Source organism: Devosia elaeis, from assembly GCF_001650025.1.
Lineage (GTDB): Bacteria > Pseudomonadota > Alphaproteobacteria > Rhizobiales > Devosiaceae > Devosia > Devosia elaeis.
On the sequence record NZ_LVVY01000085.1, the window covers coordinates 1 to 55693 of the forward strand.

The 55693-nt window shown below is 64.3% G+C and carries 59 protein-coding genes and 2 tRNA genes (1 of these 61 cut by a window edge); 42 read left to right on the forward strand and 19 right to left on the reverse strand.

Translation table 11 applies throughout. The features are described 5' to 3' along the window. Positions 1-47: 47 nt before the first annotated feature. From A3840_RS09900 to A3840_RS09925, 6 genes are all read right to left on the reverse strand, one after another. On the reverse strand, positions 48-689 hold the full coding sequence (locus A3840_RS09900) for a YoaK family protein (RefSeq protein WP_067455643.1): 642 nt from the start codon (positions 687-689) through the stop codon (positions 48-50). 54 nt (positions 690-743) lie between these two features. After that, the gene (locus A3840_RS09905; protein ID WP_205633360.1) at positions 744-1163 is read right to left on the reverse strand and encodes an HIT family protein; all 420 of its coding nucleotides are present in this window, start codon (positions 1161-1163) and stop codon (positions 744-746) included. A gap of 157 nt (positions 1164-1320) precedes the next feature. Next, on the reverse strand, positions 1321-2496 hold the full coding sequence (locus A3840_RS09910) for a GNAT family N-acetyltransferase (RefSeq protein WP_245676589.1): 1176 nt from the start codon (positions 2494-2496) through the stop codon (positions 1321-1323). Between the two features lie 63 nt (positions 2497-2559). Next, complete coding sequence (locus A3840_RS09915) at positions 2560-3018, reverse strand: RidA family protein (RefSeq protein ID WP_067455649.1); 459 nt, start codon at positions 3016-3018, stop codon at positions 2560-2562. After that, complete coding sequence (locus A3840_RS09920; RefSeq protein WP_082903799.1) at positions 3015-4349, reverse strand: DNA polymerase IV; 1335 nt, start codon at positions 4347-4349, stop codon at positions 3015-3017. Before A3840_RS09920 ends, A3840_RS09915 begins: the two co-directional genes overlap by 4 nt. A gap of 1 nt (position 4350) precedes the next feature. Beyond that, positions 4351-4629 carry a DUF3572 family protein gene (locus A3840_RS09925; protein ID WP_165603164.1) on the reverse strand — a complete coding sequence of 93 codons (279 nt, stop codon included), beginning with the start codon at positions 4627-4629 and terminating at the stop codon, positions 4351-4353. A 150-nt stretch (positions 4630-4779) separates the two neighbouring features. On the opposite strand from A3840_RS09925, the gene A3840_RS09930 reads away from it, so the two are divergent. From A3840_RS09930 to A3840_RS09940, 3 genes are all read left to right on the forward strand, one after another. Next, positions 4780-5151: a response regulator gene (locus A3840_RS09930; RefSeq protein ID WP_067455664.1), complete on the forward strand. Its 372-nt coding sequence runs from the start codon at positions 4780-4782 to the stop codon at positions 5149-5151. Positions 5152-5245: 94 nt separating this feature from the next. Beyond that, on the forward strand, positions 5246-6616 hold the full coding sequence (locus tag A3840_RS09935; RefSeq protein WP_067455667.1) for a PleD family two-component system response regulator: 1371 nt from the start codon (positions 5246-5248) through the stop codon (positions 6614-6616). Between the two features lie 454 nt (positions 6617-7070). Beyond that, a complete protein-coding gene (locus A3840_RS09940; RefSeq protein WP_067455670.1) occupies positions 7071-7361 on the forward strand; it encodes a GIY-YIG nuclease family protein in 291 nt (96 codons plus the stop codon). A gap of 173 nt (positions 7362-7534) precedes the next feature. On the opposite strand, the gene rpmG is transcribed toward A3840_RS09940, so the two are convergent. Continuing rightward, a complete protein-coding gene (gene rpmG, locus A3840_RS09945; RefSeq protein ID WP_046104197.1) occupies positions 7535-7702 on the reverse strand; it encodes a 50S ribosomal protein L33 in 168 nt (55 codons plus the stop codon). A 115-nt stretch (positions 7703-7817) separates the two neighbouring features. Between rpmG and A3840_RS09950 the strand changes: the two genes are divergently transcribed. Beyond that, positions 7818-8234 (forward strand): hypothetical protein, encoded by a 417-nt coding sequence (locus A3840_RS09950; protein WP_131798296.1) that lies wholly within the window; start codon positions 7818-7820, stop codon positions 8232-8234. A 413-nt stretch (positions 8235-8647) separates the two neighbouring features. Here A3840_RS09950 and A3840_RS09955 read toward each other — a convergent pair whose 3' ends face one another. Together A3840_RS09955 and rnr are read right to left on the reverse strand one after the other, a co-directional pair. Continuing rightward, positions 8648-9046, reverse strand: a complete 399-nt coding sequence (locus A3840_RS09955; RefSeq protein ID WP_067455680.1) for a DUF983 domain-containing protein — start codon at positions 9044-9046, stop codon at positions 8648-8650. A 3-nt stretch (positions 9047-9049) separates the two neighbouring features. After that, on the reverse strand, positions 9050-11329 hold the full coding sequence (gene rnr, locus A3840_RS09960; protein WP_067455683.1) for a ribonuclease R: 2280 nt from the start codon (positions 11327-11329) through the stop codon (positions 9050-9052). Positions 11330-11474: 145 nt separating this feature from the next. Between rnr and plsY the strand changes: the two genes are divergently transcribed. Both plsY and dprA read left to right on the forward strand, forming a co-directional pair. Next, positions 11475-12083, forward strand: a complete 609-nt coding sequence (gene plsY, locus A3840_RS09965; protein ID WP_067455686.1) for a glycerol-3-phosphate 1-O-acyltransferase PlsY — start codon at positions 11475-11477, stop codon at positions 12081-12083. A 2-nt stretch (positions 12084-12085) separates the two neighbouring features. Further along, positions 12086-13213, forward strand: a complete 1128-nt coding sequence (gene dprA, locus A3840_RS09970; protein WP_067455688.1) for a DNA-processing protein DprA — start codon at positions 12086-12088, stop codon at positions 13211-13213. Between the two features lie 184 nt (positions 13214-13397). Here the strand turns inward: dprA and murB are convergent, their stop codons facing one another. Beyond that, positions 13398-14417: a UDP-N-acetylmuramate dehydrogenase gene (gene murB / locus A3840_RS09975; RefSeq protein WP_067455816.1), complete on the reverse strand. Its 1020-nt coding sequence runs from the start codon at positions 14415-14417 to the stop codon at positions 13398-13400. 210 nt (positions 14418-14627) lie between these two features. On the opposite strand from murB, the gene topA reads away from it, so the two are divergent. After that, positions 14628-17243, forward strand: coding sequence for a type I DNA topoisomerase (gene topA, locus A3840_RS09980; RefSeq protein WP_067455691.1), 2616 nt, complete (start codon positions 14628-14630; stop codon positions 17241-17243). Between the two features lie 173 nt (positions 17244-17416). Here topA and A3840_RS09985 read toward each other — a convergent pair whose 3' ends face one another. From A3840_RS09985 to ruvX, 4 genes are all read right to left on the reverse strand, one after another. Next, positions 17417-18463: a dipeptidase gene (locus tag A3840_RS09985; protein ID WP_067455693.1), complete on the reverse strand. Its 1047-nt coding sequence runs from the start codon at positions 18461-18463 to the stop codon at positions 17417-17419. A gap of 103 nt (positions 18464-18566) precedes the next feature. Beyond that, a complete protein-coding gene (gene pyrC, locus A3840_RS09990) occupies positions 18567-19865 on the reverse strand; it encodes a dihydroorotase (RefSeq protein ID WP_067455694.1) in 1299 nt (432 codons plus the stop codon). Next, positions 19862-20833 carry an aspartate carbamoyltransferase catalytic subunit gene (locus A3840_RS09995; RefSeq protein WP_067455695.1) on the reverse strand — a complete coding sequence of 324 codons (972 nt, stop codon included), beginning with the start codon at positions 20831-20833 and terminating at the stop codon, positions 19862-19864. The genes pyrC and A3840_RS09995 overlap by 4 nt, the downstream gene beginning before the upstream one ends. Positions 20834-20947: 114 nt before the next feature. Further along, positions 20948-21403, reverse strand: a complete 456-nt coding sequence (gene ruvX, locus A3840_RS10000) for a Holliday junction resolvase RuvX (RefSeq protein WP_067455697.1) — start codon at positions 21401-21403, stop codon at positions 20948-20950. Positions 21404-21553: 150 nt separating this feature from the next. Between ruvX and A3840_RS10005 the strand changes: the two genes are divergently transcribed. From A3840_RS10005 to A3840_RS10030, 6 genes are all read left to right on the forward strand, one after another. Next, the gene (locus A3840_RS10005; protein ID WP_165603165.1) at positions 21554-22231 is read left to right on the forward strand and encodes a DUF2442 domain-containing protein; all 678 of its coding nucleotides are present in this window, start codon (positions 21554-21556) and stop codon (positions 22229-22231) included. Between the two features lie 10 nt (positions 22232-22241). Then, positions 22242-22766 carry a hypothetical protein gene (locus A3840_RS10010; RefSeq protein WP_067455700.1) on the forward strand — a complete coding sequence of 175 codons (525 nt, stop codon included), beginning with the start codon at positions 22242-22244 and terminating at the stop codon, positions 22764-22766. 87 nt (positions 22767-22853) lie between these two features. Further along, entirely contained in the window at positions 22854-23141 is a 288-nt protein-coding gene (gene gatC, locus A3840_RS10015) for an Asp-tRNA(Asn)/Glu-tRNA(Gln) amidotransferase subunit GatC (protein ID WP_067455702.1), read from the forward strand. Further along, positions 23142-23627 carry a GNAT family N-acetyltransferase gene (locus tag A3840_RS10020; protein WP_067455705.1) on the forward strand — a complete coding sequence of 162 codons (486 nt, stop codon included), beginning with the start codon at positions 23142-23144 and terminating at the stop codon, positions 23625-23627. 34 nt (positions 23628-23661) lie between these two features. Then, entirely contained in the window at positions 23662-25146 is a 1485-nt protein-coding gene (gene gatA / locus A3840_RS10025; RefSeq protein WP_067455708.1) for an Asp-tRNA(Asn)/Glu-tRNA(Gln) amidotransferase subunit GatA, read from the forward strand. Between the two features lie 120 nt (positions 25147-25266). After that, positions 25267-25584 (forward strand): hypothetical protein, encoded by a 318-nt coding sequence (locus tag A3840_RS10030; protein ID WP_067455710.1) that lies wholly within the window; start codon positions 25267-25269, stop codon positions 25582-25584. Positions 25585-25620: 36 nt separating this feature from the next. Here A3840_RS10030 and A3840_RS10035 read toward each other — a convergent pair whose 3' ends face one another. Beyond that, the gene (locus A3840_RS10035) at positions 25621-25878 is read right to left on the reverse strand and encodes a YjhX family toxin (protein WP_067455711.1); all 258 of its coding nucleotides are present in this window, start codon (positions 25876-25878) and stop codon (positions 25621-25623) included. A gap of 29 nt (positions 25879-25907) precedes the next feature. Here A3840_RS10035 and A3840_RS20010 point away from each other — a divergent pair, with 29 nt between their 5' ends. Genes A3840_RS20010 through A3840_RS10050 form a run of 3 tightly spaced genes read left to right on the forward strand, consistent with a single transcriptional unit; the run spans position 25908 to position 27154 of the window. Further along, on the forward strand, positions 25908-26450 hold the full coding sequence (locus tag A3840_RS20010) for a chorismate mutase (RefSeq protein WP_245676590.1): 543 nt from the start codon (positions 25908-25910) through the stop codon (positions 26448-26450). 9 nt (positions 26451-26459) lie between these two features. After that, on the forward strand, positions 26460-26969 hold the full coding sequence (locus A3840_RS10045; RefSeq protein WP_067455712.1) for a GNAT family N-acetyltransferase: 510 nt from the start codon (positions 26460-26462) through the stop codon (positions 26967-26969). An 8-nt stretch (positions 26970-26977) separates the two neighbouring features. Beyond that, positions 26978-27154 carry a DUF4169 family protein gene (locus A3840_RS10050; protein WP_067455720.1) on the forward strand — a complete coding sequence of 59 codons (177 nt, stop codon included), beginning with the start codon at positions 26978-26980 and terminating at the stop codon, positions 27152-27154. Positions 27155-27530: 376 nt separating this feature from the next. On the opposite strand, the gene A3840_RS10055 is transcribed toward A3840_RS10050, so the two are convergent. Then, a complete protein-coding gene (locus A3840_RS10055) occupies positions 27531-28535 on the reverse strand; it encodes a serine hydrolase domain-containing protein (protein ID WP_067455724.1) in 1005 nt (334 codons plus the stop codon). 336 nt (positions 28536-28871) lie between these two features. Then, a complete protein-coding gene (locus A3840_RS10060) occupies positions 28872-29303 on the reverse strand; it encodes a VOC family protein (RefSeq protein ID WP_245676591.1) in 432 nt (143 codons plus the stop codon). Positions 29304-29448: 145 nt separating this feature from the next. Here A3840_RS10060 and A3840_RS10065 point away from each other — a divergent pair, with 145 nt between their 5' ends. From A3840_RS10065 to aqpZ, 4 genes are all read left to right on the forward strand, one after another. After that, positions 29449-30939 carry a hypothetical protein gene (locus A3840_RS10065; RefSeq protein ID WP_131798297.1) on the forward strand — a complete coding sequence of 497 codons (1491 nt, stop codon included), beginning with the start codon at positions 29449-29451 and terminating at the stop codon, positions 30937-30939. Positions 30940-31042: 103 nt separating this feature from the next. Further along, the gene (eno, locus tag A3840_RS10070) at positions 31043-32320 is read left to right on the forward strand and encodes a phosphopyruvate hydratase (RefSeq protein WP_067455731.1); all 1278 of its coding nucleotides are present in this window, start codon (positions 31043-31045) and stop codon (positions 32318-32320) included. A 5-nt stretch (positions 32321-32325) separates the two neighbouring features. Continuing rightward, complete coding sequence (locus A3840_RS10075) at positions 32326-33306, forward strand: NAD(P)-dependent alcohol dehydrogenase (protein WP_082903801.1); 981 nt, start codon at positions 32326-32328, stop codon at positions 33304-33306. A gap of 120 nt (positions 33307-33426) precedes the next feature. Then, positions 33427-34113 carry an aquaporin Z gene (gene aqpZ, locus A3840_RS10080; RefSeq protein WP_067455735.1) on the forward strand — a complete coding sequence of 229 codons (687 nt, stop codon included), beginning with the start codon at positions 33427-33429 and terminating at the stop codon, positions 34111-34113. Positions 34114-34206: 93 nt separating this feature from the next. Here aqpZ and A3840_RS10085 read toward each other — a convergent pair whose 3' ends face one another. Then, positions 34207-35682 carry an AMP nucleosidase gene (locus A3840_RS10085; protein WP_067455737.1) on the reverse strand — a complete coding sequence of 492 codons (1476 nt, stop codon included), beginning with the start codon at positions 35680-35682 and terminating at the stop codon, positions 34207-34209. A gap of 315 nt (positions 35683-35997) precedes the next feature. Then, positions 35998-36606 (reverse strand): DUF1176 domain-containing protein, encoded by a 609-nt coding sequence (locus A3840_RS10090; RefSeq protein ID WP_067455739.1) that lies wholly within the window; start codon positions 36604-36606, stop codon positions 35998-36000. Between the two features lie 73 nt (positions 36607-36679). Between A3840_RS10090 and folD the strand changes: the two genes are divergently transcribed. From folD to nuoL, 22 genes are all read left to right on the forward strand, one after another. After that, positions 36680-37582, forward strand: a complete 903-nt coding sequence (gene folD / locus A3840_RS10095; RefSeq protein ID WP_067455742.1) for a bifunctional methylenetetrahydrofolate dehydrogenase/methenyltetrahydrofolate cyclohydrolase FolD — start codon at positions 36680-36682, stop codon at positions 37580-37582. After that, positions 37579-38127: a DUF1643 domain-containing protein gene (locus A3840_RS10100; protein ID WP_067455744.1), complete on the forward strand. Its 549-nt coding sequence runs from the start codon at positions 37579-37581 to the stop codon at positions 38125-38127. Before folD ends, A3840_RS10100 begins: the two co-directional genes overlap by 4 nt. 1007 nt (positions 38128-39134) lie before the next feature. Next, positions 39135-40334 carry a Tet(A)/Tet(B)/Tet(C) family tetracycline efflux MFS transporter gene (gene tet / locus A3840_RS10105; protein ID WP_067455746.1) on the forward strand — a complete coding sequence of 400 codons (1200 nt, stop codon included), beginning with the start codon at positions 39135-39137 and terminating at the stop codon, positions 40332-40334. A 205-nt stretch (positions 40335-40539) separates the two neighbouring features. Next, entirely contained in the window at positions 40540-40812 is a 273-nt protein-coding gene (locus A3840_RS10110; RefSeq protein WP_067455748.1) for an HU family DNA-binding protein, read from the forward strand. A 210-nt stretch (positions 40813-41022) separates the two neighbouring features. After that, positions 41023-41098: transfer RNA gene (locus A3840_RS10115), tRNA-Val, on the forward strand. Positions 41099-41367: 269 nt separating this feature from the next. After that, positions 41368-41444: transfer RNA gene (locus A3840_RS10120), tRNA-Asp, on the forward strand. Between the two features lie 188 nt (positions 41445-41632). Then, positions 41633-42301 carry a peptide-methionine (S)-S-oxide reductase MsrA gene (gene msrA, locus A3840_RS10125; RefSeq protein WP_067455822.1) on the forward strand — a complete coding sequence of 223 codons (669 nt, stop codon included), beginning with the start codon at positions 41633-41635 and terminating at the stop codon, positions 42299-42301. A gap of 73 nt (positions 42302-42374) precedes the next feature. Continuing rightward, entirely contained in the window at positions 42375-42920 is a 546-nt protein-coding gene (locus A3840_RS10130) for an outer membrane protein (protein ID WP_067455750.1), read from the forward strand. A 316-nt stretch (positions 42921-43236) separates the two neighbouring features. Then, the gene (locus tag A3840_RS10135) at positions 43237-43839 is read left to right on the forward strand and encodes an outer membrane protein (protein WP_067455753.1); all 603 of its coding nucleotides are present in this window, start codon (positions 43237-43239) and stop codon (positions 43837-43839) included. A 494-nt stretch (positions 43840-44333) separates the two neighbouring features. Beyond that, entirely contained in the window at positions 44334-44699 is a 366-nt protein-coding gene (locus A3840_RS10140; RefSeq protein WP_067455756.1) for an NADH-quinone oxidoreductase subunit A, read from the forward strand. Beyond that, on the forward strand, positions 44690-45271 hold the full coding sequence (locus tag A3840_RS10145; RefSeq protein ID WP_067455758.1) for a NuoB/complex I 20 kDa subunit family protein: 582 nt from the start codon (positions 44690-44692) through the stop codon (positions 45269-45271). The genes A3840_RS10140 and A3840_RS10145 overlap by 10 nt, the downstream gene beginning before the upstream one ends. A gap of 9 nt (positions 45272-45280) precedes the next feature. Then, the gene (locus A3840_RS10150) at positions 45281-45898 is read left to right on the forward strand and encodes an NADH-quinone oxidoreductase subunit C (protein ID WP_067455761.1); all 618 of its coding nucleotides are present in this window, start codon (positions 45281-45283) and stop codon (positions 45896-45898) included. Continuing rightward, positions 45898-47088, forward strand: a complete 1191-nt coding sequence (locus tag A3840_RS10155) for an NADH-quinone oxidoreductase subunit D (protein ID WP_067455764.1) — start codon at positions 45898-45900, stop codon at positions 47086-47088. The genes A3840_RS10150 and A3840_RS10155 overlap by 1 nt, the downstream gene beginning before the upstream one ends. Next, on the forward strand, positions 47088-48407 hold the full coding sequence (locus tag A3840_RS10160; RefSeq protein ID WP_067455767.1) for an NADH-quinone oxidoreductase subunit E: 1320 nt from the start codon (positions 47088-47090) through the stop codon (positions 48405-48407). Before A3840_RS10155 ends, A3840_RS10160 begins: the two co-directional genes overlap by 1 nt. Then, positions 48408-48623 carry a hypothetical protein gene (locus A3840_RS10165; RefSeq protein ID WP_067455768.1) on the forward strand — a complete coding sequence of 72 codons (216 nt, stop codon included), beginning with the start codon at positions 48408-48410 and terminating at the stop codon, positions 48621-48623. Next, positions 48613-49926, forward strand: coding sequence for an NADH-quinone oxidoreductase subunit NuoF (gene nuoF / locus A3840_RS10170; protein WP_067455774.1), 1314 nt, complete (start codon positions 48613-48615; stop codon positions 49924-49926). The genes A3840_RS10165 and nuoF overlap by 11 nt, the downstream gene beginning before the upstream one ends. Positions 49927-49930: 4 nt before the next feature. Next, positions 49931-52033, forward strand: coding sequence for an NADH-quinone oxidoreductase subunit NuoG (nuoG, locus tag A3840_RS10175; protein ID WP_067455783.1), 2103 nt, complete (start codon positions 49931-49933; stop codon positions 52031-52033). A 9-nt stretch (positions 52034-52042) separates the two neighbouring features. Next, complete coding sequence (gene nuoH / locus A3840_RS10180) at positions 52043-53140, forward strand: NADH-quinone oxidoreductase subunit NuoH (RefSeq protein WP_082903802.1); 1098 nt, start codon at positions 52043-52045, stop codon at positions 53138-53140. Continuing rightward, positions 53140-53628: an NADH-quinone oxidoreductase subunit NuoI gene (gene nuoI / locus A3840_RS10185; RefSeq protein WP_067455786.1), complete on the forward strand. Its 489-nt coding sequence runs from the start codon at positions 53140-53142 to the stop codon at positions 53626-53628. The genes nuoH and nuoI overlap by 1 nt, the downstream gene beginning before the upstream one ends. Positions 53629-53639: 11 nt before the next feature. After that, positions 53640-54248, forward strand: a complete 609-nt coding sequence (locus A3840_RS10190) for an NADH-quinone oxidoreductase subunit J (protein WP_067455792.1) — start codon at positions 53640-53642, stop codon at positions 54246-54248. A gap of 15 nt (positions 54249-54263) precedes the next feature. Then, positions 54264-54572, forward strand: a complete 309-nt coding sequence (gene nuoK, locus A3840_RS10195; protein WP_067455826.1) for an NADH-quinone oxidoreductase subunit NuoK — start codon at positions 54264-54266, stop codon at positions 54570-54572. An 11-nt stretch (positions 54573-54583) separates the two neighbouring features. Then, positions 54584-55693 carry the 5' portion of an NADH-quinone oxidoreductase subunit L gene (nuoL, locus tag A3840_RS10200; protein ID WP_067455797.1) on the forward strand. The gene runs 990 nt beyond the window's last position, so 1110 of the gene's 2100 nt are visible here — the first part of the coding sequence; the start codon lies at positions 54584-54586; its stop codon lies off the right edge, out of view.

A 55693-nucleotide genomic window follows, 5' to 3' on the forward strand; every position in this document is an offset into this window, starting at 1 on the left:
CGCCATCATCAAACAATCCACAGTTGCTTGACCCGAGGGGTCTGGATTCATCCCCGCCGCGCGGCCCGGACATGTCCCGTCGTGAACGCGGCATAGACGAATATTGGCAGCGTCAGCGCGTAAATGCCCACCAGGCTATAGAGCCAGGCGCCGATGATCGCGCCGGCCAGGAGGCCCAGCCAGATGGCCAGATGTTGTGCCCAGCGCCAGGGCGGCACCTTGCCCTTGAGGGCCAGGGCGAGGTCCTGGCCGGCGACATAGAGCGTGCCGGTGACGAAGGTGGCGCCGAGGCGGACGGCGCCGCGCATGGGCAGGATGGCGTTCTGTGCGCCGGCCGCGGCGGCGAGGACCAGCATGGACTGGCCCGGCGGATGGCCCAGGAGCACCAGCGCCAGTGCTCCGGCCACGCCCAGGGTGACGCCGCCGCTGACGGTGGCCGGCCCCCAGCGCAGGTTGGAAAAGGCGAGCAGATTGCCCAGCACGCTGCCGATGAAGAACAGCGCCACCAGCGACAGGGTGAGCCCGACCACCGGCCAGGCGCCATCGACCAGGGCGGCGCCGCCCTGGGTGGTATTGCCGCTCATGAAGGAGGTAAAGAACCCGCCCAGCTCGATGAAGCCGATGGCATCGACGAAACCGGCGGCGCCGGTGAGAACCATGCCGAGAACCAGATGGCGGGCAGGGGTCATGACGGAAGGGGTCTTTCGGAAAGGGCGCCAACCATGTGCGGGGCCATGGACGGGCTAGAGCCGCGCGGCGATGTCTTGGGCGAGGGCGGCCAGTTCGGCATCGTCGGCCTTGCCGCCGGCATGGGCGCCGAGGGGCACGCCCTCGTAGACGGGAATGACGTGGAAATGCAGGTGAAAGACGGTTTGCCCGGCCGGCGCCTCGTTGAACTGGGCGAGGCGGATGCCATCGGCATTGGTGGCTGCCTTGACGGCGCGGGCGACCCTCTGCACCAGCGGCATGACGGCCGAGATCGCCGCCGGATCGGCATCGAGAAGGTTACGGGAGGGCGCCTTGGGCACGATGAGCGTATGGCCCTTCGATTGCGGGAAAATGTCCATCATCACCAGCGCATTGTCGTCCTCGTGAACCTTGTGGCAGGGCAGCTCGCCCTTGAGGATCTTGGCGAAGATATTGGTGGAATCGTAGGTCATGATGCGGGGTCCCGATCCTGAGGTCGTCACCCTCGGGCTTGACCCGAGGGTTCTTTTTCTTTCTCTGGCATCGCAAGTGAAGAGCCCTCGGGTCAAGCCCGAGGGCGACGAGCGGTGAGAGAAATCGCTTCCTGGCGCATGGCGAGGCGAAGCCTTTGCCTTACCGCTCCTGGCGCTCGCCTTTGCGGAACGGGGTGAAATTTTCCAGTAGCGCCTGTTCGCGTTCGACGGCGGGGCGCTCGTTTTCCAGATAATCGGCGACGGCGTGGCGGAGGCCCGGATGGGCGATCCAATGCACCGAATGGGTGGTGACGGGGGCATAGCCGCGCGCCAGCTTGTGCTCGCCCTGGGCGCCGGCCTCGACCACGTCGAGCTTGTGGGCGATGGCATAGTCGATGGCCTGGTAATAGCAGACCTCGAAATGCAGGAACGGCACGTCGCGAATGGCGCCCCAATTGCGGCCATAGAGCCGGTCCTTGCCGCGGAAATTGATGGCGCCGGCAATCGGCGTGTCCCCGTCATAGGCCAGCATCAGCACCACGCTTTGCGCCATGTACTGGCCCAGGAGCGAGAAGAAGGCGCGGTTGAGATAGGGGCGGCCCCATTTGCGGGCGCCGGTATCCTCGTAGAAATCGAAGAAGGCGTCCCAATGGGCCTCGGTGATGTCGCGGCCCGAGAGCCAGCGGATCTTGATGCCATCGGCCAGGGCATCGCGGCGCTCGCGGCGGATGGTCTTGCGCTTTCGGGAGGAGAGATTGTCGAGGAAATCCTCGAAACTGGCATAGTTCTGATTGTGCCAGTGGAATTGCGTGTCCATGCGCCGCAGCCAGTCGAGCGAGCCTGCCAGCTCCGCCTCGGCTTCCGGCACGAAGGTGAGGTGGACCGAGGAGGCGTCATGCCGGCCGGCCAATTGCTGGGCGGTCTGCAACAGGGCCGCCTGGGCTTCGAGACTGCCCGAGGGGACGAGCAGCTTGGGGGCGGTGGCGGGCGTGAAGGGCACCGAGCCCTGCAGCTTGGGATAATAATGGCCGCCGGCCCGCTCCAGCGCATTGGCCCAGCCATGGTCGAAGACATATTCGCCCATGGAATGGGATTTGAGGAATAACGGCATCAGGCCGATCGGCTTTTCGTCCGCGTCGGCGAGGAGGATATGCTGGGCCTGCCAGCCGGTTTCGCCAATGGCGCAGCCGGATTCCTCGAGGGCGCGGAAAAAGCGGTGGTCGAGGAAGGGATTGTCGGGATGCCCCTCGGTGCCGGGCGCGAGCCCGTTCCAGACCGCTTCCGGAATGGAGGCGGTGCTGGGATGGATGGTCGCGCTATAACCGGATGCGGGCACGGAAGGAGCCTTGAGAGGGGTGCGGTCGATATGGGGGCGCGGGGCCGCCATATCAAGCCGGCCTCAAACCTCGATGACGGCGTCGATCTCGACGGCGGCGCCAAGGGGCAGGGCGGCCACGCCGAAGGCGGCGCGGGCATGCTTGCCCTTGTCGCCGAGCACGCCGACAAAGAGATTGGAGGCGCCATTGGCCACCAGGTGCTGCTCGTTGAAATCGGGCGTCGAGGCGACGAGCACGGTGAGCTTGAGCACCTGCTTGATCTCATGCAGGGGAATGCCGGCCATGTGCACGATCTGGGCCATGATGTTGACGGCGCAGAGCTCGGCGGCATTGCCGCCCTGGACGACGTTCATGTTGTCGCCCAGCCGGCCCTGGACCACGCCGCCCTCATTGCTGGAAATCTGCCCCGAGACATAGACGAGATTGCCCGAACGGGTGACGGGCACATAGCTGGCCACCGGCGCCTTGGGCGCAGGCAGTTCATAGCCATATTCGCGGAGCTTTTCGATCGGATCGTTCATCTGGTCTTGCCTTCGAGGTCTTCTGCTTCTTCTTCGGAAACCGGCGCCGATTCGGGGTCGGGCCGGGCGGTATAGAGCTTGCCGCGCACCAGGGCGGCGCGGCCGAAGCGGGTGCGGACGCGGTCCATGGCCCGCTCCGCCGCCGCGCGGCGTGCCACGAGCGGCTCCAGCAAATCCACCGGATCGGTGCCGTCGGCCGCTTCGATGCCCGAAACGCCGATGCCGATCAGGCGGAACGCCGTGCCGTCCGCTTCGCGCTGCAACAGGCTGAGGCCCGTTTCGTAGAGCACATTGGCAAGCTGTGTCGGCATCATCAGGTGTCGGGCGCGCGTGCGCAACTTAAATCCGGCGCTCTTGAGCTTGAGCGTCACCGTGTCGCCCACCACGTTCTTGGCCTTGAGCCGCTCGGACAGCCGCTCGCAGCACTTGAGCAATTGGGTGGACAGATCGTCGAGCCCCGCCAGGTCGTGGTTGAAGGTGGTTTCGGACGAAATGGTCTTCATCTCGCCGTCGATCGAGACGCGGCGGCTGTCGAGGCCCTGGGACAGCCGGGCGAGGCGCGCCCCCGATTCGCCATAGAGCCGCATCAGCCGCGCCGGGTCCTCCTGCTGGAGCTGGCCGATCGTGTGATAGCCGTCCTTTTTCAGCGTCTCGTAAAACACCTTGCCGACCCCGAAGATCAGGCTGATCGGTTTAGGCTCCAGAAAGGCAAGCGTCTCGGCCCGGCCGATCACCGCGAAGCCGCGTGGCTTGTCGAGGTCGGAGGCGACCTTGGCCAGGAACTTGTTGTGGCTGAGCCCCACCGAAATGCTGACGCCGATCTCCTGCTCGATAGTGCGGGCAAAGCGGGCCAGGGCGAGGGCAGGGGGCGCCTTGTGCACGCGCTCGGTGCCGGTGAGATCGAGAAAGGCCTCGTCGATGGAAATGGGCTCGACCAGCGGGGTCAGCGCATCCATGTGGCGGCGGATCTGGCGGCTGACCTCGACATATTTGGCCATGTCCGGCTTGATGATCACCGCATCGGGGCAGAGCTCCCGCGCCTTGAACATGGGCATGGCCGAGCGGACGCCCGATTGGCGGGCGATGTAGCAACAGGTGGAGACGACGCCGCGCACGCCGCCGCCGATGATCAGCGGCTTGTCGCGCAGGCTGGGATCGTCGCGCTTTTCCACCGAGGCATAGAAGGCGTCGCAATCGACATGGGCGATGGAGAGGGCAAAGAGCTCGTCATGGCTCCTGAGGCGCGGCGAGCCGCAGCCCGGACAGCGGTTCGGCACGGCCGCGCTGGTCCCGGAGGTCAGGCAATCCCGGCAGAGCCAGTCCGCGTTCATCTCACTCCACCCGGTTGAGCCTGTGCCAGACGCGCATGAAGGATTCCGGTGAAAACCCGCCATTGGCGCAGAGGGCGAGCAGAATCGCTTCATTTGCGGCAAAGTAGTCGATGAGGCCGTGCTGCAGACGCTGCGAGCCGACCGACGCGCGCAGGGCCTGGGGATCGAGGCCCGCATGCTGCATGAAGGCCAGGAGCTCCTCGGGATTTTCCGCGAGATAGCCCAGGCAGGCATCGGCAAGGGCGGAAACGTCCGGCGCGGCGCGGTCGGAAACGGGCAAGGCGGGCCTCATTTGGTGTTTTGTAACGGTTTCGATGCTAGCCGAAGTCGGGCCGGAAGCGAAGAATTTCACGATGTCGAATACCCGACGCCGGGATGAAGACGAGCCGACGAGTGCCGGTGATGCAGGCCAGCGCCAAGCGAGGGAATTATGCCCAAGACTGTGATGATCGTGGAAGACAACGAGCTCAACATGAAGCTCTTCAACGATCTGCTGGAATCGCGCGGCTACAACGTCATCCAGACCCGCAACGGCATGGAGGCGCTGGACCTGGCGCGCGCGCATATGCCGGACCTGATCCTGATGGATATCCAGCTTCCCGAGGTTTCGGGCCTGGTGGTGACCAAGTGGCTCAAGGATGACGAGCAGCTTGCCCATATCCCCGTGGTCGCGGTCACGGCCTTCGCCATGAAGGGCGACGAGGAGCGCATCCTGCAGGGCGGCTGCGAGGGCTATATCTCCAAACCGATCTCGGTGTCTCACTTTCTGGAAACCATTGCCCATTACATTGGGCCGGCCTGAATAATCATCCGGCGCGTCCTGCGCCGGCATTCGGGCGGGTTCGACGCCGGCATGGACGTGCCGGCGGGCCGGTGCGTTTCTCCGGGGTGGTGGTGTGACTGCGCGCGTTCTGATCGTCGATGACATTCCAACCAATGTTCGTCTGCTCGAGGCGCGCCTGACTGCCGAATATTACGAGGTGCTGAGCGCCGGCTCGGGTCCGGAGGCGCTGGCCATCTGCCAGGAGCAGGAAATCGACATCGTCCTGCTCGACGTGATGATGCCCGACATGGACGGTTTCGAAGTCTGCCGCCGGCTCAAGGCCAGCCCGAAGACGCATCATATCCCCGTGCTGATGATCACCGCGCTGGACCAGTCCTCCGACCGGGTGCAGGGACTGGAGGCCGGCGCCGACGATTTCCTCACCAAGCCGGTGGACGATACCCAGCTCATGGCGCGGGTGAAGAGCCTGGTGCGGCTGAAATCGCTGACCGACGAATTGCGCGCCCGCGCCATGACCGGCCAGCAGATCGCCATCGAGGATGCCCTGCACGCCATGGATGCGATCTCGGCCAGCGGCGGTTCGATCCTGATCGTGGACAGCGACGCGCGCCATGCCGAGCGTGTCAAATCCTACCTCACGCCCGAACACCAGGTCGATATCCTGCTCGAGCCGGCCGATGCCGTGTTCCAGGTCAGCGGGGCCAGCTATGATCTGGCTCTGGTGAGCATGAGCCTGGGCGATTTCGATCCGCTGCGGGTCTGCTCGCAAATCCGCACCGTTGAGCACACGCGCAACCTGCCTATCATCCTGATGGCCGATCCGGCCGACAAGCCGCGCGTGGTGCGGGCGCTGGATCTGGGCATCAACGATTTCATCCATCGCCCGCTGGAGCGCAACGAATTGATGGCGCGGGTGCGCACGCAGATCCGCCGCCACCGCTATGCGCTGGAACTGCGCCAGAGCGTCAACAATACCATGGCCATGGCCGTTACCGACGCACTGACCGGGCTCTATAACCGCCGCTATTTCGAACGGCATCTCCATCTCATGCTGGGCAAGGCGCAGGAGCAGGGGCGGGACCTGGCGCTGATGATCCTCGATATCGATCACTTCAAGGCCGTCAACGACACCTATGGCCATGATATCGGCGACGCGGTGCTGCGCGAATTTTCCGCGCGGCTGAAGCGCAATATCCGCGGCGTCGACCTGGCCTGCCGCTTCGGCGGCGAGGAATTCGTGGTGCTGATGCCCGATACCGATATCGGCCAGGCCGACATCGTCGCCGAGCGGGTGCGCCAATCCATTGCCGACAAGGGCTTCGAGGTGGGCACGCCCCGGCCGCTGGTGGTGACGGTATCGGTGGGGGTTTCGCTCAACGAAGGCCAGGCCGATACACCCGAAAGCATGGTCAAGCGCGCCGACATGGCCCTGTACCGGGCCAAGCGCCAGGGACGCAATCGCGTCATTTTCGACGCGGCGTAAACGGCCCGATCGGCCCGTTAGGGTTATCCGTTATAATTAACAAAGAGTTGTCGCGGCGTGGCGGCCGGAATTGCTTGGACTTTTGGCCGAGGCAGCGTAGGTTCCCTTTCACTGGCCTTGGGATTTTTCCCAATAGGTCTCCGGTACCCTACGGCCATGTCTCAGGTCCGCCGCAACTCCTGAGTTCCCGTAGGGCGGCTGGTCCGGATGCGGACAGAGTGGCCTCTTCGACATGCCGCTCCGGACCAGCCACTCTTCATTCCTGGCCCCGGCACTGAGATTTACGCTTCTTCTCCATACGGAGCGTCACCCCAATACATATCGGTGGGTTGAGGAGCAGTGGAGCGCAAGCCGCGAGCGCGCCGGACCTGCGCCTGCTGTTGTGCAAATCATGTCCATCGGAACCGTCATCACCCGGCTTGTCCGGGTGATCCATTTTCGACATTCTCGGAGCATGAAGGGTTATGTCTATATCCTCGCATCTAAGAAGAATGGCACGCTCTATACTGGCGTGACTTCGAATCCTTCGCGTCGGCTGCTTGAACATACTCGTGAACTGACGCCTGGATTCACCTCGCGCTATGGTGTGAAAACACTCGTCTGGCTGGAGGTTCACGACTTGGTCGTGAATGCGATCCGGCGGGAGAAGGCTATCAAGAAATATCCGCGCCAGTGGAAGATCAATTTGATCGAGGCGGTCAATCCTGAATGGAAGGATTTGAGCGCCTGGCTTCTGGATACATGACTGACGCCGGCCGCAAGTGGATTGCCCGGACAAGCCGGGCAATGACGATCACTATTTGGGATTACGCGAGATAGCACTATTTGGGATTATGCGAGATAGGGAGGCGGCAATGCCAAAAACAAAACCCCGCAATCGCTTGCGGGGTTTTGTTCATTCTATCCGGGAAGGATCAATTACTTGATCTTGGCTTCCTTGAATTCGACATGCTTGCGCACGACCGGGTCGTACTTCTTGAAGGCCAGCTTTTCGGTCTGGGTGCGGGCATTCTTCTTCGTCACGTAGAAAAAGCCGGTATCGGCCGTCGAGACGAGCTTGATCTTGATGGTGGCGGCCTTGGCCATGATAGTGTCCTTCACAAAGCGAAAGGCGCTGCAAGCGGGGCAGCGCCGGAATTTGGGCGCAACCTACGGATTTGCGGCCCGTTGTCAAGTCGATAGCATCGCCATGGAGCCCCCGATGAGCGCGCCAACCGAATTGCTGCACAAACTCCAGATCAAGGCCGGCAGCAGGATCTGGTTCATCAACGTGCCCCAGGCCATTGCCGAGGAAGTGACCGCGGGGGCGGAGGTGGAGCCGGTGCACGAAAAGGACGCCTATGACGGCGTGCTCGCCTTTTTCGATTCACCGGCCGAAATCGTGACCCTGGCGCCGCGCATCCTGGTGGAGATGCCGCCCGACGGGCTGCTCTGGGTGGCCTATCGCAAGGGGCCGGCGGCCAAGGCGGCCGGTCTCAATCGCGACCGCGGCTGGGAGCCGCTGGAACAGGCCGGCTGGCGCCCGGTGCGCCAGGTGGCGCTGGACGCCGAATGGTCGGCGCTCCGGTTCCGGCCACGGGAATTGGTGAAGGCGAAAGAGGGAAGCCGTTTCGGGTGACGATATAATCCCACGCGCTTTGGACACCCTCCCTTTGACGGGGAGGGCCGGGGAGGGGTGCTCCCACGCTCGGAAATCGGGGCTCCCGCACCCCCTCCCCTCCTCCCCCGTCAAGGGGGAGGTGCAGGCCGGCGTGGGCCGGGGTGTCGCGTCTTTGTCCTGCTGCTCCAGACCATTTCACTCTAGCAGTGAACGGCTACCCACCATCGTCACCACCGGGCTTGTCCCGGTGGTCCATGCTCCGGCAAGATGGATTGCCGGGACAAGCCCGGCAATGACGATAAAGGCGAGTGACATGTCTTTCACTCACTGGGTGAAATGCTCTGTACCTCGGATCAATCAGCGCTGCGCGATGGTCCCCGCCACTCGGGCATAGCTCTCGTGGCCTTCGGACCTCGGATTGATCCACCGGATCAATCCGCGCTGCGCGAGGGTCCGAAGCCATACATGCGGTTGGCCCATTGCAGGCCGACGATCGATCCCTTGATTGAGGGCAGGATGGCCAGCGGCATGACGATGGCCAGCGGCACCATGGTCCAGATATAGGTGATCGGCTCGACCCTGTAGGCCATGTCCATATGCAGCATCAGGAAGATGATGATGTGGCCCACGATGGTGATGGCGATATAGGGCGGGAAATCGTCGGCGCGGTGATGGTTCAGCTCTTCGCCGCACACATTGCACGCATCCGCCACCTTGAGATAGGCGCGGAACATCTTGCCCTGGCCGCAATGCGGGCAACGGCAGAGGGTGCCGCGCCACATGGCCCGGCCGACGCTGCGCTCGTCTAGAGTCCTGGCCTGTTCGGTCATGCCTTACCTCTTTCTGCGGCCCTTGGGGCCGTAGCTTTTAGATGGGCCCTTTCGCGGCCGCCTGCCAGATGGCGGATTGCCGCGCCTGCCTTCGGACAGGAGTTCGAAGCGTAACGCGCCAGCTACCGGAGCGGCTTCGAGCAGGCGCACGCTGACGCGATCGCCCAGGGTGAAGGTTTCCCCGGTCCGTTCGCCGATCATGGCCTGCCGTTCCTCGACATAGCGGTAATAGTCCTGGCCCAGCGTGGAGGCGGGAATGAAGCCGTCGGCGCCGGTCTCGCTGAGGCGGATGAAGAGGCCCGAGCGGGTGACCCCGGAAATGCGGCCATCGAATTTCGCGCCGATCCGCTCGGCCAGGTATTGGGCCAGCAGCCGGTCGGATGTCTCGCGCTCGGCCAGCATGGCGCGGCGCTCGGTAGCCGAAATATGCTGGGCGATGCCGGCGAGCTTCTGCGCCTCCTGCTCGGTGAGGCCATCGCCACCGAGATCGAGAGCGCGGATCAGCGCCCGATGCACGATGAGATCGGCATAGCGGCGGATGGGAGAGGTGAAATGGGCGTAGCGGTCGAGATTGAGGCCGAAATGGCCGTAATTCTCGGCGGCATATTCCGCCTGCGCCTGGCTGCGCAGCACCATTTCGCTGACCTGCTCGACATTGCCGGCCTTGCGAGCCTGGCCGAGGATACCGTTGAAATCGGACGCGCGGACGCTGTCGGACTTTTTCACCGCGATATCGAGGCTGCCGAGGAAGTCGCGCAGGGCCTGGAGCTTTTCCGAGCTGGGCTCGTCGTGGACGCGGTAGAGCAGTTCGCTGCGCTTCTGTTCCAGCGTCTCGGCGGCCGCGACATTGGCGGCGATCATCATTTCCTCGATCAGCCGATGGGCGTCGAGCCGCTCGGGCACGTGGATGTCGCGCACCATGCCCTTGTCGTCGAGCAGGATCTTGCGTTCCGGCAGGTCGAGGTCGAGCGGACCGCGCTGGTCGCGCGCCTTGCCCATGGCGGCATAGGCGGCCCAGAGCGGCTCGAGGATCGGCTCCAGCAGGAGGCCGGTCTGGTCGTCGGGATTGCCATCGATGGCGGCCTGGGCCTGCTGGTAGGAGAGCTTGGCGGCCGAGCGCATCAGGATGCGGTGGAAGGAATGGCTTTTCTTGCGGCCATCGGCGCCCAGCACCATGCGCACCGCCAGGGCGGCGCGGGGCTCGCCTTCTTTGAGCGAGCACAGCTCGTTTGAAATGCGCTCGGGCAGCATGGGCACGACGCGATCGGGGAAATAGACCGAATTGCCGCGCAGATACGCCTCCCGGTCCAGCGCCGTGCCGGGCCGCACATAGGCGGCCACATCGGCAATGGCGACGGTGACCACGAAGCCGCCCGGATTGCTCGCGTCCTCGTCCGCCGCGGCATGCACCGCGTCGTCATGGTCCTTGGCATCGGCGGGGTCGATGGTGATCAGCGGCAGGTCGCGCCAATCCTCGCGGCCCTTGAGTGTCGCTTCCTTCGCCGCCTCCGCCTCGCGGATCACGCTGGTGGGGAATTTGTAGGGAATTTCCAGATTGTGGATGGCGATCATCGACACCGCGCCTTCGGAGGCGGGATTGCCGATGACGGCGGTGACCCGGGCGCGCGGAATCATCAGCCGGCCGGAAAGCTTGACCTCCACCTCCACCAGGTCGCCGTCAGCCGCCTGGCCGAGATCGCCCAGGGGAATGCGCATTTCCTTCTGCTTGCGATCCACCGGAATGAGGCGCGCGCCATCGTCGTCCATGCGGACGATGCCGATATGGGCGCGGCGCGGCTTGTCCAGCACCTTCATCGGCCTGGCGCTGTAATCGGGCACGACGTCCTCGCCGGCATCGATGCGGGCCAGGATGCGATCGCCCGGCGCCGGCACGACCCGGGAGCGGGAATCGACCAGCACGCGCACACGCGGCCGCTCGCCCTCTTCCTCGTTCCACTGCGCGGGAAAGGCGTGCAGATCGTCCGGATCGGCATCGCCGGGAATATCGAGCACGGTCACATGGGGCAGGGCGGCAGTGCGACGCAGCGCCTTGCGGGTGCGCGTGATGATGCCTTCGCCTTCCAGCTCGTTGAGCATGGCCTTGAAGGGCCGGCGCAGATCGCCGCGAATGCCGAAGACCTTCGCCAGGTCGCGCTTGCCCTTGATGTCGTCCTGCTGGGCGAGGGCCTCGAGCAATTGCTCGCGCGTCGGCAGGCGGTCGGCTGCGGGCTGGCGCGGGCGCTTGGGGCCGGATGTGTTTTTTGCTTTTGGTGTTTTGGCCATGTGTCGGGCTTTGGGGAGTTAACCTCTATGTAGGGGATCGACCGGGCTTTGCCAAATGCCGGGCTGGTTTATGGGGAGATTCCGCTTTTTCCTTGTGACAGGCCGGCCCGAAAGGCTAACTCTTGGCCAAAAAGGGAGGCGCATCATGCCAGCCGATATCCTGCCGCTGATCTATGCCGTCGTGCTGGGCTACCTCTTCGGTTCCATTCCCTTCGGCCTCATCCTGACGCGCGCCGCCGGCCTGGGCGATATCCGCCAGATCGGTTCGGGCAATATCGGGGCGACCAATGTGCTGCGCACCGGCAACCGGCCCATCGCCGCGGCCACCCTGGTGCTCGATGCGCTCAAGGCGGTGGTGCCGATACTCATCGCGCGCCATTTCTGGGGTGAGGATGCGGCGCGGCTCGCGGCGCTCGGCGCCTTTCTCGGCCATTGCTTCCCCGTCTGGCTCGGCTTCAAAGGCGGCAAGGGCGTGGCGGTGATGATCGGCTCGTTGCTGGCCCTGCATTGGCCCGTCGGCCTTATCTTCTGCGCCGTCTGGCTGCTGATCGCACTGACCCGCAAGATGTCGTCGCTGGCCGCGCTGACGGCCGCCGCCACCGCGCCGATCTTCGCCTATGTTCTGGCCAGCGAGCGATTGGCCATCGTGGTCCTGGGCCTGGCCCTGCTGCTCTTCTTCCAGCACCGCGAAAATATCGCCCGGCTGCTCAAGGGCACCGAACCCAAGATCGGCGACGGCAAGAAGGCCGGCTGAGCATGGCGGGGCGGGAGAATACGACACTCACGCCCGCCCAACGCATCGCCTGGCTGCGGCTGGTCCGCACCGACAATATCGGCCCGGTCACCTTCCGCCAATTGCTCAACCGCTTCGGCTCGGCCGAAGCCGCCATCGCGGCCTTGCCGGATCTGAGCCGGCTGGCCGGGCGCCCGCTGGAGGCCATCAGCCGGGCCCGCGCCGAAGACGAGATCGCCGGCCTCGTCCGCTATGGTGCGCGGCTGGTGGCGCAGGGCGAGCCGGATTATCCCGGCCATCTCAATTACATTTCCGGCGCGCCGCCCCTGGTCACCATGGCCGGCGGCGAGGGGCTCGACTGGCAGCGCAGCATCGGCATTGTCGGCGCCCGCACCGCGTCCACTGCCGGGGTGAAGATGACGCGGCTGCTGGCCGGGGACCTGGGCGCCGCCGGCTATGTCGTCGTTTCCGGGCTGGCCCGCGGCATCGACAGCGCCGCCCATCGCGCGGCGCTCGAAACCGGCACCATCGCCGTGCTGGCCGGCGGTTTCGACCGCATCTATCCGGCCGAGAACATTCCGCTCGCCCACGACATTCTCGACAATGGCGGGGCCCTGATCACCGAAATGCCGTTGGGCTGGGAGCCGCGCGCCCGCGACTTTCCGAGACGTAACCGGCTGGTTTCCGGTCTCTCGCTCGGCGTGGTCGTGGTCGAGGCCGCCAAGCGCTCCGGCTCGCTGATCACCGCGCGGCTGGCCCTGGAGCAGAATCGCGAAGTGTTCGCAGTGCCCGGCTCGCCGCTCGATCCGCGCGCCGAGGGCGGCAATGCGCTGATCCAGCAGGGCGCGCGGCTGGTGACCAATGCCGCCGACATCATCGAAGGCCTCGGCAATGCTGATCCGGCGCGCACGGCCCTGTTCGATCCCGAATGGCGGCCGGAAGGCGGCGGCATGCTCGACCCGCCGCCCCCCGCCGAAAGCGACCGCGCGCGCCTGCTCGAAGCGCTGTCCACCACGCCGGTCGAGGTGGACGAACTCATCGCCCAGACCGGCATCGCGCCCCACGCCATGCAGGTGCTGCTGCTGGAACTCGACCTGGCCGGACAGGTGGAATGGTCGAGCGGGCAATTGGTGGGGTTGCGGTATAGTTGAGGGGTTTGGTGCTCGTTGCGGCATCCCCCTCATCCGGCGCTGCGCGCCACCTTCTCCCCGAGGGGGAGAAGAACGGTCCGGCGCTCGCCCTTATTCCTCTCCCCCTCGGGGAGAGGGTGGATCGGCCGGAGGCCGAGACGGGTGAGGGCGCGCGTGAGCCACGATCATCCGCCAAGATCACGGGCTACAAAAACACCGGCTCTTCGTGCAATTGCACGCCGAACCGCGCGCGGACAGTCTCTTTCACATGTGCCGCCAGCGCCGCCACGTCGCCCTGTTCCGCCCCGCCGTGATTGACCACGACCAGGGCATGGCGCTCCGACATGCCGACCAGCCCCATGCGAAAACCCTTGAGGCCCGCTTTTTCGATCAGCCAGCCGGCGGAGAGTTTTAGGCGGCCATCGGCCTGGGGGAATTGCGGCGCCGTGGGGAATTCGGCCAGGACAGGGGCGGCCTCGGCGGGCGCGACGATGGGGTTCTGGAAGAACGAGCCGGCATTGGGATTGACCCGCCAGTCCGGCAGCTTGCTCATGCGCAGGGCGATGACGCGGTCCATCACGGCGCGCGGCGTCACCCCGCCGCCATCGGCCAGGTCGGCCAGCCCGGCGAAATTGAGGTTGGGCACCCAGGCCCGCGACAGGCGCAGGCGCACCGAGAGCACGATATAGCGGTCGGCCTCATGCTTGAAGACGCTGTCGCGATAGGCGAAGGCGCAGGCGGCGCGGTCGAACTGGCGCTGCTTGCCCGTGTGGCGGTCGAAAGCGGTCAGCGAGTCGAAGAAATCGGCCAGCTCCGCCCCATAGGCGCCGATATTCTGCACCGGGGCCGCGCCCACGGTGCCGGGAATGAGCGCCAGGTTTTCGAGCCCGCCAAAACCCTGCTCGACGCTCCAGGCGACGAGATCGTGCCAGGTTTCCCCCGCCGCCGCCTCGATGAGCACCGCGTCGCCCTCATCGGCGCGCACGCGCCGGCCGGACAAGGCCATCATGGCGGTGATGCCGTCGAAATGGGGCGCGAGCACCACATTGCTGCCGCCGCCCAGCACCCGGACGGGCAGGTCCAGGCGTGCCGCTTCTTCGAAAAGCGCGGGCAGGGCGGCGGCGTCCCGCAGCTCGATTCCGAAGCGCGAGCGCGCCCGCAGCGCCAGCGTATTGCGCGCCGAAAGGTCGAAATCGGGGATCAATTGCGGGAGGAGGTCCGTCATATTCGCCTTGCTCGTCTCGTCGCCGGGGGCACGTGCATGATCCGTCCGGCCGCACTGCTTCATCCTAGCATGGCCTGCCCGGATAAACCGGGCAATCGCGATAGGCGAGCCTTTTCTGTGCCATGCCGCAAAAGCCCGCCCCGTTGACACCGGCATCGGCCTTCACCATGTTGCGCGCTCTTCGAGTACAGTTGCGGAACGGATCGCCGAATGAAGGTCGTTGTCGTTGAAAGTCCGGCCAAGGCCAAGACAATCAACAAATATCTGGGCAAGGATTACGAGGTCCTGGCCAGCTTCGGCCATGTCCGCGACCTGCCGGCCAAGGACGGCTCGGTGCGTCCCGACGAAGATTTCGCCATGTCCTGGGAGGTCGATACGGCCTCGCGGAAGCGCATTGCCGATATTGCCAGCGCGCTCAAGGGCGCGGACGGACTGATCCTGGCCACCGACCCCGATCGCGAGGGAGAGGCCATTTCCTGGCACATCCTGGACGTGCTGCGCGCCAAGAAGGCGCTGAAAAAGGATGTTCCGGTGCAGCGCGTGGTGTTCAACGCCATCACCAAAGACGCCGTGACCGCCGCCATGGCCAGGCCGCGCGACATCGACATGCCGCTGGTCGACGCCTATCTGGCGCGCCGCGCGCTCGATTATCTCGTCGGCTTCACCCTGTCGCCGATCCTCTGGCGCAAGCTGCCGGGTTCGCGCTCGGCCGGCCGCGTGCAATCGGTGGCCCTGCGCCTGGTGTCCGACCGCGAAGCTGAGATCGAAAAGTTCAGGCCCGACGAATATTGGTCGGTCGAGGCCCAGCTCAACCAGGCGGGCAAGAGCTTCCTGGCACGCCTCTTCGCCGTCGACGGCAAGAAGACAGACAAGCTCGACATCAAGAACGGCGAAGATGCCGCGGCGCTGAAAAAGCTGATCGAAAGCGGCCAGTTCAACGTCGCCAATGTCGAAAAGAAGCCGACCAAGCGCAATCCCTACGCGCCCTTCACCACCTCCAGCCTGCAGCAGGACGCATCCTCGCGCCTGGGCCTTTCGCCTTCGCGCACCATGCAGATCGCCCAGCGGCTCTACGAGGACGGGCTGATCACCTATATGCGAACCGACGCCGTGCAGATGGCGCCCGAGGGCATCGCCATGGCGCGCTCGGTGATCGGCAAGTATTTCGGCGAGCAATACCTGCCCGAAAAGGCGCGGATCTATCAGACCAAGGCCAAGAACGCGCAGGAAGCGCACGAGGCTATCCGGCCCACCGACATGTTCAAGCGGCCCGAAAGCCTCAATCTCGATGCCGATCAGCAGAAGCTCTACGGGCTGATCTGGAAGCGCACCCTGGCCAGCCAGATGGCTTCGGCCGAGATCGACCGCACCAGCGTCGATATCGCCGTCAACGTGCCCAGCCGCGCCGTGACCCTGCGCGCCACCGGCTCGGTCGTCACCTTTCCCGGCTTCCTCACCCTCTATGGGGTCGAGGCCAAGGGCGATGGTGACGAGGACGAGGATGGGCGCGAATTGCCGCCGCTCCAGGTCGGGGACAAGCCGGCGCTCGACAAGGTCGAGATCGAGCAGCATTTCACCCAGCCGCCGGCGCGCTATACCGAAGCCAGCCTGATCAAGAAGATGGAAGAGCTGGGCATCGGCCGCCCCTCCACCTATGCGGCGACGCTGACCACGCTCAAGGACCGCGATTACGTCAAGCTCGAGGGCAAGGCGCTGCATCCCGAGGATCGCGGCCGCATCGTCACCTCCTTCCTCGAGAGCTTCTTCTCCCGCTATGTCGAATATGGCTTCACCGCCCATCTCGAAGAGCAGCTCGACGAGATTTCCGCCGGCAAGCTCGACTACAAGCAGGTGCTGCGCGATTTCTGGCGCGATTTCACCGCGGCGGTGGAAGAAATCAAGGATCTGCGCGTCTCCGAAGTTCTGGACGCGCTCAACGACCTGCTCGCCGACCACATCTTTCCGGCCCGGGAAGACGGGTCCGATCCGCGCCGCTGCCCCACTTGCGGCACCGGTACGCTGTCGCTGAAACTGGGCAAGTTCGGCGCCTTTATCGGCTGCTCGAACTATCCCGAATGCAAGCACACCATGCAGCTTTCCGATGCGGCCACCGGCCAGTCCTCGGACGCGGCGGCCGGCGACGGCGTGCTCGGCACCGATCCGGTGAGCGGCGAGGAAGTCCATCTCAAATCCGGCCGCTTCGGACCCTATGTGCAGCTCGGCGAGGGCAAGGAGCCCAAGCGCAGCTCGCTGCCCAAGGGCTGGGAGCCCGGTTCGCTGACGCTCGAAAAAGCGCTGCAATTGCTTTCGCTGCCGCGCGAGGTTGGCCTGCATCCCGAAACCGGCCTGCCCATCTCGGCCGGTTTGGGCCGTTATGGCCCCTTCGTGCTGCATGACGGCAAATATGCCAACCTGCCGGATGTGGAAGAAGTGTTCACCGTGGGGCTCAACCGCGCCGTGGACCTCATCGCGCAAAAGGCGGCCGGCGGCGGTCGCGGCGGACGCGGCGCGGCCCGGGCCGCCATCCAGACCTTCGAGCATGACGGCGGCCCGATCACCGTACGCGCCGGGCGCTACGGTCCCTATGTCAACCAGGGCAAGATCAACGCCACCCTGCCCAAGGACTTGAAGCCCGAAGACGTGACCCTGGAACAGGCCGTGGCCATGATCGCCGCCAAGGCCGAAGCCGGCGGCGGCAAGAAGAAAGCCCCGGCAAAAAAGGCCGCCGCCAAGAAACCGGCCGCCAAGAAGGCCCCGGCAAAGAAAGCGGCCCCGAAAAAAGCGGCGGCCAAGAAGGACGTCGATTCCGAAGACGTGCCGTTCTGAGGATGGGGCGTTCCCTTCTCCCCTGAGGGGAGAAGGTGGCCCGAAGGGCCGGATGAGGGGTTCAGCCTGCGGCGCAGGCCGGGAAATCTTCACCCCTCACCCCAACCCTCTCCCCTGGACGGGCGAGCGGCGCAGGAACCGCTCGCCTGGGTTCCTGAAGGCCACTGCAAGAGCTACCCGATCACCCGCTCCACCATTGCCAGCCAATTCCCCAGCGCGATCTTGCGCACCAGGTCCTCGCCATAGCCCTTGTCCAGCAGCGCCTGGAGCAGTTTCGGCACGCCGGTGACGTCGGCGATGGCATTGGGCATCATGGCGCCGTCGAAATCGCTGCCCAGGGCCACGCCGTCCTCGCCCAGCGCCTCCAGCAGCCCATCGATATGGCGCACCATCAGCTCGATGGGCGTTTCGGCCAGGAACTTGCCGTCGGGCCGCAGGAAGCCGGTGGCGAAATTGAGCCCCACAATGCCACCGCTCTCGCGGATCGCGGCCAATTGCCAGGCGGTCAGGTTGCGCGTGCTGGGGCAGAGCGCATGGACATTGGAATGGGTGGCGACCAGCGGCTTGGTGGAGATCGCGGCCACGTCGCGAAAGCCGGCGGCGTTGAGATGGCTGAGATCGATCATCACCCCGCGCGCATCGCAGAGCCGCACCAGCGCCTTGCCGGCATCGGTCAGGCCCGGGCCGATGTCGGGGTCGGCATCGAAGCGGAACGGCACGCCGGTGCCGAAGGCATTGGCGCGGCTCCAGGTGATGCCGATCGAGCGCAGCCCCGCCGCATAGAGCACTTCGAAGGCGTCGAATTCGGTGTCGAGCGCCTCGGCGCCCTCGATGTGGAAGATTGCCGCCAGCCTGTTCTGGGCCATGGCCGCGCGGATATCGGCGGCGCTGCGGCAGATGCCGAGCGCGCCGGCCGCCTCGAGGCGCAGCAGCAGCGCGGCCATGCCATTGGTGGACTGCTGGGCATCGGCAATATCGAGCAGGGGCGGCAATTCGCCCTTGGCATAGTCGGGCGCGGCGGCGACACCGGCGAGGCTGGTTTTGACCGGCGGCGGGAAGATGGCGAAAAAGCCGCCCGCCATGCCGGCCGCCCTGGCGCGGGGCAGGTCGATATGGCCATCCGCGGTGCCCTCCACAAAGGCCGCGACCCGGCTCTCCGGCGGCTTTTCCAGCAGTCGGAGCAGGGTGTCGTTATGGCCGTCGAAAAAGGGAATGTTCATGGAATCGCCCTGGCTGAAAAGCACAGCCTAGCGGCAAGCGGGCAGGGGTTCGAGGGGTGGGGCGATGCGCCGGCGGCGATTTCACCCAGGCCTATGGTGAGCGCTAAATCCCATCCTCATGCACGAACACGCTTTTGCCGCCCACGAAGGTCCGCATCACCTTGCCCTGCATCCGCGCGCCCTCGAAACTGGTATTGCGCGATTTCGAGCGCAGGTCGCGCTCGGTGACCTGCCAGGGATAATCGAGGTCGAACAGGACCAGATCGGCCGGCGCGCCGCGGGCGATGCGGCCGCTGTCCAGCCCGAGGATTTCGGCAGGCCGGCGGGTCATGGCCCCGAGCACGGTCAGGAGGTCGAGATCGCCCGAATGCACCAGGCGCAGGGCGGCCGCGAGCAGGGTTTCCAGCCCGATCGCGCCATTGGAGGCCTCGGCGAAGGGCTGCCGCTTGACCTCGCTGTCCTGCGGATCGTGGTCGGAATGGATCGTGTCGATGGCGCCCGAGCGCAGGCCCTCGATGACCGCCTGGCGATCGGCCTCGGCGCGAAGGGGCGGGCTGAGCTTGAAATAGGTGCGATAGCGGCCGATGTCGTTTTCGTTGAGGCAGAGATTGTTGATCGAAATCCCCGCCGTAACCTTCGGATCACCGGATTTGGCCGCCGCCAGCAGCGCCACCGAACCCTGGGTGGAGACCTGGGCGGCGTGATAGCGCACCCCGGTCAGCCCCGCCAATTGCAGGTCGCGCGCCAGCGGGATGGTTTCGGCTTCGCGCGGAATGCCCTTGAGGCCGAGTACGGTGGCGAACAGGCCTTCATTCATCACCCCGTCGCCGACCAGCCCGGCATCGGCCACCTGGTGCACGAAGGCCATATCGAAATTGGCCGCATAGGCCATGGCGCTGCGGATCAGCGCGCTCGACTGGATCGAGGCGGCGCCATCGGTGAGGCACACCGCGCCGGCCTCCTTGAGCAGGCCGAACTCGGTGATTTCCTTGCCGGCCAGCCCCTTGGTGATGGCGGCGGCGGGCAGGATGCGCGCCGGCGATTGCGCCTCGGCGCGGCGGATGAGGAAATCCACCAGCGCCCCATCGTCCACAACGGGCGTGGTATCGGGCATCATCACGAAGGAGGTGACGCCGCCGGCAATCGCCGCCGCGCCGGCCGAAGCCAGCGTTTCGCGATATTCCTTGCCCGGCTCGCCGACAAAGACGCGCATGTCGATAAGCCCGGGCGCCAGCACCTGGCCCTTGGCATCGATGACCTCCACGCCCTCCGGCACGCCGACCGGCCCGCCCAGCGCCAGGTCGTCGATGCGCCCATTCTCGACCAGCACGGCCCCCATCTGGTCGGTTCCGGAAGCCGGATCGACGATGCGGGCATTTTCGATGAGCAGGGGCCGGGTCATGGCGCGTTCCTCGCCGGAAGAAGGGCATCGAGCACCGCCATGCGCACGGCGACGCCCATTTCCACCTGATCGGTGATCACGCTGCGCGGGCCATCGGCGATGGCGGGGTCGATCTCGACGCCCCGGTTCATCGGGCCGGGATGCATGACGATCGCGTCTGGCTTGGCATGCGCCAGCCGCGCTTCATCGAGCCCGTAGAAGCGGTAATATTCGCGCACCGAGGGGATCATCTTGCCATTGGCCCGCTCGTGCTGCAGGCGCAGCATCATCACCACGTCGGCACCCTTGAGGCCTTCATCCATGTCGGTGAAGACTTCCGTGGCCAGGTTCTCGATCCCCGCCGGCAGGAGGGTGCGCGGGGCGATGACGCGGGTGCGCACATTGAGCGCGCCGAGCAACAGCAGGTTGGAGCGCGCCACGCGCGAATTGGCGATATCGCCGCAAATGGCCACCGTCAGCCCGGTAAGCGTGCCCTTGTGGTTACGGATAGTCAGGGCATCGAGCAGCGCCTGGGTGGGATGCTCATGGGCGCCGTCCCCGGCATTGACCACCGAGCAGCCCACTTTCTGGCTCAGCAATTCCACCGCGCCCGCCGCCGAATGGCGCACCACCAGCACGTCGGGCCGCATGGCGTTGAGCGTCGCCGCCGTATCGACCAGCGTTTCCCCCTTGGAGACGGAACTGGTCTTGACCGACATGTTGACGACCAGCGCCCCGAGCCGTTTGCCGGCGATCTCGAAGGAGGATTGGGTGCGGGTGGAGGGCTCGAAGAACAGGTTGATCTGCGTCTTGCCGGAGAGCGTGGGGAGCGATTTGCGCTCCTGCCGGGACACCTCGATCATCCGCTCGGCGCGATCCAGCAAGTCCACGATTTCGTGCTGCTGCAAATCGGCAATGGAAATGAGGTGACGCTGGGCGAATGGGGGAAAGTCGCCGGATCGCCCGGCGGGAGAATTCTGCTGCGGCATGTCGCATCCCTTGCGATTTGCTGCGGTCTAGCGGAGGGGGCAGGGTGGGGCAAGCGCGTTATGAATTTTTATGACCGAAATCATACCGCCCTGTGGCTTTGGAAGCCTCGGTCGTCACATGGAGCGCAGGCGGTCCAGCGCGCCTTGCAGGATATAGCTGGCGGCCAGCTTGTCGACCACTTCGGCGCGGCGGTCGCGGCGTAAGTCGGCCTCGATCATCATGCGGGTCACCGCCGAAGTGGACAGCCGCTCGTCCCAGAAGGCGATGGGCAGGTCGATCTTGGGCGCAAGATTGCGCGCGAAGGCTCGGGTCGACTGCACGCGCGGCCCCTCGCTGCCATCCATGTTGAGCGGCAGGCCCAGAATGATCGCGACGGCCTGGTTTTCTGCAATCAGCCCGATGATCCGCTCGGCATCCTGTGTGAACTTGGTGCGCTTGATGGTTTCGAGCGGACTGGCCGAATAGCGCATGCCGTCCGAAATCGCCACGCCGATGGTCTTGGTGCCCAGATCCAGCCCCAGAATCTTGCCCGAAGGCGGAATGGCGGCGAGAGGATTATCGTCGGTCACATGTGGCTCGCACTTGTAGGGTAGAACAAAAAGTGATCAAAATTGGGTGATGCACAGAGCACAGCTAGTACACCTAGTCACCGCTCCTCCCAAGGACAAACAAAGCTGTTGAAAAATTAGTGCGCGCGGCGCACTATTGCGGAGATGGAAGTGCCCACGATCGCCGAGCTTGGAAGCATCCAGATCCGTATCTATCCCAGAGACCACAGGCCGCCGCATTTTCATATTTCGACCACCTATGGCGAGGCTGTGATGCTTATCGCCGATCTTTCGCTGGTCAAGGGGCGGTTACGAAAGCTGACTTTCGGCTTGTGCTCGAATGGGCCAGAGAGAACAGGAGATTGCTTGAGGATGAGTGGCGCAGGCAAAACTGACGAGGATGATTTCGTCGAGGCTGGCGGGCCAATGCCGGTCATTCGCCGGGCCGAGCCGGAAGTCGGCTATGTCATTCGCGTTGAATGGGACGATGGCCGGGAAGAGCTGATCGATGTCGCGCCTGCCATTCTCAGTCATCGTGCCTTCGTGGCGCTGCGTAACAATTCTGCGGCCTTTTCGGCTTTCAAGGTTCGCGACAGGGGCGACAGCCTCGTATGGCCGGATGGGCAGGAACTTTCCGCCGATTGGATACAGGAGCTTGCGCCCCGGGAATTGGATAATGAAGAATTCCGCGAGGCGATGGCGCAATTGCGTCTGAGCCTCGACGGCATGGCCGCCAGGCTTGGAATTGCGCGGCGTCTGGTGGCGGATTATCGCAAGGACCGCCCCATTCCGAAAACTGTTGCGCTGGCAACGCGATATCTGCTGGAGCATCAGCAAAGGGCCGGGTAAAGATCGCCGCATGAAACTCACCTGGTTCGGAAATACCGCCTTTCGCCTGCATATCGGCGGGCAGATCGTCGTGGTCGATGCCGAGGCGGCGCCGGGCGGGGTGGATCGGGGCGAGCTGGTGAGCGGGGCGGATCGGGTCATCGCGCTGGGCGCAGGCCTGCCGGCCGTCGATGGCGCTGTCTGGAAACCGCGGGCGCGGGAACGGCTGCTCGACGCGGGGGACAATGTTCGCCCGGTGCAATTATGGACGCCGGGGCCGGCCGCGCTCCTGGTCGATGCCGACGAGGACATGCCGCTGCTGCTGCTGGCCGGTGCGGTGCCGCCCTTGGGGCGCTGGGCCGAGCGGGCGGTGGTCGTGCTGGCCGGGACGGACCTCGTGGCGTGTGGCAGTCGCCTGGTGGAAGCCGTCATGCCGCGCCTGATCGCCCTGGCTGGAGCCGATGCCGAGCTCGACGCCGCCTTTGCCGCCCTGCCGTCTCGCCTCGACGGAACGGCCCTGCTGGCGCTGGAGCCGGGGCTGGCCGTGGAAGTCTGATCCGGCCCATAAGCCATTTTCATTGTCTTTTGCCCCGGCGCATTGCTAATAACGCCGCGAACACGCCTTTGCTTTCTGGAGTTTGCCATGTCCGTCGACGCCGCCACCGTCAAGCGCATCGGGCGCCTCGCGCGCATCCGCATCGAGGAAGACGAGGTTACCGGTTACCAGAACGAGCTCAATGCCATTCTGGGCTTCGTCGAGCAGCTTTCCGAGGTGAATGTCGAAGGCGTCGCCCCGATGACCTCGGTGACCCCCATGGTGCTGCGCCGCCGCGACGACGTGGTCACCGATGGCGGCTATGCCGAAAAGATCGTGGCCAATGCGCCGCTCTCGGAAGACAATTTCTTCATGGTGCCCAAGGTGGTCGAATAAATGGCGGTATCCATCGCCATCGAAACGCCCCTGCAGGACGATGTGCGCGCCCTGGTCGCGGCGCTCAACGATCATCTGCTGCCGCTCTCGCCGCTCGAATTCCAGTTCAAGATGAGCGTGGAGCAGATGGCCGACAGCGCCACGACCCTGTTCGTGGCGCGCGATGAAAGCGGCCGGGCCATCGGCATGGGCGCGCTCAAGATGCATGGGCCCGAACTGGGTGAGGTCAAGCGCATGTTCACCCTGCCGGAGGTGCGCGGCCAGCGCGTCGGCCGGCAATTGCTGGAGCGGATCGTTGACCTGGCGCGCGAGCGCAACCTGCCGGTCTTGATGCTGGAAACCGGCACCGGGCCGGGCATGGCCGAGGCCCACCGGCTCTATACGCGCTATGGATTTACCCCGCGCGGCCCCTTCCTCGATTATCCCGACAGCGAATGGTCGGCCTTTTTTGAATTGCCGCTATCGGCTCCGGCGGAACTGGCCTGAGCGCCGCCCGCCGTGACGAATGAGAGATTTTCCCGTGACTGATCTGACCCGACTGAGCCTCGCCGATGCCCGCAAGGGCCTCAAGGACAAGAGCTTTACCGCGCTCGAACTGACCGATGCCTATATCGGCGCCATCGAGGCGGCCAATCCCAAGCTCAACGCCTATGTGGCCACCACGCCCGAACAGGCGCGCGACATGGCCAGGGCCAGCGACGAAAAGCTGGCACAGGGGCAGGGCGGCCCGCTCGAAGGCATTCCGCTGGGCATCAAGGACCTGTTCGGCACCAAGGGCGTCCACACCCAGGCGGCCAGCCACATCCTCGACGGCTTCAAGCCGGAATATGAATCGAGTGTGACCAGCAATCTCTGGCGCGACGGCGCCGTCATGCTGGGCAAGCTCAACATGGACGAATTCGCCATGGGCTCGTCCAACGAGACCTCCTATTACGGGCCGGTGGTGAGCCCCTTCCGCGCCGAGGGCAGCAATGCCAACCTGGTGCCCGGCGGGTCCTCGGGCGGCTCGGCCGCCGCCGTCGCCGCCTGGCTCTGCGCCGGCGCCACCGCCACCGATACTGGCGGGTCCATCCGCCAGCCGGCCGCCTTTACCGGCACCGTGGGCATCAAGCCGACCTATGGCCGCTGCTCGCGCTGGGGCGTGGTCGCCTTCGCCTCCTCGCTCGACCAGGCCGGCCCGATCGCCCGCACCGTCGAGGATGCGGCCATCCTGATGACGTCAATGGCCGGGTTCGACCCCAAGGATTCCACCAGCGTCGATATCGCCGTCCCCGACTTTGCCGCCGCCGTCGAGCGGGGCGTGAAGGGGCTGACCATCGGCGTGCCGCGCGAATACCGCATGGACGGCATGCCCGCCGAGATCGAGAAGCTCTGGGCCGAGGGGCTGGAATGGCTCAAGGCCGAGGGCGCGACGGTCAAGGATATTTCCCTGCCGCACACCAAATACGCCCTGCCGGCCTATTACATCGTCGCCCCCGCCGAGGCCTCGTCCAACCTGGCCCGCTATGACGGCGTCAAATATGGCCTGCGCGTCGCCGGCAAGGACATTACCGACATGTACGAGCTGACCCGCGCCGCCGGCTTCGGCCGCGAGGTTAAGCGCCGCATCATGATCGGCACCTATGTGCTTTCGGCCGGCTATTTCGACGCCTATTACGTCAAGGCGCAGAAGGTCCGCACGCTGATCAAGAAGGATTTCGAAGACGCCTTCCATGCCGGCGTCGACGCCATCCTGACCCCCGCCACCCCGTCCGCTGCCTTCGGCATCGGCGACGAGGCGCTCGCTGCCGATCCGGTGGCCATGTATCTCAACGACATCTTCACCGTCACCGTGAACATGGCCGGCCTGCCGGGCATCGCCGTTCCCGCCGGCAAGGACGGGCAGGGGCTTCCCTTGGGCCTGCAGCTGATCGGCAAGCCTTTCGACGAGGAGACGCTGTTCGCGGCGGCCCGCGTCATCGAGAAAAGCGCCGGCGGCGACTTCGCCCCCAGGCAATGGTGGTAGACCGGAAAGCGGGCGGCGCTTGATTGCGCCGTCGTTCCGCACTATTTGCGGCCCATGCACAAGTTGAAACTGGTTGTGACGCGCCCCATGGCGGCGTCCGGGCCAACAGGAATATCGCCGATGGCCGTTGATATCTTCACGACGCTCGACTGGTCCGAGCCGCCCAAGGACATGAGCAAGCCGCTCCAGGCTTTGTGGTGGCTCAAGAAGGGCGAATTGCGCGTCGGCCCCGAATGGGAAAAGGCGCACAACATCGTCCAGGCCATGGAAGGCGTGCAGGCTTTCGACTGGGTGCATGCGCTGATGCACTGGATCGAAGCCGATATGGGCAATGCCGATTACTGGTATCGCCGCGCCGGCAAGCGCCGCGCCACCGCCAGCGTGTCATCCGAATGGGAACACATCGCCGCGGCCCTGAGCGAAGTGACCCGGCACTGAATTCTCACCTCTCCCTTGGGGGGAGAGGTGAAGAGCCTACCGATTGTCCACCTGGCTGCGCACCAGTTCCAGCCCGCGTTTGGTGATCCGATAGGGTCCGCCGCCCTGTGATTTGATCGCCTTCTTCGCTTTGAGCTTGCTGAAGATGCGGAGCGTGAGCCCGCTCACCAGCCAGCCGTCGCGGCTGAAAAATTCGAAATCGACGATCTTGCCGTGTTCATCCTTGATGGCGGCGATACGGCCGCCTTGCGCGAGTGCATGCAGCACCCGCTGTTCGTCCCGGGAAATATCCATGGATGGTCTGAAGCCTGAATGGCGGCCTTTTGGCCGCAAACAAACGGAACCGCTCCGGCATCACGCCCGGCAGCGGTTTGGTTCATTCACACCCGTCGCGATCGGACGGGCTTTCAGGCAATCTCAGACTGGCTACACATGCCGCCTCGATAGCCCGGCGCGCCGGATTTGGCCAGATGAGTGCGCCCTGGCGGGTTGAAATCCATCGTCTGCCGGTGCAAACCAGCAACACTCATCGCCAAGCCAAGGACATTGCCGTGACCGCCGCCAAGCTGCCCGCCGATTGTGAAACCAAGGACGACGTGCGCGCCGAGATCGACCGGATCGATCAGGCGCTGCTGACCCTGTTCGCGGAGCGGCATGGCTATGTGACGCGCATGGCCGAGATCAAGACCGATCCGCACGAGGCCTATGACCCGACGCGCATCGAAGCCATCATCACGAAAGTGCGGGAGCGCTCTTTGGACCTTGATCTGGACGAAGATCAGGCCGAACTTATCTGGCGGACCCTGATCGACTGGAACATCAATTACGAGAAGGGCATCATCGCGGCGCGGCGGCGCGCCAGATAGGAGGCGGGATTGCCCGCGGTTCGGATACGCAAGGCGGAAATCACCCATGCCCCAAGGCTGGCCGATATCGCCTATCGCGCCTGGGAAAGCGGCATCCTGCCCATTCTGATCGAACGGGAGGGCCTGCGCGAGAGCGAGCGCCGCCGCCTGGCCCGCGCCGTGGGCGAAGGCTGGCGCCATGCCATCGTCGCCGAGATCGACGATGTCGCGGTCGGCTGGTGCTCGCGCCAGCCCCGGCGGTCCTATATCCCCTATCTGTTCGTCATGCCGGAAATCCAGGGCCATGGCGTAGGCGGGCTGCTGCTGGAACGCATGGAGCGGATGCTCGAGCTCGAAGGCGCTGCGCGCATCCATCTCGAAACCCCGGCCGATCACGTGCGGGCGGTGCGCTTCTACGAAAAGCAGGGCTATCGCATCCTGGCGCTGAAGCCGGATGGCCGTGCGGGCCGCGATCCCTTCGCCAGCGTCTACCTGGAAAAGCGCCTCTCCCCCTATGACGGCGTCATCGATGAAGAATAGGCGGAAAATTGGCTGAGATCGTCAATCTGCGCAGTTTCCGCAAGCAGAAGGCGCGGGCGTACAAGGAAAGCGCCGCCGAAGCCAATCGCCTGAAATTCGGCCGCACCAAGGCCGAAAAAGCCGGCGCGGCGGCCGAGAAGGCGCGGGCCGAAAAGCATGTCGAAGGACACAAGCGCGAGGATTAGATCGTTTCGCGTTTGGACGGACACATTTCCATCGCCCTCTCCCTCTCAAGGGGGAAGCAAAAGAGTCGCGATTCCACCCCAATCCGGATCGTCACCCTCGGGCTTGACCCGAGGGGTCTTTGTTTTTGGATGCACCGCAAACGCCCTCGGGTCGGACCCGAGGGTGACGATCTGTGGGTGGGGGTGGTTCAGTCATCCACTGATGCCCCCTCCCTCAACTCCTCTCAAGAGGAGGGGAGCAAGGAGCCGCGATTCCACCCCAATCCGGATCGTCACCCTCGGGCCTGACCCGAGGGTTCTTTGTTTTTGGGTGCATGGCAAACGCCCTCGGGTCGAGTCCGAGGATGACGATCTGTGGGTGGGGCACTCCAGGCCTCTAGCTGGCCGCATCCTTCTGGCGCACCGCTTCGATGATCTCCCCCGTCAGCGCGTGCAGCGCATCGCGATGGCCATTGGCAGCGGATGGCGAATTCTCGTCCGAGGTCATCACCACGCTCAGCGCCAGCTCCGGCACGATATAGAGCATCTGCCCGCCATAGCCCCAGGCATAGCGCACGTCCGCGCCGGCAATGTCGCGCAGGAACCAGCCATAGCCATAGCCATCGCCGGTGAAGCGCGATTGGGTGCGCTCGATCCAGGATTGTTCGATCCAGTCTTCCGAAATCACCCGCGTTCCGTCCGGCGCCAGCCCGCCATTGCGATAGACCTCGCCGAAAGCCAGCAGCGAGCGCGGGCTCATCGCCATCTGGTTGCCGCCCAGATAAATCCCCTGCGGATCGCGCTCCCAGCCGGCAATGGCGAAATCGTCCACGGGGGCAAACCAGTCCCGCGCCAGCGCCAGGCTCGATTCGCCGCCTTCCCGGGTCAGGATGGCCGAGAGCAGGTGGGTCGAGCCGGTGGAATAGAGCATGCGTCCGCCCGGATCGGTTTCGAACGGCTGCGCCAGCGCGCTGCGCACCCAATTGGAACTCACCACCCAGCGCCCGTAATTGGGGCCCGATGTCGGCGCCAGCCCGGCCTGCATGGAGAGCAGGTGCCCCACATTGATGTCGGCGAGTCGCGGATCGGCGTTTTCCGGCAGGTCGTCGGGCAGGAGCGCGGCCACCTTCTGGTCCACGCCCTCGAGCACGCCCTTGTCGATGGCCATGCCCACCAGCGCCGACACCACCGTTTTCGAGGCGGATTTGATATTGGTGGGATCGTCGGGCGAATGATCGCCATAGCCGCGCTCGGCGACGATATCGCCGTCCTGTGCCACGATCACCACCTCCAGCGCCTCGAGGCGCGCGGCCTCGTCCAGAATGGCGTCGAAATCCTGCGCCATGGCGGCAACGGGCATCAGGGCAAGGACGGCGGCGAACAGGGCAGGGTGATTCCACATGCCTCTACCTCCCGCTCCCTTGCGGCCAAAGCGTGAGCAAAATCGGCTGGGCAAACAATAAAGTTTGTTCACCGACCTGTCCGGCCAGTCAGGGCGCTCATCTTTAGGAGGCGTGTGGTTCGACCGCTCTCCTCGGGGCAGAGTTCGGTCTAGACGCATTCTGTTCCACTGGGTCATTCCCGCGAAAGCGGGAACCTCTGTTGCTGTTCTTGTATGGCTAACGGAGGTCCCCGCTTTCGCGGGGATGACATCGTGAAAATTCAAGCTCCGGTGCGCCCAGGATAAACATTGCCCTAAGGGGGCGCGCCCGCGATCCCACAACGGGCAATGCCAGGCCTACCAATCCACCTGGCAAACCGCGCCGTCGGGGCCGAATTGCATGCTGTCCGGCGTATATTGGAAGATTTCCAGCTTCACTCCGCTCGGATCGGCCAGCCAGCATTGCCAGGTATGGTCCACGCCCAGCTTCTTGTCGGTCACCGAGACGCCCTTGGACCGCGCATGGGCCATGAAGGCGTCGATATCGTCGGTTTCGAAGCAGATATGGTTGATCTGGTTGGTCTCCTCGAAGCGGCTTTCCCCTTTGAGGAACACTTCCACGAAGGTGCGATTGCCGAAATCGAGATAGAAGCCGATCCGCTCCTCGCCGCGCTTGAAATCGAATTTGGGGGCCACGCCGATGACGTCGCGGTAAAAGGCTTCCACCGCATCCAGGTCGCGGGCGAAAATACAGGTATGGGCCACCTGCCTGACGAGGGGTGTGGTCAAGATCGTCTCCTCCGGAATAAGCAAGCCGAGCGGCCGCGCCGACATGTTAATCAGCGCCGCAGATGCTGCATAGGCCGACGGCGCCATTTAACGCCGGCTTAGGTTCTCCCGGGCAAGTTGGCGGGACATTTGGGCTCGAAGCGTGATGATCGCAAAATCTCGGCCGGTTCGGGCATTGCTTGTCGGCGTGGCCTTGCTTTTCCTGCTGACTGGCCTCGTGCAGTTTCCCTTTGCGCTCAATCATGACGCTGCCTGGCATTTTTATTCGGCCATCCGGGTTCTGGCCGGGGACCGGATCGGCGTCGATATTGCCGACATCAATCCGCCCATGGCGATGTGGCTGTTTTCGCTTCCTGGCCTTGCGGTCGCCGGACTCGGCCTGTCGCCGGCTATCGCCTTCAAGGCTTTTGTTCTGATCGTCGCCGCTCTCGTCTTCCTGGCCGTCCGGCTGCCGCTGACGGCATGGGCAGGGCGCGATACACCCATGCTCCTGCTCGCAATTGCCGCCACATTCCTGCTGCTGCCCGGTTACCATTTCGGGCAAAGGGAACATCTGGCCGCATTGCTGACGCTGCCCTATGTCTGCCTCGCCACGCTCCGCTCGGGGCGGCAACCGGTTTCGCTGGGGACGGCAACCTATGCCGGGCTGCTGGCAGCGATCGGCATCTGCTTCAAGCCCTATTTCCTCGCTGTTCCGCTCCTGGTCGAGCTCTGGCTCGCGTTGCGGCGGCGCGATCTACGGGAGGTCGTAAGACTTGAAACGCTCGTCATGGTCGCAATCGGCCTGGTCTATCTGGCTGCCGTTTTTGTCTTCGCGCCCGATTATCTCTATCGCGTCGTGCCTGACGCAATGGCGACCTATTCCGGTTTTGAGAGCGGCATGAACGAGATTCTGTCCGAAGTGGCAGGCGTCCTGCTGTTTCCGGTTCTTGCCATGCTTTTCGGCATCCTGGCCTTGCGTCGGATCGATCCTTTATCCGGTGCCTTTCTCGCTACGGCCACCGGCTATCTCCTGGCCGCCCTGTTGCAGCAAAAAGGCTGGCAATATCAAATCATGCCCGTGGCTCTGTACGTGCTGGCCGCCGCTGCTGTCCAAATGGCTTTCGCCAAACGCTTTCGCGGACTGATCGCCGCCGCTATCGGCCTCGCCTGCGCCTTCCCGGTGCTGTCGTTCGTGTGGGACGGCCTCTCGCCCAATGGGACGAGTGCGCGGGTCTTCGCTCTCGAGCAGGTGCTGGATAGGCCCGCCGTCGACAGCGTCTACGCCTTCATCACCTCACCGCGGGACATGCATCCGGCCGTGCTGCAATCGGGCAAGACCTGGGCTGATGCCTATGGGGTGGCGATCTTCCTGCCGGCCCATCTCCATGCGCTCGCCGCCGAAACCCGTAGTCCGCGCCAACAGCGGGCAATCGCCATTTCGCAAGCGTATCTGGAAGACCTGCTTGGCCGCTTCGCCGCAGCGCCGCCCGACATTCTGGCCTTCGATGCTGCGCGCTTCAAGCTGGGTATCCCGAACGCCGAGCGCTTCGACTATCTCGATTTTCTGGCGGCCTATCCCGCCTTTGAAGCCCTGATCGGCAGCTATGATGAGATCGCACCAATGGGCCGTTTTCGGCTGTTTAGGCTTCGCTAGCGGACGGGCCTTCGCCGCTTTTTTGCATCTGCCCTCTTTCCTCTGTCACACACCCCGTCTAGACAGGCTGCAACACCCCATACAAGGTTCGGGAAGGGCTCTCATGTCTTCTATCATCCACGTCAATGGCCGCCAGATTTATGACAGCCGCGGCAACCCGACTGTCGAAGTGGATGTGGTGCTGGACGATGGCAGCTTCGGCCGCGCCGCCGTGCCCTCCGGCGCGTCCACCGGCGCCCATGAGGCAGTCGAGCTGCGCGATGGCGGCAAGCTCTATAACGGCAAGGGCGTGACCGAGGCGGTCGAGAACGTCAATTCCGCCATTGCCGAGGAAATCCAGGGCATGGACGCGCTGGACCAGCGCGCCGTCGACCAGGCCATGATCGAGCTGGACGGCACCGCCAACAAGGGCAAGCTGGGCGCCAATGCCATCCTGGGCGTGTCGCTCGCCGTGGCCAAGGCCGCCGCCGAATCCAGCGAATTGCCGTTCTACCGCTATATCGGCGGGCCGAACGCCCATATCCTGCCCGTGCCGATGATGAACATCATCAATGGCGGCGAGCATGCCGACAATCCGATCGACATGCAGGAATTCATGATCCTGCCGGCCGGCGCGACCTCCATCGCCGACGCCGTCCGCATCGGCTCGGAAATCTTCCACACCCTCAAGAAGGGCCTGTCCGCCGACGGCCACAACACCAATGTCGGCGACGAGGGCGGCTTCGCCCCCAATCTGCAATCGGCCGACGAAGCCCTGGGCTTCATCATGCGCTCCATCGAAAAGGCCGGCTACAAGCCGGGCGAGGACGTGTTCCTGGGCCTCGATTGCGCCTCGACCGAGTATTACAAGGGCGGCAAATACGAGATGACGGGTGAGGGCAAGTCGCTCTCCTCGGACGAAAACGTGCGCTTCCTCGAAGATCTCGTCACCCGCTACCCGATCATCACCATCGAAGACGGCATGGCCGAGGACGATTGGGATGGCTGGAAGGCGCTGACCGAGGCCATCGGCAAGAAGGTGCAACTGGTGGGCGACGATCTCTTCGTCACCAATACCCAGCGCCTGGTTTCCGGCATCAAGATGGGCGTGGCCAATTCCATCCTGGTCAAGGTCAACCAGATCGGCTCGCTGTCCGAGACGCTGGATGCGGTCGATACCGCCCATCGCGCCAGCTATACCTCGGTCATGTCGCACCGCTCGGGCGAAACCGAGGACTCCACCATTGCCGACCTCGCCGTGGCGCTCAATTGCGGGCAGATCAAGACCGGCTCGCTGTCCCGCTCCGACCGCATGGCCAAGTACAACCAGCTGATCCGCATCGAGGAACAGCTCGGTTCCTCGGCCAGATATGCCGGCTATTCGGTGGTCAAGGGCCGCTAGACGCCATGAGTGACATGCGGGCCATCGTCTATGATCGATATGGCCCGCCCGAACGGGTCTTGCGGCTGGAGCATCTGCCCCGGCCGCAGCCCGGCCCCGGCCAGGTTCTGGTGCGGCTGCGCGCCACCTCGGTCAATTCCTGGGACTGGGACGCCGTCCTCGGAACGCCCATGGGCCGCGTGACCGGCCCCTTCGCGCCGCGTCACCGCATTCTGGGCGCCGATATTGCCGGCATTGTCGAACAGGTTGGGCAGGGCGTAACCGCCTTCCGGCCCGGCGACGCGGTGTTCGGCGATCTGTCCGAAGCCCAATGGGGCGGCTTTGCCGAATTTGCCTGCGCTCCGGCGGCGGCGCTCGCACCGATCCCTGCCGGGCTTTCCTTCGAACACGCCGCCGCCTTGCCCCAGGCTGGTGCCCTGGCGCTGCAATCCCTGCGCAAACGGCCCGATCTGGGGCCGGAACACACCATTGTCTTCAATGGCGGGGGCGGCGGCGTCGGCACTTTGGGCATTCAGCTCGCCAGGGCCAGCGGCGCCCGCATCATCGCCGTGGATCGCGCCGAAAAGCGCAACGCCCTGCTCGCCCTGGGCGCCGATGCCTTTATCGATTTCCGCGCCGAGGATTATACCGCCAGGCCTTCCGCCTATGACATGATCGTCGATGTCGTGGCCAACCGGCCCGCACGCCGCTACCCGGCGTGCCTCAGGGACAACGGCCGCCTGGTGGTCGTCGGCGGCACGTTTCGCACCCTGATCCCGGTGGCAATCCTGGGACAGCTCCTCGGCCGCCAGCGCCATCAATCACTCGGCCTGCTGGTCTACAAAGTGTCGCCCGAGGACAATGCCTTCCTTGCTGGCCAATGCGTGGCCGGCGCCCTGCGGCCCATCATCGACCGGGTCTTTCCCCTGGAGGATGCGCTCTCGGCCCTGCGGCGGCTGGGCAGCGGGCAGGCCATCGGCAAGGTCATCGTGTCGATGCCCGATTAGGGCTCCGGTTGTTTGGTCCCGCGCCAATATCCGGCGGCCCGAAATTGACGCTGCTTTCTTAAAGACTTGGCTCTGATACAATATTCGAGCGAGAATCATTCGCTTGGGGAGTCTTTGGATATGATAAAGCGTCTGTCTGCCGAAGCATTCGGTACATTCTGGCTCGTATTCGGCGGTTGTGGTTCCGCCGTCCTGGCAGCGGGCATTCCCGAACTCGGCATCGGCTATGCCGGTGTCGCCCTGGCCTTCGGCCTCACCGTACTGACCATGGCCTATGCCGTGGGCCATATTTCGGGCGGTCATTTCAATCCGGCGGTGTCGCTGGGTTTGGCCATGGCCGGCCGGTTCGAATACAAGGATTTGCTGCCCTATTGGGTGGCGCAGCTCGTGGGCGGCGTGCTCGGCGCGGCCGTCCTCTTCGTCATCGCCTCGGGCGTGGCCGGTTTCCAGGCCGGCGGCTTTGCCTCCAACGGCTATGACGCGCTCTCGCCGCATGGCTATGGCCTGGTCTCGGTGCTGGTGGCCGAAGTGGTGCTGACCGCCTTCTTCCTCCTGATCATCCTGGGGTCCACCCATGGCAACGCGCCGGTCGGCTTCGCACCCCTCGCCATCGGCCTGGGGCTGACCCTGATCCACCTGATCTCGATCCCGGTCAGCAATACCTCGGTCAATCCGGCCCGCTCCATCGCCGCCGCCATCTTCGCGCAGAACGGCGCCCTCGGTCAGGTCTGGCTGTTCATCCTCGCCCCCCTGGCCGGCGCGGCCCTCGGCGCGATCATCTGGAAGGCCCTGCTCGCCCGGGATTGAGGCACCCGCAAATCGTCACCCTCGGGCATCCTCGGGCTTGACCCGAGGACCCGAGGGTGACGAATGGTGGGTGAGGAATGTCCGGAGAGCGCCCTACTGAAACGCCGTCTCGGCAAAGCTCCTGAGTTTCCGCGAATGCAGCCGCTCGGCCGGCTGGTCGCGCAGGATTTCCATCGCGCGCAACCCCACCTGCAGATGCCGGTTCACCTGGGTGCGATAAAAGTCCGAGGCCATGCCGGGCAGCTTCAATTCGCCATGCAGCGGCTTGTCGGAGACGCAGAGCAGGGTGCCATAGGGCACGCGGAAGCGGAAACCATTGGCGGCGATAGTGGCGCTTTCCATGTCCAGCGCCACGGCGCGCGACTGGCTCAATTGCCGCGTGATCGCCACCTGGTCCCAGAGTTCCCAATTGCGGTTATCGAAGGTGGCCACCGTGCCGGTGCGCATGATCTTCTTGGTCTCGATCCCCTCGGTCTGGGTGATTTCCTCCACCGCCTGTTCCAGCGCCACCTGCACCTCGGCCAGGGCCGGAATCGGCACGGACAGGGGCAGATCGGCGTCGAGCACATGGTCCTCGCGCACATAGGCATGGGCCAGCACGTAATCGCCCAGCTCCTGCGAATTGCGCAGCCCCGCGCAATGGCCCAGCATGATCCAGGCATGCGGCCGCAGCACCGCGATATGGTCGGTAATGGTCTTGGCGTTGGATGGCCCCACGCCGATATTGACCATGGTGATGCCGCGCCCGCCTTCGCCCACCAGGTGATAGGCCGGCATTTGCGGAATGCGCGGCGGCGGATTGCCGGTAATGCCGCCGCCGGTCAGCATATTGTCCGTCGCCACGTTCCCCGGCTCGATGAAGCGCTGGTAATGGGGATGTTTCTCGCTCATCCAGCCTTTGGCGATGCGGCAGAATTCGTCGATATAGAACTGGTAATTGGTGAAGATCACGAAGTTCTGGAAATGCTCGGCATCGGTGCCGGTATAATGGGCCAGCCGGAACAGCGAATAATCCACGCGCGGCGCCGTGAAGGCGGACAGCGGGTAGGGTCCGCCGCGCGGCGGCACATAGGTGCCATTGGCGATTTCGTCGTCGGTATTGGCCAGATCCGGCGCGTCGAACAGGTCGCGCAGCGGCACGTCCAGCGCGTTGAGCGTCGCCCCGTCGACATGGTCGCGCGGCCCCAGCGCGAAATGCAGCGGGATCGGTGTTTCCGATTCGCCCACATCGATCGTGCCGCCGTGATTCTTGAGGATCACCGCGAACTGCTCCTGCAGATAGCCCCGGAACAGGTCCGGCGCCGTCACCGTGGTGCGGTAGAGGCCGGGGGTGTGCAGATAGCCATAGGGCAGGGTGCTCTCATGCTTGGAATAGCTGGTCGAGCGCACTTCCACCTGCGGATAGAAGGCGCGCACCCGCCCCTCGGGCACGATGCCATTGGTCAGCGCCTCCAGGTGCCCCCGGATGAATTCGCAATTGCGATGATAGATCTGCGCCACATGGGCCCAGGCCTCGGCGGGGTCGGTGAAAGAACGCTTGTCGAGGCGCGGCGGAGTGAGGGTGGTCATTTCGTCCTCTGGCGCGGTCCCGCGGATCGGGCCGCTTGGCTGGAATCGTCTGAAATCTCGGCCTCACTATAGAAGCCGCATGACACCTTCTCAACGGCGCCGCCCGGCGCCCCGCCGGCTTTCACAAACCGGTGACCCGCTCTTTTCTTGCCGCAATTACCACCCATCTTCGGGACAGTTCATCGGCAAGGCAAGCGACCCATGCACCCGATGAGCGGGAGGCGGTTCGCCGCTTGTCCCCCAAGCCCTCAACAGCGCGGTGGACCGCTCTCCGCATAGAGGCCGCCCGGCAGGAATGCCGTGGCGGCCTTTCTCTTATGTCCCGGTATAATCGAGCACGGTTTCGGGGTTGAACTCGCCGTCATAGCTGGCATCGACTTCATAGCGCACGAGCACGAATTCGCCTTCCCGGAACACCCAAGTGCCCGCCGAGCTCGCATCACCCAGCCCGCGCCATTTCGAATAGGAGGTGATGGTTCTGGTCTCCTCGTCGAAATCGGAATTGACCAGCACCAGCGACGTGCTCATGCCGACGACCGGCACGCTGAGCAGCTTGCCGTCGATACCGCTGTCACCCTCATATTGCGGGTCGACATCGGGCATGGCGAAGGCCAGCGGCGTCAGGCCATCGAGCTTGCGATAAATGTAATAGGCATGGCTCATGTTATAGGCGCCGGCCATGCAGAACACGGAGAACAGGGTGACCTCTTCGGGCTCGACCTCGTCGCTCCAGCTCGGCTGGTAGCTGAACGTCCAGCTGGCGATGGGCTGGTCCGGCATGAATTCGTCATCCATGTTGCACCATTCGCCGCCGGCGAGCTTGTGCAGCGCTGCCACCCGCTCCGTCAGCGCCTCCTTTTCCTTGCCGGCAACAGGGCTCAGTGAAAGCGCCGCCAGGGGCAGCCAAAGCAATGGACGGATCATCCCGCATCCCTTATGTCGAAGCCGAAACGCGGGACCGCCTCCCGCGCCTCCATTCAAGCAGATCGAGGCCGATATGACCGCAAAAATCATCGATGGCAAAGCCTTCGCCGAAAACCTGCGCAGCCGCATTGCCGGCCATGTCGAACGCCTCAAGGCCGAGCACGGCATCACGCCGGGTCTTGCCGTGGTCATTGTCGGCGAGGACCCGGCCAGCCAGGTCTATGTGTCGTCCAAGGCCAAGCAGACCGCCGAAGTCGGCATGAATTCCTACAAGCACGAATTGCCCGCCGATATATCGGAGGCCGACCTTCTGGCGCTGATCCATCGGCTCAATGCCGATCCCGCCGTGCATGGCATTCTCGTCCAGATGCCCGTGCCCAGGCATATCGATCCCAACAAGGTCATCGAAGCCATCGATCCGGCCAAGGATGTCGATTGCTTCACCCCCGCCAATGTCGGCAAGGTGCAGATTGGCCTGCCGGGCCCGGTATCCTGCACGCCGCTGGGCTGCCTCATGCTGCTGCGCGACGAACTCGGCTCGCTCGAAGGCCGTCATGCCGTCATCATCGGGCGCTCCAATCTCGTCGGCAAGCCGATGATGCAGCTGCTGCTGCGCGACAATTGCACCGTTACCGTGGCTCATTCGCGGACCAGAAACCTTGCCGACATCGTTCGCCAGGCCGATATCGTCGTGGCCGCGGTCGGCCGCCCGCAAATGGTCAAGGGCGACTGGATCAAGCCGGGCGCCACCGTCATCGATGTCGGGATCAACCGCGTGCCCGCCCCGGAAAAGGGCGAGGGCAAGACCCGGCTCGTCGGCGATGTCGATTATGCCGCCGCCGCCGAACAGGCCGCCGCCATCACCCCGGTGCCGGGCGGCGTCGGCCCGATGACCATTGCGTGCCTGCTCGCCAATACCATCACCACGGCCAGCCTGATCAACGGCCTCACCCCGCCGGACGATCTCACCGCATGAGTGCCGGCCTGCACGATCCCGGCGGCAAGGTGCGCCTGCGCCTCGGCGAAGGCGTGCGCGGCGATGTGGTGATGAGCGAATGCGGCCGCTACCGCCAGGTCATGCGTCGCTGGCTGGGCGACAGCTTCCCCGCCGATTACATCCTCTTCATCGGCATGAACCCCTCCACCGCCGATGCCAGTGTCGATGATCCCACTTGCGCCCGAGAATGGACCTTCGCGAAACGCGAAGGTTTTTCAGCCATGGTGAAGTGCAATGTCGGCGATTACCGCGCCACCGACCCCAAAATGCTGATGGCCCCCGACGTCGTCGCCGTCTCCCCCGCCAATCTCCCCGCCATCCGCCAGGCGGCCCGGGGGGCATGGCGCGTCGTCCTCTGTCACGGCAAGCTCAACAAGGCGCTGGCGCCCGCCGGCCGCGCCCTGGTCGCCGCCCTGCGCGCCGACGGCATCCCCCTCTGGTGCTTCGGCACCAATGCCGACGGTTCCCCCAAGCACCCGCTATACCTGAGAGCCGACACCCCCCTGATTCCGTTCTCGGCCTGACCGCCCATCGTCGCGGGGCTCTATTTGCGCGTCACGCACCGGCCGACACCCTCCCCCTTGCGGGGAGGGCCGGGGAGGGGGGCTCACACGCTCGAACTTGCCGGGCGATACCATGCCGCCACCCATCCCACGACGCCTCCACCCCGCCGGTCGTCACCCTCGGGCTTGACCCGAGGGCTCTTACTTCCCAGGCCAGCAGCGCATGTAGGCCCCTCGGGTCAGGCTCGAGGGTGAAGATCAGTGTGGGGTGGAATGGCGTTGGGAATAGCGCAAGGCACTGCAGCAATAGCCCAGCCGCCTCCGGGCCAATTCCTCCGACACCAGGGCTCCCGCCCCCATCCTCCCCCATCAAGGAGGAGGTGCCGCATCGCGTATAGGGCAATGTCTGTGCCCCACGCACCGGCCGACACCCTCCCCCCTGCGGGGAGGGCCGGGGTGGGGGGCTCACACGCTCGAGCTTGCCGGGCGATACCATGCCGCCACCCATCCCACGACGCCTCCACCCCGCCAATCGTCACCCTCGGGCTTGACCCGAGGGCTCTTACTTCCCAGGCCAGCAGCGCATGTAGGCCCCCCGGGTCAGGCCCGAGGGTGACGATCGGTGTGGGGTGGAATGGTGTTGGGAGTAGCGCAAGCCACTGCAGCAATAGCCCAGCCGCCTCCGGACGATTTGCTCCGACACCAGGGCTCCCGCACCCCCTCCCATCCTCCCCCGTCAAGGGGGAGGTGCCGCATTGCGTATGGGGCAATGTCCGTGCCCCACGCACCGGCCCGACACCCTCCCCCTTGCGGGGAGGGCCGGGGTGGGGGGCTCACGCGCTCGGACCCGTCCATCGTTACGATTGCTGCGAGAGGCGCGGATAGGGCCTACCTTCATACCCCTCCTGCCAACATCTGACAGCCTGCCAGCCAATCCTCCGCCTTGCCGCCGCCCGCGCGGCCACCTACATCACATTGCCTCCTGCGATGGCCCAGCGGCCCGCGGCGGAACCTCCTGGAGTAGCTCCATGAACAAGGCGCTTGTCGTCATTCTCGCCGCCGTCATGCTGGACGCCGTCGGCATCGGCCTCATCTTCCCGATCCTGCCGGCGCTGCTGCGCGAGGTCGGCCATACCAGCGACATCGCCACCATTCTCGGATTGATGCTGGCGCTTTATTCGGCCTGCCAATTCCTGTTCTCGCCCATTCTCGGCGTGCTCAGCGATCGCTTCGGCCGCCGTCCGGTCCTGCTGGTTTCCCTGGCCGGCGCCGCCATCGACTATATCGTCATGGCCTTCGCGCCCGAGCTGTGGCTGCTGGTCATCGGTCGCGCCATCGCCGGGGTCACCAGCGCCAATATGGCCGTCGCTACCGCCTATATCACCGATATCTCCAGCGAGGACGAGCGCGCCCGCCGCTTCGGCCTCTTCCATGCCATGTTCGGCATCGGCTTCATCATCGGCCCGGTTCTGGGCGGCATTCTGGGCGATCTGTGGCTGCGCTCGCCCTTCCTGGTCGCGGCGCTGCTCAATGGCATCAATTTCGCCCTGGCCCTGTTCGTCCTGCCCGAATCCCGCCCCGGACGGCGCGATGCGCGCTTCACCTGGGATACGCTCAATCCCTTCAAGCCGCTGGCCTGGGCGCTGACCTTCAAGGCGCTGATTCCGCTCATGGCCATCTATTTCATCATGAACCTGGTCGGCACCGTCTATGGCACCACCTGGGCCATTTACAGCGAGGACAGCTTCCAGTGGAACGGCATGATGATCGGTCTGTCGCTCGGCGCCTTCGGCATTTTCCATGCTCTGGCCCAGGCCTTTCTTACCGGCCCCGCCGTGGCGCGGCTGGGCGAGCGCTGGGCGCTGATCGTCGGCATGGCCTTCGAGACCGGAGCCATGCTCACCCTGGCCTTTGCCAGCCAGGGCTGGCTGCTCTTCCTCATGGCGCCGGTCTTCGCCCTGGGTGGCATCGGCATGCCGGCCCTGCAATCGGTCACCACCAGGCAGGTCGATGCCGACAGGCAGGGGCAATTGCAGGGCGTGCTGGCCAGCCTGGTCAGCCTGGCCTCGGTCTTCGGGCCGCTCTTTTTCAGCTTCGTCTATCACGGCTTCCGGCCGACCTGGCCGGGGGCTGTCTGGCTGGTGGCGCTGAGTGTCTACCTGCTGGCCCTGCCGCTCATGGCCGGAATCAGGCGCACCCCGCCGCAGACGACGCCGATGGGCGCCTGAACCGGGATATGTGCAAAACTCCCGGGAAACCGGGCTTCGGGCGGCAAACTGGGCTTGCGGGGCCTCTTTTTCCGGTCCATTAACAGTTTTGCACCGCCGGGCCGTCGAAAACCCCCGGATTTCCTTGCGTTTCGTACAGAATCGCCAAAGGTTGTCGTGGTTTTCGTTCGCCAGAGACGGCGGGCATTCACTGTGAGGAAACGCTATGAACAAAAACGATCTGGTTGGCGTCGTTGCCGACAAGGCTACGATCACCAAGGCACAGGCCGCCGAAGCGGTTGACGCAGTGTTCGAAGCCATCACCGCAGCCCTCAAGGGCGGCGACGAGGTTCGTCTGGTCGGTTTCGGCACCTTTGCCGTCTCCAAGCGCAAGGCTTCCACCGGCCGCAATCCGGCCACTGGCGCCGAGATTCAGATCCCGGCTTCGAACCAGGCCAAGTTCAAGCCCGGCAAGGGTCTCAAGGACGCGATCAACTAAGATCGTTTCCTGCGGCGGCATCGTGGGACGGGCCGGGTCCGGCCTTCCGCAGGGCGATGCCGCGGCACAGGATTAGGGCGCACCTTGTCGTGGCCGCCCTAGGCAATCGGCTCCGCGCAGGACGCGCCGGAGCCGTCTTGCTTTATAATGCCAGTTGACGGGCCGGGGCAGGCACCCTAATCAGGGCGCCGTTCCGTTTCCGAACGGCACGGGCGATTAGCTCAGTTGGTAGAGCGCTTCGTTTACACCGAAGATGTCGGCGGTTCGAGCCCGTCATCGCCCACCATCCGCCTTCGCGGATTTTTCACCTGCATCGCTGTCAGCGTTCACAGACTGCTAGCGTTCTGTCGCCGGGAGCGACGTCGGGCGACAAAAGTGCGCCTTTTGCGCGTCGCTTCAAAAAACCGGCGTTAGTTCTTCTAGGAACAGAAGTTTTCCACAGACGAAACCCGGCTTCACAAAAATGTCGCGCTAACGCGACGAGGTCGCTTGACTTCACCGAAGGGGGTCGGTAAACGGACCCCACGTTGCGCGAACGACTGGTTCGCAAGCGCTGCGGGAGTAGCTCAGTTGGTTAGAGCGCCGGCCTGTCACGCCGGAGGTCGCGGGTTCGAGCCCCGTCTCTCGCGCCATTTATTTCCTTGAAATTATTGGCGTTTTGGAAGCGGTCCAGGTTTGGATCGGCTTCATTTCGTCGTGAGCCTCGTGACCGCGGCGGCCTTTCGGGTCCATAAAGCCGGTGGATATCGTCCATTCGCGAGGTGTCGACGTGCCCGCTCGCTCTCCTGATCGCCGCAAAATCCTTGCCGGCCTGGCTGCCATGCCATTGATTGCCTTGCCCTTTTTCTCGCGTCCGGTCCGGTCGCAGGAACAGCCGGTCGTCATCCCGTCCCCCGAAAACGATCCGCCCGACACTAGCGAAACCGCGAAGGCCGTCCTGGCCGGCGGCTGTTTCTGGGGCGTGCAGGGCGTGTTCCAGCGCGTCAAGGGCGTCACGAGCGCCATATCGGGCTATTCGGGCGGCGCGGCCGAAACCGCGACCTATGAACAGACCTCGCGGGGCGATACCGGCCACGCCGAAGCCGTTGAAATCACTTACGATCCGCGTGAGGTCAGCTTCGGCACCCTGCTGCACATCTATTTCTCGGTCGCCCACAATCCGACCCAGCTCAATTACCAGGGGCCTGATCACGGCACGCAATATCGATCGACGATCTTCCCTGTCACCCAGGCCCAGGACGAGATCGCCCGCGCCTACATCGCCCAACTGGACCGCGCCGGCCTGTTCGAAGGGCCGATCGTCACCACGCTCGAACCACTAGATGCCTTCTACCCGGCCGAGCAATACCATCAGGACTTCCTGACCCTGAATCCGAACTGGCCCTATATAATAAAGCACGACCTGCCCAAGATCGCGGCGCTGGAGCAGTTGTTTCCCGATGATTTCCGCGCCGAGCCGGCTCTGGTGGGGCTGCTGCCCTCGGCCTGAGCGGGCGAAATGGGAACCGGCGGGAAAGCGCTGGCGTTCCCATTTCGACAATGGCCGAACACAGGAGGCAGCGATGGATATGACCAGGATTGTCCTTGTGGCCGTCATTTCCGCGGCACCAATGGGTATGGCACATGCGGCGGACATGATCACCGTGCCGACCTCCACCCGTGTGGAATTGCCCGTGCATGACCAAGCCGGTTTCGACTGGAGCGGCTTTTACGCGGGCGTCTATGCGGGCGTTCAGGACAGCGCGACGGGCGGCACGCAGTTCGGGGCGGGCGTCAATGCCGGCGTGAACGCGCAGTTCGACTTTTACCTCCTGGGCGCCGAGGTGGCCGTGCACGGCCTGACCGATGCCGGGGCAGGCGAGACATCCTATGGGCAAATCCTGGGTCGGGCCGGTCTCGTCGCCACCGACGACGTCATGATCTATGCCGCCGGTGGCTACGGGATGGATCTCGGCCCGCCCAGCGAAGAGGACATTCTGGCAGGCGGCGGGGTGGAGCTGGCAGTGACCGATTCCGTGTCCGTGCGCGCGCAATATCTGCACGGATTCCCCGTCGCGGGCGGCGAGCCGAAGAATCAGTTCACCTTCGGCGCCAATATCCATTTCTAGAAAATATGGCACTGGGCCCGTCGGGACGCAGAATCGCCGGCGGGCCGGTTCCATTCATGACAATCCTATGGCAGAACGGGCCTTAATTCCCGGTCCTGAGGCTCTCGCAGCGCCGGCCGGGAGGCGCAAAACCGGCCTTCAAGGCGGCATTTGTATCAAATTGAACCAATTCCGGGGCATTCCTGCAACAGGTGCCCGAAAATGGTCATTAAATCTTATCCGCGCTGCGGAATTTGAGCATTCACGGGGTTGTCAGTCTCTCACCCGTGAGGCATCTATCGTCCGACTACGGTTAACTCTATTGGGAGTGCAAGATATGTTTGTACGTTCTCTCGCCATCGGCGTTTCCGCCGCGGCTCTCATGGTTGGTGGCGCTCAGGCTGCTGACCTGATCATCCCGACCACCCCGCAGCCGGTTTACACCCCTGCCGGTTTTGACTGGGAAGGTCTCTATGTCGGTGCTCGTATTGGTGGCGCCTGGGTTGGTGAAGGCAACACCTATGGTAGCATCATCAACGGTCCTGATAATGCCAGCGCCTTTACGCTCGGTGCCGCTGCCGGTGTGAACTTCATCCCGGTCGACCCCTTCCTGCTGGGTGTTGAAGTCACCGGTGACTACCAGTGGTACGACGGTTTCGAGACCGCTGAATTCTTCGCCAATCTCCGCGCTGGTGCTGTCGTGACCGACAATGCCATGGTCTACGCCCTGGCTGGTGTTGGTTTCCAGACCCGTGACGGCTTCGACAGCGAAGGCGTCTACCAGCTGGGTGGTGGTGTTGAATTCGCCGTTACCGACGCGATCACCGTCCGCGGTGAACTCGTTGGCCAGGGTGACTTCAGCGACAGCGTTGGTGGTACCAGCGGCGATGCGTTCTTCGAATCCGCCAAGGCCACCGTCGGCGTGTTCTACCACTTCTAAGAATTTTGCGTGGCGGGGCGGCGTCGCCCCGTTGCCATTTTCTTGCAACCCAACTCGGCGGACCGATTTATCGGTCCGCCGTTTTGGTTTTTCGGCCAAAGAATCGCCGGGTTCCAGGGCTCGGTCCAAGATGCTGGGCAGGGCTGTTATCTGCGTCGCGGCCGCCGGCCCTTTTCCGGCGCACGATCCCACGCTGATTCCGTCTGTGGCAGGCTCAACCTGCCGCGCTGCGTGTCCCATGGGGCGGGTCGCATTTCACAAAATGCCGGTTTGACGGAAAAAACCATCTGCCGGACGCCGCACCGAAGGCGGAAGCGACCGGAAAGTCGCCTTCTGTTACATGATTGTTTTAGTCATATTTTCTTTCCCTTGAAACGTTTTGGGGGAAGGTCTAAGCCGTTCCGCATCACCTGCGCGTCGGTTCGCTTGCCCCAATTGCAGACCAGCCCGCGCGCATCACGGCCGCCCTGGCCGCTTGAACTTTAGGCTGCCGCATGACTGACCTGCTCAGCGATTATTTGCCCATTGTCATATTCATCGCCCTTGCCGCCGTGATTGGCGGCGCGCTTTTGCTGGCGCCGTTCCTGGTGTCGCTCAAGCGTCCCGATCCGGAAAAGGTTTCGGCCTTCGAGGCGGGGTTCGAGGCTTTTGGCGATGCGCGTATGAAAGTGGATGTGCGCTTCTATCTCGTCGCCATCCTTTTCATCATTTTCGACCTGGAAGTGGCGTTCCTCTTCCCCTGGGCCGTGGCCTTCCGCGATGTGGGCTGGTTCGGCTTCTGGTCGATGATGGTCTTCCTCGGCGTGCTGACCATCGGCTTTATCTATGAATGGCGTAAGGGAGCTCTGGAATGGGATTGAGCCCGTCCAGTTCGACACTGGTTACCCCGCGTCCCACGGGCGCTCTCGATCCGGCGACCGGCAAGCCTTATGGCGCTGACGATCCGTTCTTCGCCGGCGTCAATAACGAGCTAGCCGACAAGGGTTTCCTCGTCACCTCCGTTTCCCAGCTCATCACCTGGGCGCGCACCGGCTCGCTGATGTGGATGCAGACGGGCCTGGCCTGCTGCGCCGTGGAAATGATGCAGATGTCGATGCCGCGCTATGACGTGGAGCGCTTCGGCGCCGCGCCGCGCGCCTCGCCGCGCCAGTCCGACGTGCTCATCGTCGCCGGCACGCTGACCAACAAGATGGCTCCGGCGCTGCGCAAGGTCTACGACCAGATGCCCGAGCCGCGCTACGTCATCTCCATGGGCTCCTGCGCCAATGGCGGCGGCTATTATCACTATTCCTATTCCGTGGTGCGCGGTTGCGATCGTGTGCTGCCGGTGGACGTCTACGTTCCCGGCTGCCCGCCGACGGCCGAAGCGCTTCTCTATGGCATCCTGTTGCTGCAGAAGAAGATCCGCCGCGACGGCACGATCGAACGATAGGGCAGGGGCATGGACGAAACTGTTGTTGTCGACCCGCTCGTGACGCTTGGCGAACATATCGCATCGTCTCTGGGCGATGCCGTCCTGAGCTTCGAGGTCGCTTTCGGCGATCTCACGCTCAATGTGCAGCGCGATTCGATCGTCAATGTGGCGACATTCCTGCGCGATGATCCGAAGTGCCGCTTCATCGCTTTTGTCGATGTCTGCGGCGCCGATTATCCGGCCCGGGAATTCCGCTTCGACGTGGTCTATCATTTCCTCAGCCCGCATCTGAACCAGCGCGTTCGCGTCAAGCTCGAGACGGATGAGGCAGCGCCTGTGCCGTCCATCTGCGATGTGTTCCCGGGCGCCAACTGGTTCGAGCGCGAGACCTATGACCTTTACGGCGTCATGTTCTCCGGCCACCCCGACCTGCGCCGCATCCTGACCGACTACGGCTTCGATGGGCATCCGCTGCGCAAGGACTTCCCGCTCACCGGCTTCGTCGAGGTGCGCTACGACGAGGAGCGCAAGCGCGTGGTCTATGAGCCGGTCAAGCTCACCCAGGAATTCCGCTCGTTCGATTACCTGTCGCCCTGGGAAGGCACCGATTACGTCCTGCCCGGCGACGAGAAGGCGAAGAACTGATGTCTGAAGTCGACGTACGCAACTTCACGATCAACTTTGGCCCGGTCCATCCCTCGGCCCACGGCGTGCTGCGCCTGATTCTGGAGCTGGACGGCGAACTCGTGGAGCGTGTGGACCCGCATGTGGGCCTCCTGCATCGCGGCACCGAAAAGCTGATCGAGGCCAAGACCTATCTGCAGGCCGTGCCCTATTTCGATCGCCTCGACTACGTGGCGCCGATGAACCAGGAGCATGCCTTCGCCCTGGCCGTGGAGCGCATGCTGGACATCGAGGTGCCGCGGCGCGGCCAGTTGATCCGCGTGCTCTACGCCGAAATCGGCCGCATCCTGGCGCATCTAATGAACGTGACCACCCAGGCCATGGACGTCGGCGCGCTGACGCCGCCGGTCTGGGGCTTCGAGTGGCGCGAAAAGCTGATGATCTTCTACGAGCGTGCCTCGGGCGCCCGTATGCACGCAGCCTATTTCCGTCCCGGTGGCGTTCACCAGGACCTGCCGCAGGCCCTCATCGACGACATCGATGTGTTCTGCGACGAGTTCATGGATTTCCTGGTCGATCTCGATCGCCTGCTGACCGAGAACCGCATCTTCAAGCAGCGCAATGTCGATATCGGCGTGGTGACGTCTGAAGAAGCCTGGGGTCTCGGCTTTTCGGGAACCATGGTGCGCAGCACCGGCGCCGCCTGGGACCTGCGCAAGGCGCAGCCCTATGATTGCTATGCCGAGATGGATTTCGACATTCCGGTCGGCTCCAACGGCGATTGCTATGATCGCTACCTGATCCGCATGGAAGAGATGCGCCAGGCGGCGCTGATCATGAAGCAATGCGTGGTCAAGCTGAACGCGCCGGATGGCAAGGGCCCCGTGGCCTCCACCGATGGCAAGGTCGTGCCGCCCAAGCGGGGCGAGATGAAGCAATCGATGGAAGCGCTGATCCATCACTTCAAGCTCTATACCGAGGGCTACAAGGTTCCTGCCGGCGAGATTTACGCGGCGGTCGAGGCGCCCAAGGGCGAATTCGGCGTCTACCTGGTGTCCGACGGCACCAACAAGCCCTATCGCTGCCATATCCGCGCTCCGGGCTTTGCCCATCTGAGCGCCATGGATCACCTGTGCCGCGGCCACATGCTGGCCGACGTCACCGCGATCCTGGGTTCGATTGATATTGTGTTCGGAGAGGTTGATCGCTGATGAGCGTGCGACGCCTTGCGGATGAGTCGGTTCAGCCGGCAGATTTCGCCTTCACCGCTGAAAATCAGGCCTGGGCCGAAAAGCGCATCGGGCTCTATCCGCCTGGGCGGCAGCAATCTGCCGTCATTCCGCTGTTGATGCGGGCGCAGGACCAGGATGGCTGGGTCAGCCGCGCGACGATCGAGAAGATCGCCGAAATGCTGTCCATGCCCTATATCCGCGTCCTGGAAGTGGCGACCTTCTACACCCAGTTCCAGTTGCAGCCCGTCGGTACGCGCGCCCATGTCCAGGTCTGCGGCACCACGCCCTGCATGCTGCGGGGCGCCGAGGGGCTGATCGAGGTCTGCAAGAGCAAGATCCATCCCGAACCGCACCATCTCAACGCGGATGGCACCCTGTCCTGGGAAGAAGTGGAATGCGCCGGCGCCTGCGTGAACGCACCCATGGTGGCGATTTTCCACGACACCTATGAGGATTTGACGGCCGAGCGCCTCGAAGAAATCATCGACGCTTTCCAGGCCGGCAAGGGCGACAGCATCAAGCCGGGCCCGCAGATCGAGCGGCACTATTCCGCTGCCGAAGGTGGCGAGACGACGCTGCTGGAGCCCCCGACCGCCACGCGCGAGAAATTCGTGCCGCCCCCCGCGCCCGAGGCGCCGCCTGCTGCACCCGCAGCGGCCGCCGCGCCTGCTGCGCCGGCCCCTACGGCCGCCGGCAAGCCGCGCGATGTTGTCGAGGAAAACGCTCCGGCCATCAAGGGTACGCCGAAGACCGCCAAGGTGTCGCAGGCCAAGGCCGAGCGCGAGCGCAAGGCTGCCGACACGGCCGCCAAGGCCGATGGCAAGCCCAACAAGGCCATGCGCGAAGACGCCGTGGGCGCGGAATCGAAGGCCGAAGGCATCGATGACGGCAAGGCTGTGGGCAAGGCCAAGGCCAGTGCGCCTGCCGAAGGCGGCACCGCGGCCAAGGTCAAGAAATCCAAGCCCGTGGTGAAGGCGCCCGAAGCCAGCGCCCAGGAAGTGTCGCCGACCCGCGACGCGGCCGCGCCCCAGCCTCTGTTCGACCGGCCCGAAGGCCCGGCCGACGATCTCAAGCTCATCTCGGGCGTGGGACCGGTGCTGGAAGGCAAGCTCAACGCGCTGGGCATTACCCGCTATGCGCAGGTCGCCGCCTTCAAGAAGGCCGATATTGCCCGCGTCGACGCGGTGCTCAATTTCCGGGGCCGTATCGAGCGCGACGACTGGGTCAAGCAGGCCAAGGCGCTCGCCAAGGGCGGCGTCGAGGAATATCGCAGGGTCTTCGGGAAGGACCCGCGCTAAATGGCCATTCGCAAGCTCGATCTCGGCAAGCTGACCATGCTGGATTACGTCATCGGCGTCATCCTGGCCCTGGTTGGTACCGCCGTGGTCACTGCGATGGAAATGGCCACCAATATTGCGCTGCCGAGCGTCGTGGCTTCGGTGGCAGGGGCGGCGATCGGGATTGCCGCCTGGTTCACTTATCTGTTGAAGCGGAAAGCTGATCATGCTCGCTGACAAGGATCGCATCTTCACCAATCTCTATGGGCGCCATGACTGGACCCTGGAAGGCGCTCGCGCCCGCGGCGCCTGGGTTGGGACGAAGGAATTCATCGATAATGGCCGCGATTGGATCGTGAACGAGGTGAAAACCTCGGGCCTGCGCGGTCGTGGCGGCGCCGGCTTTCCCACCGCGCTCAAATGGACCTTCATGCCCAAGGAAGGCGCCGGCGACGGCCGCCCCAGCCAGCTCCTGGTCAATGCCGACGAATCCGAGCCCGGCACCTGCAAGGACCGCGAAATCCTGCGCCACGATCCGCATCATCTGGTGGAAGGGTGCCTGCTGGCCGGCCGCGCCATGGGTGCGCATATCGCCTATATCTATGTGCGCGGCGAATTCATCCGCGAGCGGCAGAACCTCGAAGCCGCCGTGCAGCAGGCCTATGACGCCCGGCTGATCGGCAAGAACAACGTGCATGGCTGGGACTTCGACATCGTCGTCCACCATGGCGCCGGCGCCTATATCTGCGGCGAGGAAACCGCGCTGATGGAGAGCCTGGAAGGCAAGAAGGGCCAGCCGCGCCTCAAGCCGCCATTCCCGGCCGCCATGGGCGTCTACGGCAACCCCACCACCGTCAACAATGTCGAATCCATCGCCGTGGTGCCGGAAATCCTGCGCCGCTCCGGCGCCTGGTTCGCCTCTATCGGCCGCGCCAACAATACCGGCACCAAGCTGATGTGCGTGTCCGGCCACGTGAACCGGCCCGCCACATTCGAAGAGGCCATGGGCGAGAGCTTCAAGGACATCATCGAAAAGCATTGCGGCGGCATTCGCGGCGGCTGGGACAATCTGCTGGCGGTGATCCCCGGCGGCGCCTCGGTGCCCTGCGTCACCGGCGAAAAGATCCAGGATGCCATCGTCGACTTCGATGGCCTGCGCGAGGTCGGCTCTTCCATGGGTACGGCCGCCATCATCGTGATGGACAAGTCCACCGACATCATCCGTGCCATCTGGCGCCTCTCGGCCTTCTACAAGCATGAGAGCTGCGGCCAGTGTACGCCGTGCCGCGAGGGCACGGGCTGGATGATGCGCGTCATGGCCCGCATGGTCGAAGGCCGCGCCCAGAAGCGCGAGATCGACATGCTGTTCGAAGTGACCAAGCAGATCGAAGGCCACACCATCTGCGCCCTCGGCGATGCCGCCGCCTGGCCGATCCAGGGCCTGATCCGCAATTTCCGTCACGTGATCGAAGAGCGGATCGACCAATACACCTATTCGTCCACCAGCGACGGCGCCGTGCCGTCGATCGCTGCGGAGTAAACCGATGGCTCAGATCAAGGTCGACGGCCAACTCGTCGAAGTCCCCGATTACTACACCCTGATGCAGGCCGCCGAAGCGGCCGGCGCGGAAATCCCGCGCTTCTGCTATCACGAACGCCTCTCGGTCGCCGGCAATTGCCGTATGTGCCTGGTCGAGGTGAAGGGTGGTCCTCCCAAGCCGCAGGCCTCCTGCGCCATGTCGGTCAAGGATTTGCGTCCCGGCCCCAATGGCGAGCCGCCCGAAATGTTCACCAACACGCCCATGGTCAAGAAGGCCCGCGAAGGCGTGATGGAATTCCTGCTGATCAACCACCCGCTCGATTGCCCGATCTGCGACCAGGGCGGCGAATGCGACCTGCAGGACCAGGCCATGGCCTATGGCGTCTCCGGTTCGCGCTTCTTCGAGAACAAGCGCGCCGTCGAAGACAAATATATGGGCCCGCTGATCAAGACCTCGATGAACCGCTGCATTCACTGCACGCGCTGCGTCCGCTTCACCACCGAGGTTGCCGGCATTTCCGAGCTGGGCCTGGTCGGTCGCGGCGAGGATGCCGAGATCACCCCTTATCTCGAGCGGGCGCTGACCAGCGAACTCCAGGGCAATGTCATCGACCTCTGCCCGGTCGGCGCGCTGACCTCCAAGCCCTATGCCTTCCACGCCCGTCCGTGGGAACTGACCAAGACCGAAAGCATCGACGTCATGGACGCCGTCGGCTCGGCCATCCGCGTCGATAGCCGTGGCCGCGAAGTCATGCGCGTCCTGCCGCGGATCAACGAAGCCATCAACGAGGAATGGATTTCGGACAAGACCCGCTTCATCTGGGACGGCCTCAAGAGCCAGCGCCTGGATCGCCCCTATGTGCGCAAGGGCGGCAAGCTCCAGCCCGCGACCTGGGACGAGGCGCTCGCCGCCGTGGCCTCCAAGGTCAAGAAGGCCGGCAACAAGGTCGGCGCCATTGCCGGCGATCTCGCCGCCGTCGAGGAAATGTATGCCCTCAAGGGTCTGCTGGCTTCGATCGGCTCGGGCATGACCGATGTGCGCCCGGTCATGTCGGGCATCGATCCGTCCATGCCGCGCTCGGCCTATATCTTCAACCCGACCATTGCCGGGATCGAGGAAGCCGACGCCATCGTCATCATCGGCGCCAATCCGCGCAAGGAAGCGGCCGTGCTCAATGCGCGCATCCGCAAGACCTGGCGCGCCAAGGGCCTGCCCATTGCCGTTATCGGCGAACAGGCTGACCTGACCTATGACTACACCTATCTCGGCAATGGCCTCGAGACGCTGGCCGACCTGGCCGCCGGCAATGGCGCCTTCGCCAATACCCTGGCCAATGCCCAGCGTCCGTTGATCATCGTCGGGGAGGGGGCCGTCTCCCACGCCGGTCTCGGCAAGCAGGCCGGCCGCGACACCATCGCGCTCGCCGCCAGGCTGGCCGGCGGCGCCAATGTCGCGGAAGGCTGGAACGGCTTTGCCATGCTGCACAGCGCGGCCAGCCGCGTCGGTGGCCTCGATATCGGCTTCGTGCCGCATGATGGCGGCGTCTGCTCGGCCGATCAGATCGCGCTGGCCGGCAAGGGCGAACTCGACGTGCTCTTCCTGCTCGGCGCCGACGAATACGACACCTCCGCCATGGGCAAGGCCTTCGTGGTCTATATCGGTTCGCACGGCGACAAGGGCGCGCACCGCGCCGACGTCATCCTGCCGGGTGCCGCCTATACCGAGAAGTCCGGCACCTATGTGAACACGGAAGGCCGCGTGCAGGTCACGACCCGGGCCGTGTTCCCGCCGGGCGATGCCAAGGAAGACTGGGCCATCATCCGCGCGCTCAGCGGCGCCATCGGCCAGGCTCTGCCCTATAGCTCGCTGGCCCAGCTCCGGGCCGCGCTCTATGCGGAATTCCCGCATCTGGCCCGCATCGACGAGATCGCGCCCGGTTCGGTTGCCGACATCGCCAAGCTGGCCAAGGCCGCCATCAAGACCAAGTCGGCGCCCTATGCCTCGCTGGTCGAAGATTTCTATCTCAGCAATCCGATCGCGCGGGCTTCCGCGACGATGGGCGAGTGCGCCGCCATGGCCGCCGGCCTCAAGCAGGCCGCGGAATAGGGGAGCAATATGGACTTTCTTCTCGCTGCCCTCGATTACCTGCTCGGTATCCCCTTCCTTGGCTGGGGTACGCAGATCGGTTTCGTCTATAAGGCGCTTGCCCTGCTGGTCGGCCTCCTGATCTTCACCGCCTTCATCCTCCTGGGCGACCGCAAGGTCTGGGCGGCGGTGCAATTGCGTCGTGGTCCCAATGTGGTCGGTCCCTTCGGCCTGCTGCAATCCTTTGCCGACCTGTTGAAGTTCGTGTTCAAGGAAGCCATCATTCCGGCCGGCGCCGACAAGGTACTGTTCCTGCTGGCCCCCCTGATCACCGCCACCCTGGCCCTGGCGGGCTGGGCCGTCGTGCCGGTCTCCGATGGCTGGGCCATGGCCAATATCAATGTGGGTATTCTCTACCTGCTCGCCATTTCCTCGCTGGGCGTCTATGGCGTCATCATCGGCGGCTGGGCCTCGAACTCGAAATATCCGTTCTTCGGCTCGATCCGCGCCGCCGCGCAGATGGTGTCCTACGAAGTCTCCATCGGCCTTGTCATCATCACCGTGCTGCTCTGCGTCGGTTCGCTGAACCTCAACGACATCGTCATCGCGCAGTCCGAAATGGGCCTGGCCCATGCCCTGGGCGTGCCGTGGCTCAGCTTCCTCAACTGGTTCTGGCTGCCGCTCTTCCCGATGTTCGTGGTGTTCTACATTTCGGCCCTGGCCGAGACCAACCGCCCGCCCTTCGACTTCGCCGAAGGCGAGTCGGAACTGGTGGCCGGTTTCATGACCGAATATTCGGCCACGCCCTACCTGCTCTTCATGCTCGGCGAATACATCTCGATCCTGCTGATGTGCGCCATGACCACGATCCTGTTCCTTGGCGGCTGGGCTGCGCCGATCGATCTGCCGCCCTTCACCTGGATTCCGGGGATCATCTGGTTCTTCATCAAGGTTACCCTCGTCTTCTTCATGTTCGCCATGGCAAAGGCCATCGTGCCCCGCTACCGCTATGACCAGCTCATGCGGATCGGTTGGAAGCTGTTCCTGCCGCTCTCGCTCATCATGGTCGTCATCGTTGCTTTCGTCCTCCAGCTCACCGGCTGGGGCTGGAACGGAGGGGTCGCCTGATGCGCGCCGGACAGCTTCTCAACACGCTTCTGCTCAAGGAATTCGTATCGGCCTTCTTCCTGGCCATGCGCTATTTCTTCGCGCCCAAGCCGACCATCAACTATCCCTTCGAGAAGGGTGAGGTCAGTCCGCGCTTCCGGGGTGAGCATGCCTTGCGCCGCTATCCCAATGGGGAAGAGCGCTGCATCGCCTGCAAGCTCTGCGAAGCCATCTGCCCGGCCCAGGCCATCACCATCGAGGCCGGCCCGCGCCAGAACGACGGCACCCGCCGCACGATCCGCTACGACATCGACATGGTGAAGTGCATCTATTGCGGCTTCTGCCAGGAAGCCTGCCCGGTGGATGCCATCGTCGAGGGTCCGAATTTCGAATTCGCAACCGAAACGCGCGAGGAGCTCTATTTCTCCAAGGAGAAGCTCCTCAGCAATGGTGACCGTTGGGAGCGTGAAATCGCCGCCAACCTGGCCGCCGACGCGCCTTATCGCTGAGAGGGAAGACGATGAGCCTTCCACTGTTTTTCTTCTACGTATTCTCGGCAATCGCCGTCGCTTCGGCCTTCATGGTCATTTCGGCGCGCAATCCGGTGCATGCGGTCCTGTTCCTGATCCTGACCTTCGTGAATGCGGCGGGCCTGTTCATGCTGGCCGGCGCCGAATTCCTGGCTCTGCTGCTGATCGTCGTCTATGTGGGCGCGGTCGCGGTGCTGTTCCTCTTCGTCGTCATGATGCTCGACGTGGATTTCGCCGAGCTGAAATCCGGCCTGCTGCAATATGCGCCGGTCGGCATCCTGGTGGGCGTGGTCCTGCTGCTCGAATTGCTGCTGGTGGCCGGCAGCGCCTTCATCTCGCCCGAGATCGCGGGCGGTGCGGCGCTGCCCATCGACAACACGATCCAGAACACGCGGGCGCTCGGCCAGGTGCTCTACACGCGCTACGTCTTCCTGTTCCAGGGCGCTGCCGCCGTGCTGCTGGTCGCCATGATCGGCGCCATCGTGCTGACGCTGCGCCATCGTCCGGGCATCAAGCGGCAGAGCACGGCCGAACAGATCGGCCGCAAGGCCAGCGAGACGCTCAAAGTCGTCAAGGTCAAATCGGGTCAGGGGCTTTAGGGGGTTATCATGGGTCTGGAAATCGGGCTCGGTCATTACCTGACCGTCGCGGCAATCCTGTTCACGCTCGGCGTGTTCGGCATCTTCATCAACCGCAAGAACATCATCGTCATCCTGATGTCGGTGGAATTGATCCTGCTTGCCGTCAATCTCAATCTGGTGGCCTTCAGCGCCCAGCTCAATGACCTCCAGGGGCAGGTTTTCGCGCTGATGATCCTCACCGTCGCTGCCGCCGAGGCGGCCATCGGTCTGGCCATCCTCGTTATCTTCTACCGCAACCGTGGCTCCATCGCGGTTGAGGACGTCAACATGATGAAGGGCTAGGGGCACCCGCTATGATCATTCAGGCGATTGTTTTCCTGCCCCTTATCGGGGCGCTTATTGCCGGCCTTTTGGGCCGGACCATCGGGCACCGCCCGAGCGAGCTCATCACCACGGGCCTGCTCATCGTGGCGGCGGTGCTGAGCTGGGTCGTGTTCATCCCCGTGGCCTTCGGCGACGGTCTGGTGGGCGCGGTCGGCGATGGCCATGCCGCTGTCCTCAAGGTCGAGGTCATGCGCTGGATCCAGGTCGGCGACATGGATTTGCGCTGGACGCTGCGCGTCGACACGCTCACCGCCATCATGCTGGTCGTGGTCAATAGCGTGTCCGCCCTCGTGCATGTCTATTCCATCGGCTACATGAACGAGGATCCGCACCGCTCGCGCTTCTTCGCCTATCTCTCGCTCTTCACCTTCGCCATGCTGATGCTGGTGACCGCCGACAACTTCCTGCAGATGTTCTTCGGCTGGGAAGGCGTGGGTCTGGCCTCCTATCTGCTCATCGGCTTCTGGTACACGCGTCCCTCGGCCTCTGCCGCGGCCATGAAGGCCTTCATCGTCAATCGCGTCGGTGACTTCGGCTTCCTGCTCGGCATTTTCGGCTCGTTCCTGGTGCTCGGCCAGATCGGCTTCGACGGTGCCTTCGCCGCCGTCGACGAATTCGCCGTGACCGGCATGCCGACCTTCCAGTTCCTGGCCTGGAACGTCGATGCGATGACCGTGATCTGCCTGCTGCTGTTCATGGGCGCCATGGGCAAGTCGGCGCAGTTCCTGCTGCACACCTGGCTGCCGGACGCCATGGAGGGCCCGACCCCGGTGTCGGCGCTCATCCATGCCGCCACCATGGTCACCGCCGGCGTCTTCATGGTCGCGCGCCTGTCGCCGCTGTTCGAAACCTCGCCCGTCGCCCTGACGGTGATCATCGTCATCGGCGCGATCACCGCCTTCTTCGCGGCGACCGTGGGCCTCGTGCAGAACGACATCAAGCGCGTCATCGCCTATTCGACCTGTTCGCAGCTCGGCTACATGTTCGTGGCGCTCGGGGTAGGGGCCTATTCGGCGGGTGTCTATCACCTCTTCACCCACGCCTTCTTCAAGGCTCTTCTGTTCCTCGGCGCCGGCGCG

What these genes read in the sequence shown, in the direction of transcription:
- A3840_RS09930 (WP_067455664.1), top strand. Translation starts at nt 4,780, where the DNA reads ATGCCCAAGACTGTGATGATCGTGGAAGACAACGAGCTCAACATGAAG.
- A3840_RS10035 (WP_067455711.1), bottom strand. Translation starts at nt 25,878, where the DNA reads ATGGATATTTCCCGGGACGAACAGCGGGTGCTGCATGCACTCGCGCAA.
- A3840_RS10130 (WP_067455750.1), top strand. Translation starts at nt 42,375, where the DNA reads ATGGATATGACCAGGATTGTCCTTGTGGCCGTCATTTCCGCGGCACCA.
- A3840_RS09920 (WP_082903799.1), bottom strand. Translation starts at nt 4,349, where the DNA reads ATGAACGCGGACTGGCTCTGCCGGGATTGCCTGACCTCCGGGACCAGC.
- A3840_RS10190 (WP_067455792.1), top strand. Translation starts at nt 53,640, where the DNA reads ATGAGCCTTCCACTGTTTTTCTTCTACGTATTCTCGGCAATCGCCGTC.
- A3840_RS10135 (WP_067455753.1), top strand. Translation starts at nt 43,237, where the DNA reads ATGTTTGTACGTTCTCTCGCCATCGGCGTTTCCGCCGCGGCTCTCATG.
- gatC (WP_067455702.1), top strand. Translation starts at nt 22,854, where the DNA reads ATGTCCGTCGACGCCGCCACCGTCAAGCGCATCGGGCGCCTCGCGCGC.
- rnr (WP_067455683.1), bottom strand. Translation starts at nt 11,329, where the DNA reads ATGGCCAAAACACCAAAAGCAAAAAACACATCCGGCCCCAAGCGCCCG.
- A3840_RS09950 (WP_131798296.1), top strand. Translation starts at nt 7,818, where the DNA reads ATGAGCGCGCCAACCGAATTGCTGCACAAACTCCAGATCAAGGCCGGC.
- A3840_RS10030 (WP_067455710.1), top strand. Translation starts at nt 25,267, where the DNA reads ATGGCCGTTGATATCTTCACGACGCTCGACTGGTCCGAGCCGCCCAAG.
- msrA (WP_067455822.1), top strand. Translation starts at nt 41,633, where the DNA reads ATGCCATTGATTGCCTTGCCCTTTTTCTCGCGTCCGGTCCGGTCGCAG.
- A3840_RS09900 (WP_067455643.1), bottom strand. Translation starts at nt 689, where the DNA reads ATGACCCCTGCCCGCCATCTGGTTCTCGGCATGGTTCTCACCGGCGCC.
- A3840_RS10055 (WP_067455724.1), bottom strand. Translation starts at nt 28,535, where the DNA reads ATGTGGAATCACCCTGCCCTGTTCGCCGCCGTCCTTGCCCTGATGCCC.
- aqpZ (WP_067455735.1), top strand. Translation starts at nt 33,427, where the DNA reads ATGATAAAGCGTCTGTCTGCCGAAGCATTCGGTACATTCTGGCTCGTA.
- A3840_RS10155 (WP_067455764.1), top strand. Translation starts at nt 45,898, where the DNA reads ATGTCTGAAGTCGACGTACGCAACTTCACGATCAACTTTGGCCCGGTC.
- A3840_RS09915 (WP_067455649.1), bottom strand. Translation starts at nt 3,018, where the DNA reads ATGAACGATCCGATCGAAAAGCTCCGCGAATATGGCTATGAACTGCCT.
- eno (WP_067455731.1), top strand. Translation starts at nt 31,043, where the DNA reads ATGTCTTCTATCATCCACGTCAATGGCCGCCAGATTTATGACAGCCGC.
- A3840_RS10085 (WP_067455737.1), bottom strand. Translation starts at nt 35,682, where the DNA reads ATGACCACCCTCACTCCGCCGCGCCTCGACAAGCGTTCTTTCACCGAC.
- A3840_RS10075 (WP_082903801.1), top strand. Translation starts at nt 32,326, where the DNA reads ATGAGTGACATGCGGGCCATCGTCTATGATCGATATGGCCCGCCCGAA.
- A3840_RS10100 (WP_067455744.1), top strand. Translation starts at nt 37,579, where the DNA reads ATGAGTGCCGGCCTGCACGATCCCGGCGGCAAGGTGCGCCTGCGCCTC.
- dprA (WP_067455688.1), top strand. Translation starts at nt 12,086, where the DNA reads ATGGCGGGGCGGGAGAATACGACACTCACGCCCGCCCAACGCATCGCC.
- A3840_RS10165 (WP_067455768.1), top strand. Translation starts at nt 48,408, where the DNA reads ATGGCCATTCGCAAGCTCGATCTCGGCAAGCTGACCATGCTGGATTAC.
- A3840_RS10160 (WP_067455767.1), top strand. Translation starts at nt 47,088, where the DNA reads ATGAGCGTGCGACGCCTTGCGGATGAGTCGGTTCAGCCGGCAGATTTC.
- rpmG (WP_046104197.1), bottom strand. Translation starts at nt 7,702, where the DNA reads ATGGCCAAGGCCGCCACCATCAAGATCAAGCTCGTCTCGACGGCCGAT.
- murB (WP_067455816.1), bottom strand. Translation starts at nt 14,417, where the DNA reads ATGACGGACCTCCTCCCGCAATTGATCCCCGATTTCGACCTTTCGGCG.
- A3840_RS10140 (WP_067455756.1), top strand. Translation starts at nt 44,334, where the DNA reads ATGACTGACCTGCTCAGCGATTATTTGCCCATTGTCATATTCATCGCC.
- A3840_RS10150 (WP_067455761.1), top strand. Translation starts at nt 45,281, where the DNA reads ATGGACGAAACTGTTGTTGTCGACCCGCTCGTGACGCTTGGCGAACAT.
- A3840_RS09995 (WP_067455695.1), bottom strand. Translation starts at nt 20,833, where the DNA reads ATGCCGCAGCAGAATTCTCCCGCCGGGCGATCCGGCGACTTTCCCCCA.
- A3840_RS10110 (WP_067455748.1), top strand. Translation starts at nt 40,540, where the DNA reads ATGAACAAAAACGATCTGGTTGGCGTCGTTGCCGACAAGGCTACGATC.
- A3840_RS10020 (WP_067455705.1), top strand. Translation starts at nt 23,142, where the DNA reads ATGGCGGTATCCATCGCCATCGAAACGCCCCTGCAGGACGATGTGCGC.
- plsY (WP_067455686.1), top strand. Translation starts at nt 11,475, where the DNA reads ATGCCAGCCGATATCCTGCCGCTGATCTATGCCGTCGTGCTGGGCTAC.
- topA (WP_067455691.1), top strand. Translation starts at nt 14,628, where the DNA reads ATGAAGGTCGTTGTCGTTGAAAGTCCGGCCAAGGCCAAGACAATCAAC.
- pyrC (WP_067455694.1), bottom strand. Translation starts at nt 19,865, where the DNA reads ATGACCCGGCCCCTGCTCATCGAAAATGCCCGCATCGTCGATCCGGCT.
- nuoF (WP_067455774.1), top strand. Translation starts at nt 48,613, where the DNA reads ATGCTCGCTGACAAGGATCGCATCTTCACCAATCTCTATGGGCGCCAT.
- A3840_RS10065 (WP_131798297.1), top strand. Translation starts at nt 29,449, where the DNA reads ATGATCGCAAAATCTCGGCCGGTTCGGGCATTGCTTGTCGGCGTGGCC.
- A3840_RS10010 (WP_067455700.1), top strand. Translation starts at nt 22,242, where the DNA reads ATGAAACTCACCTGGTTCGGAAATACCGCCTTTCGCCTGCATATCGGC.
- tet (WP_067455746.1), top strand. Translation starts at nt 39,135, where the DNA reads ATGAACAAGGCGCTTGTCGTCATTCTCGCCGCCGTCATGCTGGACGCC.
- nuoG (WP_067455783.1), top strand. Translation starts at nt 49,931, where the DNA reads ATGGCTCAGATCAAGGTCGACGGCCAACTCGTCGAAGTCCCCGATTAC.
- folD (WP_067455742.1), top strand. Translation starts at nt 36,680, where the DNA reads ATGACCGCAAAAATCATCGATGGCAAAGCCTTCGCCGAAAACCTGCGC.
- A3840_RS10090 (WP_067455739.1), bottom strand. Translation starts at nt 36,606, where the DNA reads ATGATCCGTCCATTGCTTTGGCTGCCCCTGGCGGCGCTTTCACTGAGC.
- A3840_RS09940 (WP_067455670.1), top strand. Translation starts at nt 7,071, where the DNA reads ATGAAGGGTTATGTCTATATCCTCGCATCTAAGAAGAATGGCACGCTC.
- nuoI (WP_067455786.1), top strand. Translation starts at nt 53,140, where the DNA reads ATGCGCGCCGGACAGCTTCTCAACACGCTTCTGCTCAAGGAATTCGTA.
- nuoH (WP_082903802.1), top strand. Translation starts at nt 52,043, where the DNA reads ATGGACTTTCTTCTCGCTGCCCTCGATTACCTGCTCGGTATCCCCTTC.
- A3840_RS09955 (WP_067455680.1), bottom strand. Translation starts at nt 9,046, where the DNA reads ATGACCGAACAGGCCAGGACTCTAGACGAGCGCAGCGTCGGCCGGGCC.
- A3840_RS10145 (WP_067455758.1), top strand. Translation starts at nt 44,690, where the DNA reads ATGGGATTGAGCCCGTCCAGTTCGACACTGGTTACCCCGCGTCCCACG.
- A3840_RS09985 (WP_067455693.1), bottom strand. Translation starts at nt 18,463, where the DNA reads ATGAACATTCCCTTTTTCGACGGCCATAACGACACCCTGCTCCGACTG.